Genomic DNA, 43,839 nt, shown 5'->3' on the forward strand with positions numbered 1-43,839 from the left:
GCGCCGGGCGAGATCGAGATCGCGCTGCCGGTCTCGCCCCATCTTTGCCAGCAGCACGGCTTCGTCCATGCCGGCGCCGTCGCGACCATCGCCGACAGCGCCTGCGGCTATGCCGCGCTCACCACCATGCCGGCCGGGACCGGCGTCCTCACTGCCGAATTCAAGATCAACCTGCTCGCCCCGGCGACGGGCGAGGCGCTCCTGGCCCGGGGCAAGGTGATCAAGGCGGGGCGCACCCTGACGCTTGCCATGGCCGAGGTCTTCGCGATCTCGGAGGGCCGGCAGAAGCTCTGCGCCATGATGACCGCGACCTGCATGACCATCGCCGCGCGCGAGGGCGTCACAGACTAGCTCGAGTGCCCGTAAGCGGCGGCAGAAGCTTGGGAACGACGCGACATCGCGAAATCTCGCTGGAGAACGCCGGCCAGGACGGCGACGAACAGCAGCAGCACCGAGGCCCATAGGCCGCCTGCGAGGCCGAGCGTCAGATCGTTGAGAAACCCGATCGCGACAGGCCCGAGCATCTGGCCGAGCCCGAAGGTGACGGTGAGCATGCCGATGGCGGGCGCCCATTGCGCTTGCGGCAGGTTGCGGCGCACGAAGGCCGTCGTCGTGGTGACCACGCCGAAGAATGCGCTGCCGAACAGGGTGGCCGACGCCAGCAGCACAGGTACCGTGTCGGACAGAAGCGGCAGCGCCGCCCCGGTCATGGTGACGCCGGTGAGGAGGGCAAAGGCGCGGCCGTGCAGAAGCCGTTTGAGGACGCCGGCCCACAGCCAAGGCGAGGCCATGGCAGCAAGCCCGATCACGCTCCAGAACAGGGCCTGGAAGCCGGCGCTTCCGCCGCTGCCCTGAACCCAGGCGATCATGAACGTCATATAGGCGATATAGCCCGCGCCGAAGAGCAGGTAGCTGCAGAGCAGCCAGCGCATTCCAGCGAAGTGCGGCTTGCCTTGTCCTGTTGCTTGAGCGGCTGCCTTCTCGCCCTGCGCCCAATGCAGCCCGATGGCGAGGAGGAGGGAGAGGGCGGCGAGCGCAGCCCACGCCGTGCTCCACGATCCCGGTCCGAACCGTTCCAGGACCAGGGGAACGCCGAGGCCGGACACAAGGATGCCGAGGCCCGGCCCGGCATAGAACAGGCCGAGCAGGAAGGCGGCGCGCCCGGGATTGCGCTGCGCGATGCCGGCGGCAAGCACGCCGCCGGCCACGAAAGCGAAGCCGCCGCCAAGTCCCGCCAGCAGCCGCGCGGCGTTGAGCGGCACGGCCTGTCGGACTACGGCGCTGAGCGTGAGCGCGGCGATGCAGGCCCAGACGCCCGCGATCAGAACGCGGAACGCGCCGGCCCTGCCGATCGCCCGCGCAGCGAGCAGGGCCCCGATCAGGTAGCCGGCGGCGTTGCTGGTGTTCATCCAGCCGGCATCTGCGTAGGACCAGCCGAGATCAGCGCGCATGTCCGGCAGGACCAGCGCATAGGCGAAGCGCGCGATGCCCAATCCGATCGCCGGGGCCAGCGCCAATGCCGCGATCAACATGACATCGCGCCGCGCCTCGGCGGACGACAGGAACGGGGGCGGGGGATCTTCGGTAGCGGCCATGGCATGCTGAGTCCATTTTTCAAATCCAGAATAGGTCGCCTGGGTTTAGAAATCAAACTCTGATATGCTGGCAGCATGCCTGCCCGATCTGCCGCTGCCCGCCCCGCCAATGTCCGCCCTGCCAGGGCGGATTCCTCCCATCGCGCGCCCGTGCCAATCGCGGAATGCGCACTGGCGCGCGCTATCCGGGCAATCGGCGACGGATGGACGCTCCTGGTCCTGCGCGAAGCGCTGTGCGGGGTGGAGCGGTTCGACGCGATCCGCGACGATCTCGGCATTCCGCGCTCGGTCCTCGCCGACCGGCTGTCCCGGCTGGTTGCCGAAGGCATCCTTGAGCAGAGGCCGTATCGCGATCCCGGGCAGCGGCCGCGCAATGGCTATGTCTTGACCGAGAAGGGCCGCGCGCTCGTTCCGGCTCTCGCTGCCATGCGGGAATGGGCGGAGGCGCACCTGCCCGGCGGTCAGTCGCGACTGCGACTGCAAAGTCGAGACGGCCAGGACGTCGTCACCCGCATCGTGCGGGCCGACGGGTCGCACATCGACGATCCCAACGACGTCATTGCTGTTATCAGTTCCGGATAGGTACTGAAGGCGCATCTCCCCGCCCTGACGGGGAAGCGCGTCCGCGCGCATGGCCGCCCTGCCGCGCCAACCTTGCCCTTTCCCGGCGAATCCCTGAGAGCAACGCGACTCTTGCCGGAATGGACGCGGAATGCTCGCTGGAATCCCCCTGAACGACCTGATTTTCCTCGCTGTCGCGCTGATGCTGTCGGGCGCCGCCACCGGCCTGCTCGCCGGCGTCTTCGGTGTCGGCGGCGGTGCCGTCATCGTGCCGGTGCTGTACGAGGTCTTCCGGGCCATCGGCGTGGCCGAGGAGGTGCGCATGCCCCTCGTCGTCGGCACCTCGCTCGCCGTCATCATCCCGACCTCGATCCGCTCCTTCAACGCGCACCGCGCCAAGGGCATGGTCGATACCTCGATCATCCGGATCTGGGCCGCCCCGGTCGTGCTCGGCGTCGCCGGCGGCAGCCTGATCGCCCGCTATGCCCCGGCCGACCTGTTCAAGGCGGTCTTCGTCGCCGTTGCCTTCGTCAGCGCCATGCGCCTGCTCTTCGCCTCTAACCGCTGGAAGCTCGGTGAAGAGATGCCCGGCCCCTTCCTGATGCGCGTCTACGGCCTGATCATCGGCGTGCTCTCGGCGCTGATGGGCATTGGCGGCGGCCAGCTCTCCAGCCTGTTCATGACCTTCTATGGCCGCCCGATCCATCAGGCGGTGGCGACCTCGTCCGGCCTCGGCGTGCTGATCTCGATTCCCGGCGCGCTCGGCTACATCTATGCCGGCTGGCCGAAGATGGACCTGCTTCCGCCGCTCTCGCTCGGCTATGTCTCGCTTCTCGGCTTCCTGCTCTTCATCCCGACCTCGATCTGGACGGCGCCGATCGGCGCGCGCCTGGCGCACCGGCTGTCGAAGCGCAAGCTGGAGGTCACCTTCGGCCTCTTCCTGCTGGTCGTCTGCGCCCGCTTCTTCCTGTCGTTCGTCTTCTGAGGCGGCCCGGAGGCTGTTCGGAGCCGCCTTCAGCCCTCATTCCCGAGGCGTGGACTTCGCCCGTCCCTCTCAGGACGACGACTTGCGATCTCCAGTCGGGTTCGAAAGCCGCGCCTCCAGCGTCGCCATGATCGCCAGCCGCTGCGCCTCGCTGAGGCGCGACCAGTCGGCGATCTCCTGAAGCGTCCGGCCGCAGCCCTCGCAGAGCTTGCTTTCCGGATCGATCACGCAGAGGCGCACGCAGGGGCTGGAGACTGCGTTCACCGCCCGCCCCAGCCGAGAACGGCGGCGAGGCCGAGATAGATCGTGATCTCGGAGAGCTGCTGGCAGGCTCCCGCGATGTCGCCGGTCTGGCCGCCGATCAGCCGCCGCGCCGCGCGCATCAGCCAGCCGCTCGCCAGCGCCGACAGGCCGACCCCGATCAGCAGCCCGGCCGGCGGCAGCGCGCTCGCCACCCCGAGGACGAGGCCGATCCCGGCCGACAGGCCATAGGCGACCGGCAGCACGGCGCGCTCCGGCCGCCCCACCGCTGCCGAGGCTCCGTCGGGCCTTGCCGGCGCGAGCGTCGCGATGACGCGGATGCCCTCGACACGCGACCATGCGGCCGCGATCAGCACGGCCGCAGCGCCCGCCCAGGCGCCGGCACCGTCGAGGATCGCCGCCATCGCGGTGACGCGCAGCAGCAGCGACAGGCCGAGCGCCAGCGTCCCATAGCTGCCGATGCGGCTGTCCTTCATGATCTCCAGCCGCCGCTCGGGCGTCCATCCGCCGAACAGCCCGTCGGCGCTGTCGGCCAGCCCGTCCTCGTGGAAGGCGCCGGTCGTCACGACGAGTACGGTCACGGCAAGCGCCGCAGCGAGCGGCGCACTGAGGCCGGCGAGGCCCGCTCCGAGCAGGACGAGCGCGCCCGGGAGCGCGATCAGCAGCGCGGCGAAGGGCAGGGCGCGCGGCAGCAGCCGGAAATCGGGCGCCATATGCGCCGTCTCGCCCGGCAGCTCCGGCACCGGCAGGCGCGAATAGAAGCGGATGCAGGCCGCGGTCGCCGCAAGCCAGCCGGGCCAGACCGGCGGCGCGGTGGGCGCATTCTCGCTTTCGGCTTCGGCCATGCCGCCTCGACATCCTCGATTGTCTTCGCTGGCCCCAGCCTATAGCAGCAGCGGCAAGCCGGCGGCGATGGCTGCGCCGCCGGATTCCGCAGTTTGCGAAAGACGAGAAGCGATGTCTGCCTCCGGCTTGCCCTTTGACGATATCCGCGGGCTCATCGCCGGCATGCCCGGCCCCGACATGGCGTCCGCCGATGCGGTGCGCGCCCGCGACAAGGAACTGACCAAGCCGGCGGGAAGCCTCGGCCGGCTCGAGGAGATCGCCGAATGGCTCGCCGCCTGGCAGGGCAAGGCGCCGCCGCGCGTCGACCGGCCCCTCGTCTGCGTCTTCGCCGGCAATCACGGCGTCGTCGCCCAGGGCGTCTCGGCCTATCCGCAGGCGGTTACGCGGCAGATGCTGGAGAACTTCGCCGCTGGTGGCGCAGCGATCAACCAGATCTGCGCCGCCTATGATCTCGGCTTCAAGGTCTTCGACCTCGCCCTCGACCTGCCGACCGGCGATTTCACCCAAGGCGATGCGCTCGACGAGCGCGCCTGCGTCGCCACCATGGCCTTCGGCATGGAGGCGCTCGCCGGCGGCGCCGACCTGCTGGCGCTGGGCGAGATGGGCATCGGCAACACCAGCTCGGCCGCGGCGATCTTCGCGGCGCTCTATGGTGGCGAGCCTACGGCCTGGTGCGGCCGCGGCACTGGCGTCGACGATGACGGTCTGAAGCGCAAGGTCGCGGCGGTCGAGGCCGGGCTGAAGCTGCATGCCGCGCATCTGAACGATCCGCTCGAAGTGCTGCGCCGTCTCGGCGGGCGCGAGATCGCCGCGATCTGCGGCGCCATCCTCGCCGCCCGCCTGCAGCGCATCCCGGTGATCCTCGACGGCTATGTCGTCACCGCGGCCGCCGCGATCCTGCACGCGCTCGATTCTTCCGCCCTCGACCATTGCCTCGCCGGCCATCTCTCGGCCGAGGGCGCGCACGCCGAGGCGCTGGTCAGGATCGGCAAGCAGCCGCTGCTGGCGCTCGGGATGCGGCTGGGCGAGGGCACCGGGGCGGCGCTCGCAGCCGGGCTGGTCAAGGCGGCCGCCGGCGTCCATTCCGGCATGGCGACCTTCGCGCAGGCGCAGGTTTCGGGGAAGGAATGAGGTGTGGGCGCCCCTTTCCCCGAGGCTAAGGGTTCGCCACGTCTCCGGCCGCTCTTCCCTTCTCCCCCTGCGGGAGAAGGTGGCGCGCAGCGCCGGATGAGGGGTCGCGCAGGTCCTGAAAGTCGCGGCTGAACACGGCACGCGCCTTGCGGACAGCGTCGCGCGACCCCTCACCCTAACCCTCTCCCGCAGGGGGAGAGGGGACATCGCGCGCCTGTCCCATTCGTCACGTGCCCACGCGTTTTCCCGCCCGCCTGCCACCTGCATGCGGGCGCTTCGATATCGAGGGGCAGCGGAGCGCCACGAGGCGCGATGGTAGAGTTCCGCATCCGTTGAGCCAGGACGCGGCGCGGATGGATCGAGCCACCACCCGCACGCCCCGTGGCGCTCCGCCAGACGGCGATTTTAAGGACCCCGGGCCGCGCTTCTGCGAATCCAGCTGCGGGCGAATCCCGAAGGTTCTCGAAAGGCCTTCCCCTCGGCGGGTCGTCGCCTTCGTGCTCCCTCGGGGCGGCTTGCGCCGCCGGTTCATCCAGCGAGCTCCTCGCGCCGGGATCGTAGTGTCCCAAGGGCGGTTCCCGAAGCCTCCCGGGAGCGGATCGCAACTCCGCCCGCAGGCGCCGACCTCGACCCCGCCACACGACATGCCTCCGGTTGGCTGCCCCTCGGGGGTGAGGTGCAAGCAGGATAAGCGAGGTTCGGCCGGCGGGGATAAGTTTGGAGCGGCCATTCCGCATCGATCGAGAGATGGGCTGGGTCGGGTTTCGACCCGTTGCGGAAGCTCAGATTCCTAAAGGATTGATGTTTATATCCGTGCCCGCATCGGCAGGGGACACGGCTTGAAGGTTTGGCATTGGCTCGTAGGAATTCCGTTGCTGCTTATGGCAGGCTGCGAACTGTCCCATCCAACGAACCAGCACCGGTTTCGCATTACGCTCGACATCGACACGCCGGAGGGCCTCCGCAGCGGGTCGTCGATCTGGTCGGTGAGTTGCACGGAACCAATGAAATTCCTTGGCGTCATGGGCGGCGCCGGCTGTCGCGTGCGGGGCGAAGCGATCTTCGTGCCGCTCCCGAACGGTCGTGCAGTAATCGGTCTGATGGTCTATGGCGCGAAGGGAAAGGGCGTAGATATCGACGACACGGCAGCGCGAGCCTTCGATTTCAAAGGAGGAGGTGCGGGCGGCGGCTGGTATTCACAGGCACCGCACTGGACAGGCTCTCGCCCCTTGAAAGGCGAGCGGATTCCGACGCTCGTAACCTTCACCGACCTCGGCGACCCCAAGACCGTCCGCGAGCTACGACCTGAGGGCGTTGATTTCGTCGCAGCCTTCGGCAACGGCTACCGCTTTAATGGCGCGACATTGGAGATGGTCGATCCGGGCTTTTGGCCTTTTAATTTATTTGGCCTGACAGGCGAGCCAACGGCCAAGTTGATCGAGGCGCGTCTTCCCGAGATGTTCAGCACGCTGCGTGAAATGGACAAGAGACCGCAGGTTGTTTACCCGAATGAATTCAGGATCACCGGGACCGGATACCTCCGGCAGGAATGAGCAAGAAACAAAGACCGCTTCCGACCCTAAGCTGACGCCCCCCATGATCGACCCATCCGAGCAGCAGGCGTGCGGCTTCAGCGCGCCCTGAATGATCTCGATTTGCCGAGCGTCGGGTTAGTGTCGCCGGGGAGCGAGCCGTTCAGCTCGGCCAGGCGGTATACGAGCGCGGCTCGACTGGCCGTGAGAACTTTCTCAGGCGGGCCGATACTCCCTGCCGCGTGATTCCTCGCCGGTTCCCGCTTCCCGCCTGCAGCGCGCCGCTCCTCAGGCCGCCGAGCGCTCGCCCGGCTGCGGCAGCGCCGCGAGCGTGTCCATCACCCGTTCTGCCGGCAGCGTGATCGTCACTTCCGTCCCGGCGCGCGGCCTCGATTTCAGGCTGAAGCCGCCATTATGCAGGTCGATCAGGCCCTTGACGATCGGCAGGCCGAGGCCCGAGCCCTGCTCGGCGGTCTTGATCGCGAGCGAGCCGCGCCCGAAGCTCTGCAGCACCACCGGAATCTCGTCCTCGGGGATGCCCGGGCCGGTATCGCTGACCGACACATACTGCCCGCCGGTCGCGGTCCAGCCGACCTTGACCGAGATCTCGCCGCCCTGCGGGGTGAACTTGATCGCGTTCGACAGGATGTTGAGCACGACCTGGCGGATGGCGCGCTCATCGGCCCAGATCTTCGGCAGATCGGGCTCGAATGCCTGGCGGATGGTCTGGCCCTTGGCCTTGGCGCGCAGGTTCAGCATGTGGATGCCGTCATCGGCGATGCCGGCGAGGCTGAGCGCCTCCTCGTTGAGTTCGTATTTGCCGGCCTCGATGCGCGACAGGTCGAGGATCTCGTTGATCAGGTTCAGGAGATGCTGGCCCGAGCCGTGGATGTCGCCGGAATATTCCTTGTAGGCGGCATTGGCGTGCGTGCCGAAGACCTCGTTCTTCATCACCTCGGAGAAGCCGAGAATGGCGTTGAGCGGGGTGCGCAGCTCATGGCTCATCGTCGCCAGGAAGCGCGACTTGGCGAGGTTGGCCTCCTCGGCCTTCCGCCGCGCCTCGTCGGAATTGGCTTTCGCCGTCCCGAGTTCGGCGATCAGCGCATCCTTCTCGGCCCGGAATTCGATTGTCGCGACCGAGGTCGAGTAGAGCCGGTTGGCGAGGAAGATGAAGAAGAGCTGGGCGCAGGCCGCCATCATCAGCATGGTCACGCTGTCGATGTCGGAACGGCCGGAGAAGAACAGCATGATGGCGGCGGTGATCGGCACCAGCCCGGCATAGACCGCGATCGGCATGGTCGCGGCGAGCATCACGGTGAGGGCGCTGACGATCAGCAGCGTCGTCGTCAGGAAGAAATGCGCGCCCGGAGCCGCGACCCCGGCGAACAGCGCCGGCAGCAGCGCCCAGGCCACGCCGTGCAGCATCTCCGCCAGCGGCATGGTCTTGCGCCAGAAGCCGATGCGCGCCTGCGCCGAAGGCTCGGCCAGGAAGCGCCGGCAGAGCACGAGCATGAGGCCCGACGCGATCGCCACGAAGCCGAACCAGGCCGAGGCCTTGTAGAGCGGCACCCAGGCGCAGGCTGCGGCCGCGACCAGCAGGGCAAGCACCAGCGTGCCGGCCGTGCCGTTCAGGCGATACTGCGCGAACAGCCGGACCAGCTCGTAATCGAAGGCGCGGTCGAGCCCGGTCGATGAGGTCAGCCGTTCGCGCGCCGAACGCACCTCGCGGCTGATCAGCTTGCGGCGCGCCAGCGCCGACGGGTCGGGTCCACGACCGCGCTGGACCTGTTCGGCGGTGAGTTCCGGCATGCCCGAGAAAAGCGGCTCCTGCCCGGCGCCGCACCATGCGCACCGGCTCGCCATGATGGGCAGGAAATCGTTAAGCTAGTGCTGATGGCTCGCTTCGGATTCAGGACGAATGGCTACGGCCCATTCGGCTGGCGGCGCGTCGGCCGTATGGTCGACCTCGTCGTAGCGCTTGGATTCATTGGTCTTTTGGCGGTTGCCGGCGCGGTGCTGCAATACCGGCTCGGTCCGGCCAGGAGCCTTGCCGGGGCTGCCGAGGCGATCGACGGCGATTCGCTCCGGCTCGCCGGGGAGGAGCTGCGCCTGGAGGGCATCGACGCGCCCGAATATCGCCAGACCTGCCAGGACCGGGGCGGGCGTGACGTCGCTTGCGGCAGGCAGGCCCGCCGCGCGCTCGCCGCCATGCTGGCACGCGGCAATGTCACCTGCACGGTGTCGCGGCGCGATCGCTATGGTCGCGGCCTCGCCCGCTGCCGCCAGGGCGAGGCCGACATCAACGCTGCGCTCGTCCGCACCGGCCAGGCGCTCGCCTATGGCGACTACCGGGCACAGGAGGAGGAGGCGAGGGCGGCCGGGCGCGGGCTCTGGGCGCTGACCTTCGTGCGGCCCTCGGAGTGGCGGCAGAGCCATCCGCGATAGCCCGCGCCGCATTTCTCGGAACCGCGCCGTCATCCCGGGCTTTGTCCCGGGATCCATCGTAGAGCGCCGGAGCCTTACGATGGATCCCGGAGCTGCGCCGCTGCGCGGCTTGTCCGGTATGACGATGCGGCCGGATCGAAAGGGCTCGATGGCAGGTCGGCTGATGTCCTCTCCGGCCTCGGCGCGCACTGACGCCCGTACCGAGGCATGCGGCGCGTGCATGCGGCAAGGCGGCCCGGGGGAATTTCTTCTCTGCCGGCTCCGCTCTAGAAGACGATCTTCTCCTCCCTGGAGGCCAGCCGGAGCAGGCCGATGATCGGCGCCATCCTTCTCGCGCTCGCGCCGATCGCGCTGCTGATCGGGCTGGGCCACGCCATGCATCGCCGGCGCTTCCTGCCCGACGCCTTCTGGCCGCAGGCTGAGCGGCTCTGCTACTTCGTGCTCCTGCCGGCCCTCTTCATCCATGCGCTCGCGACGGCGGATATCAGGGGCGTTCCGGTGGCGAGCCTGGGCGCGACATTGGCGCTGCCGGTCATCATCGTCGCCGCCCTGCTGGTGCTGGCCAGGCCCTGGCTCGGCTATGGCGATGCGGCCTTCACCTCGGTGTTCCAAGGCGGCATCCGCTTCAACAACTATGTCGGGCTCAGCGCCGCGGTGAGCCTGCTCGGCGCACCGGCCCTGTCGCTCGCCGCCGTCGCCAATGCGGCGATCGTGCCGACGGTCAACCTGCTCTGCGTCCTGGTCTTCGCGCGCTGGGGTTCCGCCCAGCCGACGCTGCGCGGCGTCGTCCGCGGTCTCGTGCTGAATCCGCTGCTGATGTCCTGCCTGATCGGCATCGCGCTGCAGGCCAGCGGGCTCGGCCTGCCGCCCGGCTTCGATGGCTTCCTCAAGGCGCTGGGGCAGGCCTCGCTGCCGCTCGGCCTGCTCTGCGTCGGCGCGGCGCTGGACTGGGGAGCGCTCGGCCGCGGCCTGCGCCCGGCGCTGGCCGCTTCCTTCGCCAAGTTCGTGCTGATGCCGCTCGCGACCTTCCTGATGCTCAAGGCCTTCGGGCTCGGCGGCCAGGCGGCGCTGATCGCCATCCTGTTCCACGCGCTGCCGACAGCCTCTTCCTCCTATGTCATGGCGCGCCAACTCGGCGGCGACGCGCCGCTAATGGCCGGCATCTGCGCGTTCCAGACCGTGCTCGCCGCCCTGACCGTACCGCTCGCCCTGATTCTGCTCGCGCCGGCGTTGTAAGCCGGACGCGGAACCTATTGCGGCTCGCGCGGATCGTCGGGAGTGGGGCCGTCGAGCCGGGCGGTGCCCGAGCGTCGCGCGCGCGACCAGAACGTTGCCAGCATCAGCCCGACCGGAATCGCCAGGATCACGATCCAGACGACGAAACCCCAGCCTTGCTCCATGTCTTGTTCCATGCCTTGCGCTCCTTTACGCGAATTCAACCGCGAGGCGCCGTGCCTGGTTCCGCCTTGCCGCTTCAGGTCATGTTCGTGCCGTCTTGTCGGGCTTTGTCTTGACAGGGCGCGATTGGCGCCATGAATGCGGCCTGAGACGAGAGCGGCGTGAGGGTGGGCGATGAAGCTCTATGACGGCGGGCGGGCGCCCAATCCGCGGCGGGTCCGCATCTTCTTTGCCGAAAAGGGCGTGCCCCTGCCGGAGCTGGTGCCGATCGACATCGCCCGCAAGGAGCATCGAACGCCGGAATTCACCCGCATCAACCCGTCGCAGCGCCTGCCGGTGCTGGTACTCGATGACGGCACCGCGCTGGCCGAGACGATGGCGATCTGCCGCTATCTCGAGGGTCTGCATCCGGCGCCGGCCCTGTTCGGCGGCGCGCCGAAGGATGCGGCGCTGATCGAGATGTGGAACCGGCGGATCGAGCTCGGCCTGTTCTCCAGCGTCGCCGCCGTCTTCCGGCACAGCCATCCCTCGATGGCGGAGCTCGAGGACCAGGTGCCGGAATGGGCCGAGGCCAATCGCGAGATGATGGACGACCATCTGATGCTGCTCGATCTGCAGCTCTCGGCCAATCGCTTTGTCTGCGGCGAGGAATTGAGCGTCGCCGACATCACCGCCGGCATCGCCATCGACTTCATGAAGCCCTCGCGCATTCCGCTGCCGGAGGAGTTCGCCCATATCCGGCGCTGGCATGGCGAACTCTCCGCCCGCCCGAGCTGGAAGGCCTGAGCGATGCGCGGCTTTGCCGTCCTGATCGCGCTGCTGCTCGCTTTGCCGGCGATGGCGAGCGAGCGCCTGAGCGGCGAGCAGATCAAGCAGGCCTTCACCGGCAATACGGTGAGCGGCCGCTATACCGGCGGCGGCTTCTTCACCGAATACCACGAGCCCGACGGCCGGGCGCTCGGCAATAATGGCTGGCAGGAGAACCGCGACGCCTGCTGGATAACCAAGGATGATGCCGTCTGCTATTATTACGGCCCGCCGAGCGACCGCACGGTGCACTGCTTCACCGTCGAGCTGACCGAGCGGCTCTATGTGCTGCGCAATCTCGAGAACGGCCGGATCAACGCGATCGCCACCGTCGAGCTCGCCAATCCGCGCAAGCATGGCGATGGCGGCAAGCCCTGGTATTGCGACGGGCTGATCTCGCGTGCGCCGGGGCTCCTCTTGCCGGGCCCGCCGATGTCGCGCCGCCGGCTGGCCTCGCGATGAAAAGACTCGGGCGCAGCCTCGCCGCGGCGCTGATCCTGCAGGCAGGGCTCGCCTTGCCGGCTGCCGCGGTCGAGCGTCTCTCCGGCGAGGCAATCCGCCGGCTCTTCGAGGGCAACACGGTGAGCGGCCGCTACAATAATGGCCGCCCCTTCAGCGAGTTCCACCACAAGGATGGCCGCGCCACCGGCCATAACCGGCATGTCCTCAACCGCGACGCCTGCTGGATCACGACGCCGGAAGCGGTCTGCTATTATTACGGCCCGCACGCGACGCGCCGGACCTATTGCTTCACGGTCGAGCTCAGCGGCAAGCTTTATGTGCTGCGGACCTTGCGGGAAGGGCGCATCAACGGCATCGCCACCATCGAGCCCGGCGATCCGCATCGGCATGCCGGCAGGATCGAGCCCTGGAACTGCGACGGGCTGATCTCGCGCTGGCCGGGCGGGCAGACCCGGCTCGCCGGGCGATGACGAGGGGGGAGGCGTCGGCGCCGGAACCCCTCGATGCCGTGCTCGCCGCCCTGCGCGCCTGCCGCCTCTGCCGCGACGCCCCGCTCTATCCGCCGCCTTTGCCGCATGAGCCGCGGCCGGTCATCCAGGCTGCGGCGAGCGCGCGGCTGCTGATCGCCAGCCAGGCGCCGGGCACCCGCGTCCATGCCAGCGGCCAGCCCTTCACCGACCGCTCGGGCGACCGGCTGCGCGACTGGCTCGGCCTCGACCGGGCCCGCTTCTACGACGCCTCGCGCGTCGCCATCGTGCCGATGGGGTTCTGCTTCCCCGGGCTCGACGGCAAGGGCGGCGACCTGCCGCCGCGCCGCGAATGTGCGCCGGCCTGGCAGGCGCGGGTGCTCGCCGGCCTGCCCGAGATCGAGCTGATCCTGGTGATCGGCCGCTATGCGCAGGCTTGGCATCTCGGCCCGAAGGCGGCGGCCGACCTGACCGCGACCGTCACCGGCTGGCGCGGCATCCTCGCCGAGGAGCGCCAGCCGCGCATCCTGCCGCTGCCGCACCCGTCCTGGCGCAACAATGGCTGGCTCAGGAAGCACCCCTGGTTCGAGGCGGAGCTGCTGCCGGTGCTGCGGGCGGAGGTCGCGCGGCTGCTGGGGTAGGGATAGCGTCATTCTCGGGCAAGCGCAGCGCAGACCCGAGAATCTCTTTCAGGAGATGGTCGGCTCAAGGCCGACCATGACGCGCGTCAAATCTCGCGGATTGCTTCGCTCACGCGCGCAATGACGGCGAAGTCGAGCCTGACAGGCGTGCCTTACTTCTCCAGCCGCTTCAGCAGGCTCGACGTGTCCCAGCGTCCGCCGCCGAGCTTCTGGACGTCGGCATAGAACTGGTCGACCAGCGCGGTCACCGGCAGGGTCGCGTCGTTGCGGCGGGCCTCGTCGAGCACGATGCCGAGGTCCTTGCGCATCCAGTCGACCGCGAAGCCGAAATCGAACTTGCCGGCATTCATGGTCTTTCCGCGGTTCTCCATCTGCCAGGAGCCGGCGGCGCCCTTCGAGATCACCTCGAGCATCGCCTCGACATCGAGCCCGGCGCGCTTGGCGAAGTGGACGCCCTCCGACAGGCCCTGGACCAGGCCGGCGATGCAGATCTGGTTGACCATCTTGGTGAGCTGGCCGGAGCCGGCCGGGCCCATCAGCTTGCACATGCGCGCAAAGGCGGCGATCACCGGCTCGACCCGGGCGTAGATCTCGGGCGCGCCGCCGCACATCACGGTAAGCACGCCGTTCTCGGCGCCGGCCTGGCCGCCGGAGACCGGCGCGTCGACGAAGCCGAAGCCGGCTGCGGTCGCGGCCGCGTCGAGCTCGCGCGCGACATTGGCCGAGGCGGTGGTGTGGTCGACGAAGATCGCGCCCTTTTCCATGGCGGCGAAGGCGCCGCCCTCGCCGATCGTCACCGAGCGCAGGTCGTCGTCATTGCCGACGCAAGCGAACACGATCTCCTGCCCCTTGGCGGCATCGGCAGGGGTCGGCGCCGAGACGCCGCCATGCTGCGCGACCCAGGCCTGCGCCTTGGCGGGCGAGCGGTTGTAGACCGTGACCTCGTGGCCCTTGGCCCTGAGATGGCCGGCCATGGGGTAGCCCATCACGCCGAGACCGAGGAAGGCGACCTTTGCCATGAAGCTGCTCCATTGAGGCTGGTGAGTTCTGCGATGTAGCCCGGGCCCGCGGCGGAGGGAAGCCGGCCCGATGCGAGGGCGGTTTGTCCGTAAGCGCACATCCTGCGATCTTCTGCCCCCGGCGCCGTCGGTCTCGCGCCTTGCCCAGCAACCGGAAATCGGTCAGGAACCGGGCATGACGGTTACAAATGACGAGGAACTGCAGGGGCTGCGCGAGATCGGGCGCATCGTTGCCGATACGCTGGCGGCCATGGGCAAGGCGCTCGAGCCGGGCATGACCACGGCCGAGCTCGACGCGATCGGCCGGGCCCTGCTGGAGCGCGCCGGCGCCTGCTCCGCCCCCGAGAGCGCCTATGGCTTTCCGGGCGCGACCTGCATCAGCGTCAACGAGGAAGTTGCGCACGGCATCCCCGGATCGCGGCGGATCGCGGCCGGCGATCTCGTCAACATCGACGTCTCCGCCGAGAAGGGCGGGTACTTCTCCGACACCGGCGCGTCCTTCGCGGTGCCGCCGGTCGCGCGCCGGACCGAACGCCTCTGCCGCGACGGCCGTCGCGCGCTCTGGGCCGGGCTGGGCCAGGTCGGCGCCGGCAAGCCGCTCGCCGGCATCGGCGCGGCGATCGGCCGCTTCGCCCAGAAGAACGGCTATACGCTGGTCCGCAACCTGGCGAGCCATGGTGTCGGCCGCTCCCTCCATGAGGAGCCGACCGAGCTCGCGACCTGGCATGATCGCTCCGAGCGCCGCACCATGGAGGCCGGGCTGGTCTTCACGGTCGAGCCCTTCCTGTCGCTGGGAGCGGAATGGGCGGAGCACGAAGGCGACGACCGCTGGACCCTGTATGGCGAGCCGCGCGCGCCGACCGTCCAGTACGAGCATACCGTCGTCGCCACCCGCAACGGCCCGCTGGTCCTGACGCTGCCCGGCTGAGGAGCCCGCCGTTCAGCGCAGCGCCATGTGCCGCGTCAGCCGCAGTTCGAGCCGGTCCCAGACCCGCCGGATGATCTCGGTCAGCATCAGGTAGATCAGCGCCGCATAGAGGTAGATCGACAGGTCGAAGGAGCGCGCGAAGGCGAGCCGCGTCGCGCCCATCAGGTCGAACAGCGTCACCAGCGAGGCGATGGCGCTCACCTTGATCATCACGATCAGTTCGTTGCCGAGCGGGCGCAGCGCCAGGATCATCGCCTGCGGCAGGATCACCCGGCGCAGGCTCGCCCAGCGATGCAGGCCCAGCGCCAGCGCCCCCTCGAACTGGCCGCGCGGGATCGACTGGATCGCGCCGCGCAGGATCTCTGCCTGGTAGGCCGCGGTGTTGATGGTGAAGGTGAAGACCGCGCAGTAGAACGGCTCGCGGAAGAACCACCACAGGCCGATATCCTGCCAGAACAGCCGGAACTGGCCGAAGCCGTAATAGACCAGGAAGAGCTGGCAGAGCAGCGGCGTACCGCGAAAGAAGGTGGTGTAGCCCTGGATCGCGACCTGCGCCCAGCGCGGGCCGTAGAGCCGGGCGACGGCGAGGCCTATGGCGAGCGCGAAGCCGACCGAGATCGAGAGCGCAACCAGCTCGAAGGTGACCCACAGGCCGCTCGCCATGCGGCAGCCATAGTTCTGCAGGACCTCGCTGCCGATCAGATAGCCGGGATATTCGCACCAGTTCATCGCGTCGCTCCGCCGAAGGCGGCGTAGCCGCGATTGGTGCGCTGCTCGAGCTTGCCGATACCCCAGGCGGAGATCAGCGAGAAGAAGAAGTAGAGCAGTATCGCCGCGCCGAAGAACAGGAACGGCTCCTTGGTCACGACGTTCGCGCGCGTCGTGATGAACATGATGTCCTGCAGCGTGATCACCGAGATCAGCGAGGTTTCTTTCAGCAGCACCATCCAGTTGTTGCCGAGGCCGGGCAGCGCGACGCGGATCAGTTGCGGGAAGACGATGAGCCGGAAGGCCTGCGCCTTCGACAGGCCGAGCGCCGAAGCAGCCTCGCGCTGGCCCTTCTGGATCGAGTTCAAGGCGCCGACCCAGACCTCGCTGGAGAAGGCGGCGAGCACCAGGCCGAGCGCGACCATGCCGGCGACGAAGGGCGGGATCGAGAAGCCGGTCCAGATCTTCTGCACCAGCACCTGGATGCCGAAATAGATGATGTAGAGCGTCAGGAGCTCGGGCACGCCGCGGAACACGGTGGTGTAGATCGTCGCCAGCGCCCGCAGGATCACGTGGTCGGAGCGCTTCCACAGCGCAATGACGAGGCCGAGGACCAGGCCGAAGGGCAAGGTGGCGAGCGCGACTGAGATGGTGGTGGCGGCGCCCTGCAGCAGGGCCCATCCCCAGCCGGTGGGACCGAAGCCGAGCAGGGCGAATTTGTCGAACATGGCAGGGCCGGCGCGCGAGGGACGGAAAAAGCCCGCCGGCCTGAAGCGGCCGGCGGGCGGACGTCAGCGGGCGTCAGTTCACTCGTACTTGAACCACTTGTCCTCGAGCTTCTTCAGCGAGCCGTCGGCGACGGTCTCGGCGATCGCCTTGTCGAAGAGCGCCTTCAGTGCGGTGTCGGCCTTGCGGACGGCGCCGGCGACGCCCGCACCATGGATCGCGTCGTCGCGCTTCACTTCGGCGATCTTCTTGCAGCACTCCTTGCCTTGCCCCTTGAGAAAATCGGCGAGGGCGAGGGCGTCGGCGATAATGTAGTCGAGGCGGCCGTTGAGCAGGTCGAGATTGGCCTCTTCCTGGGTCGGATAGAGGCGCGCGGTCGAATCCTTGTAGAATTTCTCGACATAGTTCGCATGGATCGTCGATCCTTGCGCGCCGATCGCCTTGCCCTTCAGGGCCGCCGGCGAGATGTCGGTCGAGGTGACGCTCTTGGGGCCGATCATCCAGATCGGTGTCTTGCTGTAGACCGAGGTGAAGTCGACCTGCTTCTTGCGCTCCTCGGTGGCGTTCATGCCGGCCAGGATGATGTCGTATTTATTGGCCTGCAGCGCCGGGATGATGCCGTCCCAATCCTGCACGACCCAGCTGCACTTCACCTTCATCTTCTCGCAGAGCAGGTTGCCGTAATCGACCTCGAAGCCTTCCAGCTCCTTCTTGGCGTTGAGGTTGTTGTAGGGCGGATAGGCGCCTTCCGTGCCGATCCTGATTTCCTTCCACTCCTTGGCTTGCGCCAGGGCACCGGTGGCGCCGATCGCGGTGAGTGCCGCGGCGGCGATGAAGCGAACGAAACCTTTCATGGTGCCTCCCCTTGAGATCTGTCCGGCCGGGCGTTTCGAATTCCCGTTCCGGCTTGTGCGCGCAGCTTGTGCGATCCAGGGCCTTGCCCGCAAGGGGCGTGTTGCTGCTTGCCTTGGCGTGTCAGCGCCAAGAAAAACACACTGCAAGGCTTTGCCCTGGCTTGATTATTCGCGAAATTTTCTGTCGCGAAGGCTCCTCGGATTCTGCGACGAAAGCGCAATTCGATCGCGGCTGGCGGCGCTTTGCCGGTGCAAAGCCGCCGCCGCAGTCCTCTGGGGTCGGTCCCGCCGCGAGCCGGCGCACCGACGCTTTATCCTTGGCGACCGCTGCGCCAAGTCGGTGCCGATGCCGTCGCGGCGGTGAAGAATCGGAGCAGGGCAAGCGGGACGGCATCAACCCTGGCGGCGCGCAATCGGCATGACGAGATAGACCATGCCCAACACCATCGGCGGAACGGCGAGTGCGGTGATCGACCAGGTCGACCAGCCCGCGGTCAGCGGCGCCAGGGCCAACAGCAGCAGGTTGATCAGCAGATAGGCGCCGAGCATCAGCGTCGCCAGAAAGCGCAGCCGGCCGAGCAGGGTCGAGGTCGATGTGGAAGTGGTCAAGGTGATCTCCATAACGAAACGTATCGTTTCGATTGGCATTGATAGATACGATCCGTTTCGATATCAACCGGTGAGGTTGGTTTCTCTGCAGGCAGCCTGTTGCAGCGGCGCAAGGGGCTGGAGATGAGGCAAGAGCCGGTGACCGGATTCAAGGCATCCAGACGCCTGCCCTGTGCGAGGGAACGAGAATGAGCGCGACCGATCCGCCGCCGAAGCGTCGTGCCTCGATTGGCGCGCGCCGCAACCCCGCCTCGCAGGCGGCGATCCTCGCCGCGGCCCGCGCGGTTCTCGCCGAGCAGGGCTATTCCGGCTTCTCGATCGACGCCGTCTCGCGGCGCGCCGGCGCCGGCAAGCCGACAATCTATCGCTGGTGGAAGAGCCGGGCCGAGCTTCTGATCGAGGTCTATGCCGCCGAGAAGGGGGCGCTGAGGGCGGCGACAACCGGCAACCTGGCCGAGGATCTCACGGCCTATACGGCGGCGCTCTGGGACTTCTGGCGCGACACGCCTTCCGGGCGGACCTTTCGCGCGCTGGTCGCCGAGGCGCAGCACGACGAGACGGCGCTCGAGGCGCTGCGCGGAAAATTCCTGCCCGAGCGCCTGCAGGATGTCCGCGCCCTGTTCGGCGCCGCTGTGGCGCGCGGCGAGATCGCGGCGGCCGAGGTCGAGATGCGCCTCGCGCTCTATGTCGGCTTCAACTGGTACTATGTGCTGACGGACAGGTTGGTCGACGGACGCGCGGCGATTCCGGCTGCGATGCGCCTGGTTGCCGCATCGCTGCGGGACTGAGGTCGGCGCCCGATCCCTGGATTTTCTGTTCCCAGTCTGAGCAGGTATACCGAAGGCGGCGACCCGCGATGGTCAGCGTCGAGAGCCGCCGCCTTCTGCCTCACGGCCGGCCCTTGCCGGCGGCCCGCGCCTCGGCGATCAGGCAGAGCTCGGTGAACAGCACCTGGGCCGCGCACTGCGCCGTGTTGGTCGTCGCATCATATTGCGGCGCGACCTCGACCACGTCGGCGGCGACGATGTTCCGCCCCTTGAGGCCCCGCAGGATGGCAAGCGCCTCGCGCGGCGTCAGCCCGCCGACCTCGGGCGTGCCGGTGCCGGGCGCGAAGGCGGGGTCGAGCGAATCGACATCGAAGGAGACATAGGTCGGCCCATCGCCGATCACCGAAAGCGCCTTGGCGATGACGGCGTCGAGGCCCATCGCGTCGACCTCGTCGGCATGGATCACGGTCATGCCGGACTCATAGGAGAACTCCCAGAGGTACTCGGCGCCGCCGCGGATGCCGATCTGGATGACGCGCTCCGGATCGAGCACGCCGTCGAGCACCGCCTGCCGGAACGGGCCGCCATGGTGGAACTTGGAGCCCTCATAGGGCCCGGACGTGTCGCAATGCGCGTCGATATGGACCATGCCGACCGGCCGCTTCTCGCCGACGGCCTTGAGGATCGGATAGGTGATCGAATGGTCGCCGCCGACCGCCAGCGTCGAGACGCCGGCCTTCACGATGGTCTTGAAGGTCGCCTCGATGTCCTCATGGCAGCTCTCCAGCGAATAGCGCGAACGGAACGGCACGTCGCCGATATCGGCGGCCTTGAGCATGCCGAACGGCGCCGTGCCCAGCGCATGATCCATCGGCCCCATGCGCTCGACCGCCCTGACGGCGCGCGGCCCGAGCCGGGTGCCGGCCCGGTTGGTGACGCCGAGATCCATCGGCAGGCCGATGATCGCGACGTCGAGGCCGCCGAGATCGGCCTGCGACAGCGCGTCCGGCCGGTACGGCGCGTTGATGAAGGTCGCGACATCGGCGAACGGCCATTTGCGCTTGTCGCCCTTGAACTGGTCGGCCGCGACCTTGGCGAAGCGCGGGTCGTGGATGTCGCCTCCGCTGGCGCCGGCATAGCGGGCTCTCAGTTTCGCCAGTCTGGTCTCGTCCATGGCCATGTCTCTCTGCTGTCTGCGCTGATCCGCCGAAGGGCGAGGTTGACTGAGTTGCCGGAATGGACCATGCGCTTCTCACGCAGCCGTGCCATGCCCAGGGCGCAATTGTCGAGCACCCAGGGTTGGTTGACGATCCTGCAACGATTGGGGAGAGCAGCGCACACTTCCGTGCAAGTATAGATCTGAAGCCGATGAAGGTGACCGTGGATCAACCCGGCGCTCCGGCTCTTTTCACCACTGCATCACACCACGATCGTCTGCCCAACTTCGCACGCGGCGGTGCCATTGCCGGCGCACGCCGTGAACAAGGTCCTACCGAGGAGATGCCCATCATGAAGCGTCGTCAATTCATCCAGGCCGCCACCGCCGGTGCCGCTGCGTCCACCATCGCCATGCCGGCGGTCGCGCAGTCGAATCCGGAAGTGAAATGGCGCCTGACGTCGAGCTTCCCGAAGTCGCTCGATACCATTTACGGCGGCGGTGAAACGTTGTCGAAGATGGTTTCGGAACTCACCGACGGGAAGTTCCAGATCCAGGTCTTCGCCGCGGGCGAAATCGTCCCCGGTCTTCAGGCGCTCGACGCTGTCACCAACAATACCGTCGAGATGTGCCACACCGTGGCCTATTACTATGTCGGCAAGGATCCGACCTTCGCTATTCCGTCGTCGGTTCCCTTCGGCCTCAACACCCGCATGCAGAACGCCTGGCTCTCGCAGGGCGGCGGCGGCGAGCTCTTCAACGAGTTCTTCAAGAAGTACAACGTCCACGCCATCCAGTGCGGTTCGACGGGCGCCCAGATGGGCGGCTGGTTCCGCAAGGAGATCAAGACCCCTGCCGATCTTCAGGGCCTGAAGATGCGCATCGCCGGCATCGCCGGCCAAGTCATGACCAAGCTCGGCGTCGTGCCGCAGCAGCTTGCTGGCGGCGACATCTACCCGTCGCTGGAGAAGGGCACCATCGACGGCGCCGAGTGGGTCGGCCCCTATGACGACGAGAAGCTCGGCTTCGCCAAGGTGGCGCCGTACTACTACTATCCCGGCTTCTGGGAAGGTGGCCCGGCCGTCCACGCCTTCATCAACACCGAGAAGTGGAACTCGCTGCCGAAGGCCTATCAGGCGGCGCTCAACGCGGCCTGCGCCTATGCCACCAACACGATGACGACGAAGTACGACGTCCAGAACCCGGCCGCGCTGAAGCGCCTGGTCGGTGCCGGCGCGCAGCTCCGGCCGTTCTCGCAGGAGGTCCTCGAGGCCTGCCTCAAGGCCTCGAACGAGCTCTATACCGAGATCTCGGCGACGAACCCGGAGTTCAAGAAGGCGATCGACGCGATGATCGCCTTCCGCAACGACCAGTACCTGTGGTGGCAGGTGGCGGAGCTGAACTTCGACATCTTCCAGGTCCGCACCCGCGCCCGCTGAGCCTGGCGGCGAGCGGCGACGTCGCTCGCCTCGCCGACCATGCCTTCGAAAGCCCGGCCTTGTGCCGGGCTTTTTTATCGCCCGGCGCGCTGAGCGCCGGGGCGCGGAGGCCTTCAATGCGAGCACGTACTAAAGTCGTACGCCATGCGACTATCGCATGGGGGTCATGCTTTTCCCTTGCGCTTTGTCGCGGCGAACGCTTTTGTTGGGTTCTCGCACGAACCGGAAATACCGGCGTGCCTTGAAAGCTCTGGGAGGAGCGAACCGAATGAAGCGTCGTCAATTCCTGAAGGTCGCCGGAGCCGGCGCCGCAGCAAGCGCCATCGCCGCCCCGGCCATTGCGCAGTCCATGCCCGAGGTGAAGTGGCGCCTGACCTCGTCGTTCCCGAAATCGCTCGATACGCTCTACGGCGCTTCGGAGGTTCTCTCCAAGGCCGTCGCCGAGGCGACGGACAACAAGTTCCAGATCCAGGCTTTCGCCGCCGGCGAAATCGTCCCTGGCCTGCAGGCGCTCGACGCCGTCACGAACAACACCGTCGAGATGTGCCACACCGCATCCTATTATTATGTCGGCAAGGATCCGACCTTCGCCTTCGGCACCGCGGTGCCGTTCGGCCTCAATGCCCGCCAGCAGAACGCCTGGTTCAGTTACGGCGGCGGCAACGAGCTGCTCAACGATTTCTACAAGAAATTCAACGTCTACGCGCTGCCCGGTGGCAACACCAACTGCCAGATGGGCGGCTGGTTCCGCAAGGAGATCAAGACCGTCGCCGATCTCCAGGGCGTCAAGATGCGCATCGGCGGCTTCGCCGGCCAGGTGATGAGCAAGCTCGGCGTCGTGCCACAGCAGATCGCCGGTGGCGATATCTATCCGGCGCTGGAGAAGGGCACGATCGACGCGGCCGAGTGGGTCGGCCCCTATGACGACGAGAAGCTCGGTTTCAACAAGGTCGCGCCCTACTACTACTATCCTGGCTGGTGGGAGGGCGGCGCCGCCCTGCATATGTTCATCAACACCGCCAAGTGGGAGGCGCTGCCCAAGGCCTACAAGTCGATCCTGACCACGGCCTCAGCCCTGACCACGGTCGACATGATGGCGAAGTACGACGCCCGTAACCCGGCGGCGTTGAAGCGTCTCGTCGGCGCCGGAGCGCAGCTGCGGCCGTTCTCGCAGGAGATTCTCGAGGCCTGCCTCAAGGCCTCGAAGGAGGTCTATGCCGAGACCAGCGCCAAGAACCCGGACTTCAAGAAGCTCTATGAGGCGATGTCGGCCTTCCGCGGCGACGAGTATCTCTGGTTCCAGATCGCCGAATACACCTACGACAATTTCATGATCCGCGCCCGCGCGGCCAATCAGCTTTAGGCCATCGGACCGGAAAGTGGGATCCGGTTTTCGGTTCGATGTTGAAGGAGATGGCTCGCCGTCTTTGCGTCCGGATGGACGCATGGCGATCTAGCCCCGCTTTCCTCCCGCCGTGCGGCCGCATGGCGAGGGGAGGCTTCGGAGAACGTTCCGAAGGCGACCCGCCGGTTCTCCGGCCAACTGTCGAACCCCGGCCGCAAGGCCGGGGTTTTTCAGTCGCTTCCGTCTGAAAGCTGAATCCGTCTCTCATCAAGGAGTTGGAGCAGGATGATCGCGAACAACCGGTTTCCACTTTTTCGCATCCTGCTCTAGAATTCGGCTCCTTCGCCCTTTGTCCGGAAGCCGATGAAACTGCCGTTCGCGCTCGTCCTCGCCATCTTCGCGCTGCCGGCCACGGCCGGCGCGCAAGCGATCGGCGAGCCCATTCCCGGCCACGGCCCGGCCAGGAGCAAGCCCTCGGCGGCGCCCCCGGCGCCGGCACAGGCGGCGCGTCCATGTCCGGAATACGGGCCGGGCTTCGTCCGTGTCGCAGGCTCCTCGGCCTGCGTCAGGGTCGGCGGCGGCGTCCGCGTCGAGTTCGGCAAGACGTCGCGCCGCGGCTATGGCTCGGGCGCCGACGCGATGCTCTATGGCGAGGCGCGCAGCCCGAGCTCGATCGGCGAGCTGCGTGCCGTGATCAGCGGCCGCGTCCGGCGCGACAACAATCTCGACGATGGAAGCTGGCAGCGCTGGTGAGGCGTTGACGATCGCAGCTGCAGATCAAGCGCGGCGTTCGCGTCATTCTCGGGCGGAGCCTCGGGTCCGACCCGCGGTCGGCCCAAGGATAAACTTCGCGCAGACCCGAGAATCTGCAGACCCGAGAATCTCATGACGGGATAACTGGTTTCCGAGATCTCGGGTCGAGCCCGAGCATGACGCCAGAATAGAAAAAGCCCCGGATCGAACGATCCGGGGCTTCTTTTGTCGCGGCAGGCGAGGCCCGCCTATTTGATGTTCAGCGCCGGCGGGGCGTTGAGGTCGAGCCCCGGCAGGCCACCCGGTCCGGTACCCAGACCTGGGATCTGGATCGAGTCGAACTGCTTGTTGATCTGCTGCTGGTCGAGCTGGATGGCCGATGCCTTGTAGTGCGTCACCATCCTCGGGAAGGTGATCACCAGCGCCACCATGATGCACTGGATGACCACGAACGGCACCGCGCCCCAGTAGATCTGCCCGGTGGTGACGGGCTCCATCGTCTTGCCGGTCACCCGGTCCTTGTAGGGCTCCTTGGGCGCGACCGAGCGCAGGAAGAACAAGGCGAAGCCGAAGGGCGGATGCATGAACGAGGTCTGCATGTTGACGCCGAGGATGACGCCGAACCAGATCAGGTCGATGCCGAGCTTCTCCGCCGCCGGGCCGAGCAGTGGCACGACGATGAAGGCGAGCTCGAAGAAGTCGAGGAAGAAGGCGAGCAGGAACACCATCACGTTGACAACGATCAGGAAGCCCGTCGCGCCGCCGGGCAGCCCGATCAGCAGGTGCTCGACCCAGACATGGCCGTTGACGCCGTAGAAGGTCAGCGAGAACACGCGCGCGCCGACCAGGATGAAGAGCACGAAGGCCGAGAGCTTGGCGGTCGATTCCGTCGCCTGCTTGAGCAGGTCGAAGGTCATGCGCCGCTTGCCCCAGGCGAGCAGGATCGCCCCGGCCGCGCCCATCGCGCCGCCCTCCGTCGGCGTGGCGAGGCCGATGAAGATCGTGCCCAGCACCAGGAAGATCAGCGCCAGCGGCGGCACCATCACGAAGATCACCTGCTCGGTCATGCGCGAGAGCAGGTTGAGCTTCAGATACTTGTTGACCAGCGCGATCACGAAGGCGACCGCGACCATGATCGACATGGTCAGGACGACGAAGTCGGCCCCGGCGGTGATCGTGGTGAAGAGCTTCATATAGGCGTAGGCGACCGCAAAGCAGATCAGCGTCACCACGAGCAGGGAGAAGCGCCGCGTCACGCCGTCGGCGTCGCGCAGTGTCTGCGCATCCGGCGGCAGGCCGGGCGCGCGGTCCGGATTGATGATCGTGGTCAGGAAGACATAGCCGGCATAGAGCGAGGCCAGCACGAGGCCCGGGACGAAGGCGCCCTCATACATGTCGCCGACCGAGCGGCCGAGCTGGTCCGCGAGCACGATCAGCACGAGCGAGGGCGGGATGATCTGCGCCAGCGTTCCCGATGCCGCGATCACGCCGGTCGCCAGGCGCCGGTCATAGCCGTAGCGCAGCATGATCGGCAGCGAGATCAGCCCCATCGAGATCACCGAAGCCGCGACGACGCCGGTGGTGGCGGCGAGCAGGGCGCCGACGAAGACGACGGCATAGGCGAGGCCGCCGCGGACCGGGCCGAAGAGCTGGCCGATGGTATCGAGCAGGTCCTCCGCCATGCCCGAGCGCTCCAGCACCAGCCCCATGAAGGTGAAGAACGGGATGGCGAGCAGCACGTCGTTGTTCATCGTGCCGTAGATGCGTTCCGGCAGGGCCTGCAGGAAGTTCTCCTGGAACATGCCGAGCTCGATGCCGACGATGGCGAAGAACAGCCCGTTCGCCGCCAGCGCGAAGGCGACGGGGTAGCCAAGCAGCAGGAAGAAGACGAGGGCGCCGAACATCACCGGGGCCATGTTCTCGCGCAGGAAGTCGCCGATACCGGCGGCGTGGGCGTCGCCGGTATGGAGGCTGAAGAAGGCGGCAAGGGTGAGCGCGAGCAGGAGCCCGGCGGCGCGCGGAAGGCGGGAAAGGGTCATCGACGGGGTCCGGGGTTCTGCCGCGGGATTCAGGAAGCCAGGCCTTCGGCCTTGGCCTGCTCGATCAGGCGCTGTGCCTCGGCCTCGGCCGCGGCGGCATGGCCGCCGCCATGCTCGTCGTCGTCCAGCTTTCCGCGCATGATCGCGATCTGCTTGATGATCTCGGAGACGCCCTGGAATGCGAGCAGGATGAAGCCGATGATGACCAGGCCCTTGGCCGGCCATTGCGGCAGCCCGCCGGCCGAGAGCGACTGCTCGTTCACCGCATAGGAGCGCGTGAAGAACGGCCAGGAGTGATAGATCATCAGCAGGCAGAGCGGCATCAGGAACAGCGTGTGGCCGATAAGATCGATCCATTGCTGCACGCGCTTGGGCAGCATGTTGTTCACGATGTCGATGCGGATGTGCTCCTTCACCTGCAAGGTCCAGGCGGCGCAAAGCAGGAAGACTGCGCCGAACAGCACCCATTGCAGCTCGAGCCAGGCGTTCGACGAGACGCTGAAGACCTTGCGGATGATGGCATTGACCGTCGCGACGATGACGGCGAGCAGGATCAGCCAGGCAATCTTCTTGCCAATCTCTCGATTGATCTTGTCGATCACGCGGCTGAAAGCGAGTGGTCCTTCCACCTGCGGTCCTCCCTGGCGTCCCGGAATTATGGCGGAACTATGCGCCACATGAAGGGCGGTTATACCAATGCGACATGACGCGCAAGATTATCGGCTGCGCCCGCTGTGGATCAGCGGCTGAAACGCAGGGCCAGCAGCGCCGCGACCAGCATCAGCCACATCATCGCCATCAGCGATTGCGGCCAGACCGTCACCGCCGCGCTGATCACGATCGTCGCGAGCGCGCCGGAGCCGAGCTGGACGGCGCCCATCAGCCCCGCCGCCGAGCCGGCGAGCTCGGGTTTGGCCGAGAGGGCGGCGGCGGTCGCGCCGGGAATCGTCAGCCCGTTGCCGATGGCATTCACCGCGAGCGGCAGGAACAGCGTCAGTGGCGTCCAGAATGGCGAGAGCGAGATGGCGAGCGCCACCGTCATTGCGACGAAGGAGATCACCAGGCCGATGCGAATCATCCGCGCCGTGCCGATCCGCATGGCCAGCCGCGACATCGCGAAATTGCCGATCATGTAGCCGAAGGCGCTCAGGATGAAATAAGCGCCATAGACGTCCGAGCCACGCCCCATGGTCTCGACCACGATGAAGGGCGCCGCGGCGATGAAGGCGAAGAAGGAGGCGGATGTCATCGTCAGCGCAATGACGTCGACGATGAAGCTGCGGTTGGAGGCGAGCTCGGGAAAGGCGCGGAAGATGCCGAGCAGCGAGGTGCGGATGCCGACGCTGGGGGCGGTCTCGGGCAGGCGCAGGGCTGTCAGCACGAGCGCCACCACGCCGGCCCCGGTCATCGCCCAGAAGATCATGCGCCAGCCGGCCCAGGTCTCGATATGGCCGCCGACATAGGGCGCGATCATCGGGGCGACGACCATGACCATGGTCACCGAGGCGATCTGGCCCGCCGCCTCGTCGCGGCTCGAAGTGTCGCGGATGATGGCGCGCGCCAGGGCGAAGGTCGTGCCGGCCCCGGCGCCCTCCAGCACGCGCGAGAACAGCAGCGCCTCGGTGCTCTGTGCCAGCGCGCCCAGCGCCGAGCCGAGGATGAAGACAACGATGCCGGCAAGCACGCAGGGGCGCCGGCCGAAACGGTCGGAAAGCGGTCCGACGACGAGCTGGGTCAGGGCCACGGCGACGAGGAAGAGCGTCAGCGTCAGCTGGATCGTGGCGTAGCTGGCGGAAAAGCCGCGCGCCAGCGCCGGCGTCGCCGGTGCGACCATGTTGAGCGCGATCGGCTGCAACGCCGAGATCGCCACCAGGATCAGCAAAGCGGGGCGGTTCGGTCTCATAATGGCTTCATCCGGTCGGGCTTCAGCCGGGAATCCGGCCGCACCCGCTGGCGGTGCAGGGTGTAGAGGCCGCTGCCGACGATCAGCGCGATGCCGCAAAAGGCCACCGCATCGGGTGTTTCGCCCCAGATCAGGTAGCCGAGGACGACCGCGAAGACGACGACCGAGTAGCGATAGCCGGCGACCACGCCGACATCCGTCTGGCGGAAGGCGCGGATGATGCACAGGCTCCCGCCCGAGACGAGCAGCGCCGCCAGCGCCAGATAGAGCGTCTCGATCCGCCAGGCCGGTTGCCAGCTTTCGAGCGTCCCGAGGCTCAGGGCCATGAGGCCGCCGACAATGGTGGTGGTCAGAGCGATGATCGTGGCCGGAATGTCGGCGCTGATCCATCGGGTCATCACGTCGCGCGTCGCGGTCAGCCCGGCGCTTGCGAGCGCGACCAGCGCGGCGAGGTTGAAGCCGTCGGCATCCGGCCGGATCACGATCAGCACGCCGGCGAAGCCGACGCTGAGCGCCGCCGTGCGCCGCCAGCCGACCGTCTCGATCCGCAGCAGCACCGCCAGCACCACGATCAGCAGCGGCGAGGCCATGGCGATGGCGGTGACATTGGCGAGCGGCAGCATGCCGAGCGCCCAGATGAAGCAGAGTGCCACCGAAGCGTCGACCAGCCCGCGCAGCAGCAGGATCGGCCTCAGCCCCGAGCCGAGCTTGCGCCAGTCGCCCAGTATGGCGACAAGGGCCAGGGCGATCAGGATCGCGAAGCAGGTCCGCAGCGCCAGCGCCTGGCCGGCAGGGAACGCCGCGCGCGCGAGCTTCATCATGGCGTCGTTGGCGACGAACAGCGACATCGCCGCCAGCATGGCGAGGATTCCGCTGCGGTTCTGGGCGGCGGTGGCCAAGGCAGGTTCCAGTCCGGTCGGTAGGCTCAGGCGCCGCAGCGGGCGAGGGCCAAGCTAGAGAGATCTAAGGGAGAGAGATCGAAGGGCGTCTGGCCGCCGGTGCTGAGATCGGCGACGATCACGTCGTGACGAGGCGCGGTCATCGCTTGTTTTATGTCCTGGCGTCCGGCCGGCTGCTGCCGACAGGCTGGACAATCTAGTCCGGCGGGCCGGGCAGGGTCCATGCCCGCGCCGAGGGCAGCCGTATGCGCGCGCCGCGGGCAGCACGGGAAGCTGACCTTGCGGAATTTTGCTTCGGGTGGGTGGCCGAGAGGGTTTGTTAACCCTGTTCGCCGCATAGCTTGCAGGTTCGCGCTATTCCGGGATCGGCCTATGCTTGCTCGCTCAGTCCGGCGTCTGTTGGACCGTGTCGGCTCCGCCGCGCCGGTCGCGGTGCCGGCTGAGCCGGCCGCCGCAGTGCCCGCTCCGGCGCCGCCCGGCCCGCAGGCCGAAGCGCCGCTCGGCGAAGCCATCAACGAACTCGAGAACGATGTCGTGGCCGCCATGCGCCGGCTCAATGACGGGCTCGACCGGGCCGAGGAGTTCTCCGCCCGCTCGGAGGCCCGCTCGCGCGAGATCCATGGCGGCATGGCCGAGCTGCGCGACGTCACCTTCACCGCCAGCGCCAATTCATCGGCGCTCGCCAGCGCGACCCTGCAGGTTTCCGAGGCGGCCGAGCGCGTCGGTGCCTCGATGACGGGCGCCAGGGACATGCTCGACGCTGCTGCGACCCGCGCCGCCGAGGCGACGCAGATGATGAGCGACCTGGCGCTGGCGACCAGCGAGATCCGCTCGATCGTCGACGCCATCGCCGAGATCGCCCGCCAGACCAATTTGCTCGCCCTCAACGCCACCATCGAGGCCGCCCGCGCCGGCGAGGCGGGCCGCGGCTTCGGCGTGGTCGCGCAGGAGGTGAAGTCGCTCTCGCTCGAGGTCCGCGAGGCGGTCGACGACATCCGCGGCCGGGTCGACCGGCTGAACCAGACGGCGCAGGGCTCGGCCGCCTTCGTCAGCGACGCGTTCCGGCTGGTCGGTGACGTCAACCCCGTCATGGCGACGATCGGCGAGGCTTCGCATGAACAGGCGGCGGCCGCGGCCGAGCTCACGCGCAGCGCCGAGGTGACGGCGCGCTTTATCGAGACCGTCCAGCACCGCGTCAGCGACATCGACCGGGTCGCGCTCGCAGCTGCCGACGAGAGCGCCGGAGCGCGGCGCGCGCTCTCGGAGGGCGCCCGCCAGGCAGACGGCCTGCTCGAGCGTTTCGTCCCGACCTTGCGCCAGACCGTGTTCGCCGACCGGCGCCGGCATGATCGCTTCCCGGCCGAGTTCCCGGTCACTCTGAAGGTCGCGGGCGAGGTTTTCGCGCTCCAGACCATCGATCTCGGCTGCGGCGGCACGCTTCTCTCCGGCGGCGAGGATCTGCGCCTGCCGGTCGGGGCTCGGGGTGAACTGACGATCGACGGCCTGCCGGCGCTGGCCTGCCGGGTCAAGGCGAGGAGCGATCTCGGCCTGCATATCGCCTTCGAGATCGCCTTCGATGCCGACGACGGCCAGGGTCAGGCGGCGCTGCGCCAGCGCCTGGCCGAGGTCGAGGACGGCTACCGGCCGCTGATCGAACGGGCCCAGCTCTTTTCGCGGCAGGTGGCGCTGCTGTTCGAGGACGCCCTGAGCCAGCGCCGGCTGAGCGAGGACGAGCTGTTCGACACCGATTATGCCGCGCTGCCCGATACCGAGCCGCGGCAGTTCACCAATCGCGCGCTGCCCGTGCTCCAGGCGATCCTGCCGCCGGCGCTGGCGGAGGCATTGAGGAGCGATTCGCGCCTGGTCTTCACCGTGGCGATCGACCGCAACGGCTACATCCCGGTGCATCACCCGCAATATTCCCTGCCGCAGCGACCCGGCGATCGCGATTGGGACCCGGCCTATAGCCGCGACCGCCGCATCTTCGACGATCGCGCCGGCATCATGGCGGCGCGCTCGACCAGGCCGTTCCTGGTGCAGTCCTATCATCGCGACATGGGCGAAGCCGGCACCCAGCTGATGCGCGAGGTCGACGCGCCGCTGCGCGTCAACGGCCGCCATTGGGGCGGCGTGCGCATGGCCTACCGGATGTGAGAGCTTGCGGCAGCGGGCCTTGCGGGGTCCGCCGCCGCAAGTCGGGGCTCACGCTGCGGCGATCCCGCAGGTCAGGCCGTCGCAGCCGGCCTGATCGCCGCAGCTTGAGAGCCCGGCGCGCCGCGCGAAGAGCTTGGCGAGCGGGCTGTCGTGCTTCGCCATCACCCGCTCAGCCGCCAGCGCCTTTGCCAGCGAGCGCTCGCCGGCGCGCAAGGCCGCCTCGATCAGCGTCAGGTCGATGATGTCGCGCTGGGCATTGCTGCCGCCGAAGCGCGCGGCGATGGCGCGCACCGGCCGGATCAGCCGCACGGCATCGCCGTAACGGCCCTCGCCGAAGGCCTTGAGCGCCTGCATCAGCGGATAGCCGACCTGCTGCGTGAAATCGGCATTGTCGCTGGCGGCGAGCAGGGCGATCGACTGCGTCTCCAGCGTCTGCTCGGCGAGATCGCGCCGGCCGGCCCCGACAAAGGCCATCATGGCGTGGAAATCGTTGAAGGCGTAGCCGCCGGCGCTCCACCCCGCCTCGTATTGTCGCGCCAGCAGCTGCCAGCGCTGGCCGACATCGACGCCGCGCAGATGCAGCCGCCAGAGCATGGCGGAGGCGTCGATCAGGTCCATCATCTGCGGCGCGGCGACCGAGGTGATCGGCCCGTCGACCAGCTCCAGCACCTCGTCGATCTGACCGAGCTCGAGGTGATAGAGCGCCAGATGCCACCAGTTGTGGACGGCGAGGAAGCTGTCGGTCGTCCAGCTCGCCAGGTCCTCGCGCATGAAGGCGATGCCGTCGTCATGGCGGCCCTGCATCTCCAGCACATGGGCGACCGCATGCCGCGCCCAGCCATCGCCGGCCTCCGCGGCGAGCGCGGCGCGACCCTGGCGCTCGGCCTGCCCGTAGAGCCCGTTCTCCTCGAGTCCGAAGGCATGCATGCCGAGCATCGAATGGTGGCCGGGAGTCGTCTTCGACCAGGCCGGCAGCGCCCGCGCGATCCGATCCTTCAGCATGCGGCCATTGCCGGTGAAGTAGTCGATCTGATGCCCGGCGATCAGCGCCAGCAGGTCGCGCGGGTTTTCCAGCGCCACATCCTCGATGACGCGCGAGGCGAGGTGCCACTGGCCGGCGGCGAGATGGCGCAGCGCCGCCAGATGGCCGCGCTCCTGGGCGGTCCCCGGCAAGGCCTCCGCCGCCGCGATCGCCGCCCGCGCGACCGGGAGGGCTGCCGGGGCCGTGCCGAGCAGATAGAGCCAGGCCTTCAGCGCATGCGCCATGACGAAGCCGGGCCCGGCCGCGATCAGGCTCTCGGCCGCGCCGACCGGATCGCCGGCGTAGACGGAGAACTGCCGGATCGCGTCGGAATAGGCGAGGGCGGCGTCGGCGTTGGCGCCGGAGAGGGCGTGGCCGCGGATATCGGTGATGGTCATGGTGCGTCTTTCGATTTCAGAGGGGATGGAGCGAGGCGTTCAGGCCCCGGTTCGATCGGCGAGTTCGACACATTCGCGCAGCGGCACCCCGGCGACGGCGGCGCCGATCTGGATGCGGGTGATGCCGATATCGGCGAGCATGCGGTCGTCGAGCCGGGCCATGTCCGCTTCCGCGCGCCTCAGCATGCGGCGCCGGCCGGCGGCCCTGCACCAGGCTGCGAAGCCTGCGATCAGGCGGCCGGCCGATTGGGCGAGGTGCCGGCGGCCGGGCTCTGCGGCGAGCGGGAACTGGTAGGGACCGTGAATCTCGTTAAGCAGCTGGTTTCCGGGAATGCGCATCTGAAAGCCTCCAGGGGCTGGCTACCGCGGCCGGACCATCCGGGCGGCGGCATTGGAGGTGGTCTAGGCGGGGGCCATCAGCCCGGCATGGAAGCGGCGTGAAACTTGCGGTAAATCGACAGGAATTCCCTCTCGTCAGGGGTCCATCCATGGAAAGTTCGGCCGGCGTGCCGTGTTGCGAGGCCGCACGCTTCAGGCTCAGCCTGTTCGGTGGTTTCGACCTGCGCCATGAAGGCGGCGGCGCGGCCCTGCTGCCGACGCGCAAGGCGCAACTGCTGCTGGCCTATCTCGCCCTGCCGGCCGGGCTCGCCCATTCGCGCGAGAAGCTTGCCGGCCTGTTCTGGGGCGAGCGGCAGGAGGAGCAGGCGCGCGGCAGCCTGCGCAACGGCCTCGCCGCGATCCGCGCTCTGCTCGGCGCCGGGGCGCTTGGCGGCGAGCGCGACACCGTCGAACTCGTCCCGGGACTGATCGGGCTCGATGTCGACCGGCTGGCCGCCGCTGCCGCCGGCAGGGAGGACGTCACCGACGAGTTCCTCGGCCTCGTCCTGCGCACCGAACTGCTCGAAGGCGGCGTGCTGCCTTCGGAGAGCTTCGCCGAATGGCTCGCCTTCGAGCGCATGCGTTGCCGGGGCCTCGCGACCGCCGCGACACAGAAGGCGATTGCCGCGCATCGGCAGGCCGGGCGCTTCGGCCCGGCGATCGAGCTCGGCCAGCGCCTCGTCGCGCTCGATCCCCTGCGCGAACAGAGCCACCGTCTGCTGATCGAGTGTTATGCCGCCTCGGGCGAGCGGTCGCGCGCGATGACCCAGTTCCAGAACTGCCAGGACGTTCTTTCACGCGAACTCGGCGTCCAGCCTTCGGTCGAGACGACGACGCTGCTGCGCCGGATCGCCGATGCACCGGACCTGCCGGCGGTGCCCGTAACCGCTTCGGAACCGCTCGCCGCGCAATCCGCGCCGGCGCCAACGAGCTTCTCGATCGCGGTCCTGCCCTTCGTCAATCTCGGCGGCGACCCTGACCAGAACTTCATGGCCGAGGGTTTTTCCGAGGATCTGATCACCGAACTGTCGCGCCGGCGCGATTTCTCGGTCATCGCCCGCCAGTCGAGCTACCTGTTCTCGGGCAGGCCGGAGACCGCCTCGGTGGCAGCCGCCGAACTCTCGGCGCGCTATGCGCTGGCCGGCAGCCTGCGCCGGGCCGGCGAGCGCCTGCGCGTCACCGCGCAACTCATCGATTCCGCCGGCAACCGCTGCATCTGGGCCGAGCGCTACGACCGCGCCATGGCCGACATCTTCGCGATGCAGGACGAGATCGTCGCCGGCATCGTCGATCGCGTCGACGCCGAGGTCCGGCAGGACGAGCGCGAGCGCGCCGCCCGCAGGCTGCCGCGCGAGCTCGATGCCTGGGAGCTGTTCCATCGCGGCCTTTGGCACGTCTACCGCTTTACCCGCGACGACGTCGCCGCAGGCGAGGAACTGTTCCGCCGGGCGGTGGAGCGCGCGCCCGACTTCGCCTTGCCCCATGCCGGGCTCGGCTATGCCGCCTTCGTCCGCGCGGTCTGGTATTTTGCGCCCGATCCGCGACCGGTCCTCGCCGAGGGCATCGGCCATGCCGAGACGGCGGTGGTGCTCGATGGCGAGAACGCCTTCGGCCATTTCGCGCTGGGACGGCTCCTGACGCTCGCGGGCGAGATCGGGCGGGCGCTGCACCATCTGCGCCTGGCGATCGCGTTCAATCCCAGCTTCGCCCAGGCGCATTTCGGCCTGGCGCAGGCGCTGGTCTACGCCGCGCAGCCGGCGCAGGCGCTGGCGAGCATCGAGACCGCGCTCAAGCTGAGCCCCAAGGACCCGCTCTCCAGCATGTTCCTGACGCTGCGCTCCTTCTGCCATTACAGCCTCGGCGACTATGCCGCGGCGGAAGTGGCGGGGCGCACCGCGACGCAGTTGCAGATGCGCGAGACCTGGTCGCGGCTCGCGCTGGCGGCGGCGCTGGTCGAGCTCGGGCGGGTCGAGGAGGCAAGGCGCGCCGTCGCGGAAGCGAGGCGCATCGAGCCGGCCCTGTCGCTGGAAAGCTTCGGCCGTCTGGTCAGGCCGGTGTCGCCGGCCTTGCGCGAGCGCGTCTGGGCGGCGCTGCGCGCCGCCGGGATCGAGGCTCAGCCCGACGCCTGAACCCGCCCGCGGGCGAGGATCTCGTCGATCAGCCGCTGCGATGCCAGCGCACCTTCGCCGGTGACGACAGGCTCGCCGCCGTTCTCGATCGCATCGAGGAAATCCGCGATCACCGCCCGGTGCGCATCATGCGGAAAGTCCATGATGTTGGCGCCGCTGCCGGTGCTGCCCTCGGCTTCCACCACCTCGCTGCGCCCGTCGAGGAAGGAAAGCTGCAACCGACCGCCCGTCAGCGCGGCATGGCCCTTGCGGCCGATGATCTCGATGCGCTCGGGATGGCCGGGATAGGCGGCGGTGGTGGTGACCAGCGTCGCCGGCGCGCCATTGCTGGTCTCCAGCAGGGCGCCGACATAGTCCTCCGTCTCCATCGCGTGCAGGCCGGTGGTGCGGACCTGCGCGGCGACGACCTTCGAGACGCCGATCAGCGAGCGGAACAGGTCGAGCGAATGGATCGCCTGCGTCAGCAGCACGCCGCCGCCGTCGCGGGCCAGCGTGCCGCGTCCCGGCTCGTCGTAATAGGCCTGCGGCCGCCACCACGGCACCTGCAGCAGGGCGGCCTCGACCTCGCCGAGCTCGCCGCCGTCGAGCGCCGCCTTGAGGCGCAGGCTCGCCGGCCGGAACCGATGCTGCAGCACGACGCCGAAGACCTTGCCGGCCCGCCGCGCCGCCGCGACCAGCGCCTCGCCGCGGGCGACGGTCAATTCGAGCGGCTTTTCGACCAGCACATGCTTGCCGGCGGCCAGGCAGCGCGCCGAGACCTCGAGATGGCTCGATGGCGGCGTCAGCACGATCACCGCCTCGACGTTTTCGTCGGCGAGGACGGCCTCGATATCGGTCGTGCCGGGGAAGGGGAACTGCTGGCGGTAGGCGGCCAGCCGCTCGGGCGAGCGGCTGGCGACCCAGCGCACGTCGAGCCGCTCGGCGAGGTCGGCGAGGCTGCGCGAATGGGGCAGGGAGGCTGGCCCGAGGCCGATGACGGCGATGCCGATCTTGCGCTTCACGTCGGTCTCGTTCCTGTCTTGGGAAGGCGGACGGCCTGCGCCTGCGCCTGGAGGGCGAGCCGGCAGACGGTGAACATGTGCTGCTGCGAGGAGGCGGTCTCGCTCCGGTCGGCAATATCCGCGATCAGCCTGCGGAAATAGGTCAGCTTCTCGCCGGAGGCGTCGATATGGCGCGTTCCGGCGCTGTCGACGAGGAAGAGATGGTCGGTTCCCGGCCGCCCGGCGATGTCGACATATTTGCGCAGCTCGATGGTGCCCTTCGTGCCGAGGATGGTGAGGCGGCCATCGCCCCATGTCGGCAGCCCGTCGGCGGTGAACCAGTCGACGCGGATGAAGCCGGAGGCCCTGTCGCTGCGCAGCAGCACCTCGCCGAAATCCTCGTAATCCGGCAGGTCGGCCTCGCCGAAATGGCCGATGCCGGAAGCGACGATCTCGGCATCCTGCGAGCCGGTGAAATGCAGGAACTGGTCGATCTGGTGCGAGGCGATGTCGGCGAGGATGCCGCCGGCCTGCTCCTTCTCGAAGAACCAGTCCGGGCGGATCGCGCGGTTGAGCCGGTGCGGGCCCAGGCCGACCGTCTGCACCACGCGCCCGATCGCGCCGTCCGCGATCAGCTTGCCGGCGACGATGGTCGAGGGCACGACGAAACGCTCCGAGAAGCAGATCGAAAAGATCCGGCCCGTCTCGGCCACAGTGGCCTCGACCTCGGCGAGCTGGGCGAAGGAGGTCACGCCCGGCTTGTCGACCATCGCGTCCTTGCCGGCGCGCATCGCTTTGACAGCGAGCGGCGCGCGCTCGGAAGGAATGCCGGCGCAGACGACGAGGTCGACCGAGGGGTCATCGAGCAGGCGCTCGCCCGCCATCTCCTTGAGCTGCGGAAAGCGCTCGCGAAAGCCCGCCAGCACGCGCGCATCGCTGGTCTGCGGATCGAAGCCGGCGCAATCCGCGCCGGCTTCGAGAAGGCCGCCGACCATATGGTAGACATGGCGATGGTCGAGGCCGATGGCAGCGAAGCGCATGCTATTTCGGCGCGTGCCCGGCGCCGATCTCCTGGTCCCAGCGCCGGAAGGCGGCGACCAGGCGCTCGGGCGTCAGCGGCGGGCGGGTCGGCAGGCTGCCGATCAGTCCGTCATATTCGGGGCGGCCATATTCCTTGATGACGTCCTGGCTCTCCTTCGGTGCCATGGCGAGCGTCACGCCCTTCACCGCCGGGCCGGGATAGAAATAGCCCTTGTCATAGGTCGCGGCCTGCGCCTCCGGCTTCAGCATGTGGGACATCAGCGCCAGGATCACCGGGATCTTCGCCGCCGCGACACCCTTGGGGATGCACATGAACTGGGTGTCGGGGATCCAGTGCGTGTTGGCGAGGACGAAGACCTTGGCCTCCTTCGGCACGATGCCGAGCGCCCGCGGGTTGATGTCCCAGCCCAGCGTCGAGACGATGACGTCGCGCGTGCCTTCGCCGAGCTCCTTCATCGTCGGCGTGGTGCCGCCGGGATAATAGTCGATGCCGGTGCCGAGTTCCTTGAGATAGGCCCAGCTCTTGGTCCAGCCGTTCATCGGGTCGCTCGGGTCGCTGTCGCCGAGGATGTAGGGCAGGCCCTGCAGGAAGGTCCAGCCGGGACCGGAGTTGAGCGGCCGGGCATAGGTGAAGCGGTTCTTGTTCTGCTTCACATAGGCGAGGAACTCCTCGGCCGTCTTGGGCACGGTCTTCAGCCGGTCGGCGGCATATTCGAACAGCGGCCCCGACGGCGAATAGACCACCGCGACGCCTTCGTTCTGGCCGAAATTGCGCTGCATCATCAGCGCCTGCTCGTGATAGATCTCCTCGGCCTTGGGCAGGGCGGCGGTGTGCGACTTCCAGACGTCGACCCAGAGACCCTGCTGGACGCCGTCCGACATCGCGCCCGGCCCGGTCAGCACCATGTCGATGTCGACGCGGTTGGCGTCCTGCTGGGCCTTGAGCTTGGCCGGCAGTTCGGGCGAGGGCGCGCGCGAGAAATTCAGGCGCGAGATCAGCTTCGGATTGTCCTTGGCGAATTTCTCGATCGCGGCCTGGGTCAACTGCAGGTTGCCGGCGACGTCGATGATGTTGAGCGCCACCGGGCTCGCCGGGGCGGCCTGGGCGAAGGCGCCGGTCGCCTGAAGCGCTGCGAGACTGGATGCGCCGGCGACGACGCTGCGACGTGTCAGATTGACCATGTCTTCTCCCCGTTCCTGGCCTGCTGTCGGCGCCGCCTGAGTGGCGGCGGCTCGCGGCCTTGACATGTATACTAGTGCACCAGTCTCGCGGCGTGCAAGATGCGGCAGGAGCAGGGCGGGGATGTGTGGGGCTGGGTTGGTGGCGGTTGCCCACCCCTGAGCGGTGTCAGGGGCGCTATGGGTGGGAAGCTGACTTTGGCTTCGTGCCGACCAGCCTTCCCGTCCAAGATCATCGCAGAGACTCGTCCAACTGGCGGATCAGTTCTCCGACCCGCCCACCGCCGGGCGGGGCTCCCGGATAACGCCTCAGGACGTCCACCACCACGGAATGCGCAAGGATCCGCGACTGCGCGATGCAGTCAGCTCCGACGGTGGGGTCGCTGCCGGCGGAGAGCTCGAACGCTCGAGCGGCATGGGCGGCTGACCCCAGGATATGCTTGACCTGAGTCGCTTTCGCCAGGGGGTGGAGGAACGCCGCACCGGCGGCGGCCAGCGCCGCGCGCGCCGCGTCGCTCGCGGCAGCCTGGCCTGCATCGCGGGCGTCCTGGGCCGCCTGTTGCGCCGCCCATGCGCCGTCGCGTAGCGCTTTGGTCCGCTCGGCGCCATCCGCGAAGGCCTGCGCCGCGTCTATCGCGGCTCGTGGGCGCAGATCGTCAGGGCGTTCCCGTTCGAAGAGCGCCAACGCCGGCCGCGCGCACGCCACCGCGAAGCCGGCGACCGCCCGCAGTTCGGACCGGCTGAGTTCGATCATTGCGGAGTCATCCGCCATGGCGCCGTCCTTTCGCACAGGCGACGAAATCTCAATGGGGTTCGGATCGACCGGCGTTCATGGCTGCCGGGCGCTGAGACCCGCCGCGCAAAAGCGGGGCTTTTCAACGTCCGCCACGGGTCGAAAGCAGCCGCGCCTATAGGCCAGAGTGCGATAGCACGGTTCCTGGCAAGCTCTGCGATTCGGTCTGGCGCAGGCCGCTCGGCCCTAGCCCCCGGTCACGCTCATATGCCGGCCCACCGCCGCCCTCGGCCGCCTCCGGTCGATGACGAAGTCATGGCCCTTGGGCTTGCGCGAGATCGCCTCTTCCATGGCGCGGTAGAGCGCCGCGTCGTCGCTGGAGGCGCGGATCGGGCTGCGCAGATCGGCGGCGTCCTCCTGGCCGAGGCACATATAGAGCGTGCCGGTGCAGGTCAGGCGCACCCGGTTGCAGCTCTCGCAGAAATTATGGGTCATCGGCGTGATGAAGCCGACGAGCCCGCCGGTCTCGGCGACCTTGACGTAGCGGGCCGGCCCGCCGGTCCGGTAGGGATCGTCGGTGAGCGCGTAGCGGTCCATCAGCCGGGCGCGCACCACCGAGAGCGGCAGGAACTGGTCGAGCCGCGCCGGCTCGATCTCGCCGAGCGGCATCACCTCGATCAGGGTCAGGTCCATGCCGAGCCCATGGGCCCATTGCATCAGCCCCTCGATCTCGTCCTCGTTGACGCCCTTCAGCGCCACCGCATTGATCTTGACGCGCAGGCCGGCGGCACGGGCCGCCTCGATCCCGGCGAGCACCTTGGCGAGGTCGCCCCAGCGCGTGATCTTGCGGAACTTGTCCGGGTCGAGCGTGTCGAGCGAGACGTTGACGCGGCGAACCCCGCAGGCCGCGAGTTCGGCGGCATAGCGGGCGAGCTGCGAGCCATTGGTGGTCAGCGTCAGCTCGTCGAGCGCGCCCGAGGCGAGATGGCGCGAGAGCGAGCGGAACAGGTTCATGATGTCGCGCCGGACCAGCGGCTCGCCGCCGGTGATGCGCAGCTTGCGCGTGCCGCGCGAGACGAAAGCGGTGGCGACGCGGTCGACCTCCTCCAGCGTCAGCAAATCGCGCTTCGGCAGGAAGGCCATGTCCTCCGACATGCAGTAGACGCAGCGGAAATCGCAGCGATCCGTCACCGAGATGCGCAGATAGGAGATGTCGCGGCCGAACGGGTCGGTCAGTGGCGCGCGCGTCAAAGGTTTCACCGGATCGTGCAGCACGAAAGCCCTGGTCCTCGGCTGGTCATGGCGGCCGGTGCGCGGCGGGTGCGCCGGCCGTCCCATTGATATAGGCAGAGAGCATCGTCACCGCCACGGGCGAGTCAAGCGCACGCAAGGCCGCATCCGGCCTGGGGAAACACGAAGATGTCAGATTGGCCGAGCGAGATCAGGCTGTCGAAGGACCGCCGCACCCTGCATGTCACTTTCGAGGGCGGCGAGAGCCATGCCATTTCGGCCGAGCTCCTGCGCGTCGAGAGCCCATCGGCCGAGGTCCAGGGCCATGGCCCGACCCAGAAGCAGACCGTGCCGGGCAAGCGCGAGGTCGAGATCCTCAAGGTCGAGCCGGTCGGCCATTATGCCGTCCGGCTGACCTTCGACGACATGCACGACACCGGCATCTATGGCTGGGATTATCTGCGCGAGCTCGGCCGCGATGGCGAGGCCAGGCTGCAAGCCTATCTCGACGCGCTCGAGGCGAAGGGGCTTTCAAGGGAGCGGAAGGGGCGACACTGATCCCTGGTCGACTTCACCTGCATCCCCGTCATCCCGGCCGCAGCGAAGCGGAGCGCCGGGATCCATCGTAGCGTGCGACGCCCTTCGATGGATTCCGGAGCAGCGCCGCTTTCGCGGCTTGTCCGGAATGACGGAAATGGGGAGTACGGAAAGGCGAAAGGCCGGCGCGAGCCGGCCTTTCGTCGACGAAATCCGAAGCGAGTGCGTTCAGCGGGCGACGACGACCCGGGTGCCGATCTTGGCGCGCTCGTAAAGGTCGATCACGTCCTCGTTCAGCATGCGGATGCAGCCCGAGGAGACGGCCTGGCCGATCGTCTCCGGCTCGTTCGAGCCGTGGATGCGGTAGAGCGTCGAGCCGAGATAGAGGGCGCGCGCGCCCATCGGGTTCTCCGGGCCGCCAGGCATGAAGCGCGGCAGGTCGGGCCGGCGCTTCAGCATCTGGGACGGCGGGGTCCAGGTCGGCCATTCGGTCTTGCGGGAGATGGTCTGCGTGCCGGCCCAGTCGAAGCCGGGGCGGCCGACGCCGACGCCGTAGCGCACGGCCTTGCCATCGGGCAGCACATAATAGAGGCGGCGCTCGGTGGTGTTGATCACGATCGTGCCGGGACGATGCTTGCCGGAATAGGAAACGATCTCGCGCGGGATGGCGGTCGCCTGGGCCTTGGCCGGGTCGGCATATTGCATCAGCGGCTGGCGGGTCAGCGGGTCGATCTCGGCGACAGCCAAGGTCGCGCTCGCCGATAGGCACGCGCCGGCGATCAGAACCAGGTTCAGGAAACGGGTCATTGCGGCCTCAAACGGGACAGGGAGCGGTGGCGCGGGAGGAAAAGGTGACGGAAAAACGTCAACAATTCCCAAAATTTCTGGCAGAAGCGCATCTGCGGCGCAATCGATCGACGATCACATCGGCGCGACCCTTCGCGTTTCGGCGCACCCGTTGCGGCATGGCAACAGGCCTTTCGCCCTGCCACGCTCTTGGCGCAATCTGGCCGGCTTTCGCGAGCGGGCGCGGCGAGGCGTGATTTGCCGGGCGGCGAACGCGATGTGATGGAACTGGCAGGCTCCTCGGAACGTTTGCCTTGCGCCTGCCGGCTTCACCGGGCAGGCCGCACAGGACCTGCCTCATGACGACAGACGAGACCGAGGAACAGCGCATCATCCGGATTGCGCGCGCCATGTGCAGATCGGCGAGGATCGACCCGGACTCGACCATCGACGAGCGCCGCCTTCTGTCGATCATGCGGGAGCAGCCGGGCTCCTCAAGACCGCAGCCGGCCTGGACGGCGTTCCGAGCCCATGCCGCGGCCTTCGCGGCCCAGCATCCGCCCGAGATGGTGGCGGCGCTGTAGGGCTTTTGCGCAGCCATTCCGGGATGTCTCGCCGCAGCCTTGCGATTTCCCGGCGGAAGACGGGCCGCGGCGGCATCGGCATTCTTGACGCGGCCACGCGCGCGCCCTAGGAGAGCCGCTCCGGGCGATTAGCTCAGCGGTAGAGCACTCCCTTCACACGGGAGGGGTCACAGGTTCGATCCCTGTATCGCCCACCATTCCGACGGTTTTTTCTGTTCTCGCCGGGGCTGTTCGCCTCGGGCAAGAGATGGCCGAGCAGCGCAATGCCGGCCTTGCGGCGGTTGCAGGTCCTGCCCGCCATCCTGCGCCTTCGGACCGAACTACATCTGTCATCCCGGCGAAGCCGCGCGGTCCGGAATCCATGCCGGATCGGTTCAGGCATGGAACGCGGGTCTCCATCCGGTCGCCCGGGACGACTGAACCTCGTCAGACGCCCCCAATGCAACGTGCTTCTAGCGCAGGACGGCCCGCACCGCTTCCGGCAGCTCGTCGAAATGCTGGATGACGCGGTCGGGCGAAAGCGCCTCGACCGGCACGTCGGTATAGCCGAACGGCACGCAGATCACCGGCAGCCCGGCGGCGCGGGCGGTGTCCACATCGGTGCGGGAATCGCCGATCATCACTGCCCGGGCCGGATCGGCGCCGGCCTGCGCGATGGTCTGCGTCAGATGGCGCGGGTCGGGCTTGAAGAACGGGAAGCTGTCGCGCCCGGCGATCGCGGCGAAGCGCCCGGTGATCGAAAAATGGTCGAGGATCAGGCGGGTGTGCAGGATCGGCTTGTTGGTGCAGACGCCGAAGACGAAGCCTTCTTCGGCGAGCGCGTCGAGCGCCCCCGGGACGCCGTCATGGATGAAGCTGTTGGGCGCGACCGCCCCGGCATAGATCGTCAGGAAATCCTCGAACAGCAGTTCCAGCTTCTCCGCCGGAAGCGGCCGGCCGCTGACCTTGAAGCCGCGTTCGAGCAGCGCGCGTGCTCCGGCGCCGACGAGTTCGCGGGCCCGTTCCACCGGCAGCGCCGGCAGGCCCTCGCGCTCGAGGATGACGTTGAGCGTGCGCATGATGTCGGGGGCGGTTTCGGCAAGCGTGCCGTCGAGATCGAAGACGACGATGGGAGGCAGGGGCATGGCGGTCTCTGTGGCGGCGTTCGCCGGCTTAAAGGCCTTCGGTCGCGGCTTGGCAAGGGCCGGCCGTCGCCCCTCGCCATCTGGCCGCTTTGGCTTGCCCGGCAATTGCCGGGCACAATCTGGCCGGGTGGCGTGGTATCCTGCCCACGAATCGTCGAAGAGGTCGAAGCCGTGTCGAATCTCGTGAAACATCCGAAGCGCGCGACCGGCCGGGCGCTCGTCTTCGCCAGCCTGGCGGCGGCGCTGCTCGCCGGCCCTGCCGTCGCCGCGCCTTTCGAGTTCGCGCCGGCGCCGCAGACCGATCTCAACCGGGTCTACCGCGTCGACAAGGCGACCGGCGAGGTCGGCGCCTGCCAGTTCCAGCTCAAGGAGGGCGGCATCGGCCTCACCGCCTGCTTCCCGGCGGGGGAGGGGGCGGGACCGCAGCCGCCGAGCGACTATGTCCTGATCCCTTCACGGCATGAGCGCGAAGGCGGCATCTTCCGCGCCAATGTCCGCACCGGCGAGATGAGCATCTGCTACGTCTTCGACGACAAGGTGGTCTGCACGCCGCAGGGCAAGTGAGCGCGCCATGGCCGCCGCTCGCGGAGCGGTTTTCGACCTGACCCAACCGTCATTGCGAGTGTAAGCGAAGCAAGCCAGGAGGGCTCGCTCGACGCCCCCTGGATTGCTTCGTCGCTTCGCTCCTCGCAATGACGGCGACGGCCATCCGGCTTTCGCTATCGGCAAGTCGCATGCCGGCATGCTAGAGGCCCGGAACCCGCCCCCAAACGGCCGAGGCCCGCCATGCTCTCTCTCACTGACCCGACCCTTCTTCGCTCGCAGTGCCATGTCGATGGCGCCTGGATCGGGGAGGGCGTCGATGCGGTCGACAACCCGGCGACGGGCGAGCTGCTCGCGAAAGTGCCGCGCTTTGGGGCCGACGAAACCACTGCCGCGGTCGAGGCCGCCTCGCGGGCCTTCAAGCCCTGGGCGAAGAAGACTGCAAAGGAACGCTCGCAGATCCTGCGCAAATGGTTCGAGCTGATCATGGCGAACCAGGAGGACCTGGCGCAGATCATGACGGCCGAGCAGGGCAAGCCGCTGGCGGAGGCCCGCGGCGAGGTCGCCTATGCCGCCTCCTTCGTCGAGTTCTATGCCGAGGAAGCCAAGCGCATCTATGGCGAGACGATTCCCTCGCCCTTCCCGAATTCGCGCATCATCGTGCAGAAGCAGCCGGTCGGCGTCTGCGCCGCGATCACGCCGTGGAACTTCCCGGCGGCGATGATCACCCGCAAATGCGCGCCGGG

46 protein-coding genes and 1 tRNA gene are annotated in these 43,839 nt (G+C 68.1%); 23 read left to right on the forward strand and 24 right to left on the reverse strand.

Annotation, left to right across the window (positions count from 1 at the left end; translation table 11 throughout):
• Positions 1-351, forward strand: a 351-nt coding sequence (locus tag V6M56_RS10300; protein WP_332683411.1) for a PaaI family thioesterase, incomplete at its 5' end; no start/stop codon positions are given.
• On the opposite strand, the gene V6M56_RS10305 is transcribed toward V6M56_RS10300, so the two are convergent.
• The gene (locus V6M56_RS10305) at positions 348-1,595 is read right to left on the reverse strand and encodes a YbfB/YjiJ family MFS transporter (protein WP_332683412.1); all 1,248 of its coding nucleotides are present in this window, start codon (positions 1,593-1,595) and stop codon (positions 348-350) included. The genes V6M56_RS10300 and V6M56_RS10305 overlap by 4 nt on opposite strands.
• 150 nt (positions 1,596-1,745) lie before the next feature.
• Here V6M56_RS10305 and V6M56_RS10310 point away from each other — a divergent pair, with 150 nt between their 5' ends.
• Positions 1,746-2,177, forward strand: a complete 432-nt coding sequence (locus V6M56_RS10310) for a winged helix-turn-helix transcriptional regulator (protein WP_332683413.1) — start codon at positions 1,746-1,748, stop codon at positions 2,175-2,177.
• A 130-nt stretch (positions 2,178-2,307) separates the two neighbouring features.
• On the forward strand, positions 2,308-3,141 hold the full coding sequence (locus V6M56_RS10315; RefSeq protein WP_332683416.1) for a sulfite exporter TauE/SafE family protein: 834 nt from the start codon (positions 2,308-2,310) through the stop codon (positions 3,139-3,141).
• Positions 3,142-3,210: 69 nt separating this feature from the next.
• Here the strand turns inward: V6M56_RS10315 and V6M56_RS10320 are convergent, their stop codons facing one another.
• Both V6M56_RS10320 and V6M56_RS10325 read right to left on the reverse strand, forming a co-directional pair.
• Positions 3,211-3,405, reverse strand: coding sequence for a DUF1289 domain-containing protein (locus V6M56_RS10320; RefSeq protein WP_332683420.1), 195 nt, complete (start codon positions 3,403-3,405; stop codon positions 3,211-3,213).
• A complete protein-coding gene (locus V6M56_RS10325; protein WP_332683422.1) occupies positions 3,402-4,247 on the reverse strand; it encodes an adenosylcobinamide-GDP ribazoletransferase in 846 nt (281 codons plus the stop codon). The genes V6M56_RS10320 and V6M56_RS10325 overlap by 4 nt, the downstream gene beginning before the upstream one ends.
• A gap of 112 nt (positions 4,248-4,359) precedes the next feature.
• Between V6M56_RS10325 and cobT the strand changes: the two genes are divergently transcribed.
• Entirely contained in the window at positions 4,360-5,379 is a 1,020-nt protein-coding gene (cobT, locus tag V6M56_RS10330) for a nicotinate-nucleotide--dimethylbenzimidazole phosphoribosyltransferase (protein ID WP_332683425.1), read from the forward strand.
• A gap of 872 nt (positions 5,380-6,251) precedes the next feature.
• A complete protein-coding gene (locus tag V6M56_RS10335) occupies positions 6,252-6,932 on the forward strand; it encodes a hypothetical protein (protein WP_332683426.1) in 681 nt (226 codons plus the stop codon).
• Positions 6,933-7,199: 267 nt separating this feature from the next.
• On the opposite strand, the gene V6M56_RS10340 is transcribed toward V6M56_RS10335, so the two are convergent.
• Positions 7,200-8,720 carry a sensor histidine kinase gene (locus V6M56_RS10340; protein ID WP_332683485.1) on the reverse strand — a complete coding sequence of 507 codons (1,521 nt, stop codon included), beginning with the start codon at positions 8,718-8,720 and terminating at the stop codon, positions 7,200-7,202.
• Between the two features lie 186 nt (positions 8,721-8,906).
• Here V6M56_RS10340 and V6M56_RS10345 point away from each other — a divergent pair, with 186 nt between their 5' ends.
• Positions 8,907-9,356, forward strand: a complete 450-nt coding sequence (locus V6M56_RS10345) for a thermonuclease family protein (RefSeq protein ID WP_332683428.1) — start codon at positions 8,907-8,909, stop codon at positions 9,354-9,356.
• A gap of 312 nt (positions 9,357-9,668) precedes the next feature.
• Complete coding sequence (locus tag V6M56_RS10350) at positions 9,669-10,592, forward strand: AEC family transporter (RefSeq protein WP_332683429.1); 924 nt, start codon at positions 9,669-9,671, stop codon at positions 10,590-10,592.
• A gap of 14 nt (positions 10,593-10,606) precedes the next feature.
• Here V6M56_RS10350 and V6M56_RS10355 read toward each other — a convergent pair whose 3' ends face one another.
• On the reverse strand, positions 10,607-10,768 hold the full coding sequence (locus tag V6M56_RS10355; protein ID WP_332683431.1) for a hypothetical protein: 162 nt from the start codon (positions 10,766-10,768) through the stop codon (positions 10,607-10,609).
• Positions 10,769-10,928: 160 nt separating this feature from the next.
• Between V6M56_RS10355 and V6M56_RS10360 the strand changes: the two genes are divergently transcribed.
• From V6M56_RS10360 to V6M56_RS10375, 4 genes are read left to right on the forward strand one after another with little or no spacing between them, the layout of a single operon-like run.
• Positions 10,929-11,540, forward strand: coding sequence for a glutathione S-transferase family protein (locus tag V6M56_RS10360; protein ID WP_332683432.1), 612 nt, complete (start codon positions 10,929-10,931; stop codon positions 11,538-11,540).
• A 3-nt stretch (positions 11,541-11,543) separates the two neighbouring features.
• Positions 11,544-12,023, forward strand: a complete 480-nt coding sequence (locus V6M56_RS10365) for a hypothetical protein (RefSeq protein ID WP_332683434.1) — start codon at positions 11,544-11,546, stop codon at positions 12,021-12,023.
• Positions 12,020-12,493: a hypothetical protein gene (locus tag V6M56_RS10370; protein WP_332683435.1), complete on the forward strand. Its 474-nt coding sequence runs from the start codon at positions 12,020-12,022 to the stop codon at positions 12,491-12,493. The genes V6M56_RS10365 and V6M56_RS10370 overlap by 4 nt, the downstream gene beginning before the upstream one ends.
• On the forward strand, positions 12,490-13,131 hold the full coding sequence (locus V6M56_RS10375; protein WP_332683437.1) for a uracil-DNA glycosylase family protein: 642 nt from the start codon (positions 12,490-12,492) through the stop codon (positions 13,129-13,131). The genes V6M56_RS10370 and V6M56_RS10375 overlap by 4 nt, the downstream gene beginning before the upstream one ends.
• Positions 13,132-13,283: 152 nt before the next feature.
• On the opposite strand, the gene V6M56_RS10380 is transcribed toward V6M56_RS10375, so the two are convergent.
• The gene (locus tag V6M56_RS10380; protein ID WP_332683438.1) at positions 13,284-14,150 is read right to left on the reverse strand and encodes an NAD(P)-dependent oxidoreductase; all 867 of its coding nucleotides are present in this window, start codon (positions 14,148-14,150) and stop codon (positions 13,284-13,286) included.
• Positions 14,151-14,325: 175 nt separating this feature from the next.
• On the opposite strand from V6M56_RS10380, the gene map reads away from it, so the two are divergent.
• Positions 14,326-15,078, forward strand: a complete 753-nt coding sequence (gene map / locus V6M56_RS10385; protein WP_332683439.1) for a type I methionyl aminopeptidase — start codon at positions 14,326-14,328, stop codon at positions 15,076-15,078.
• A gap of 12 nt (positions 15,079-15,090) precedes the next feature.
• On the opposite strand, the gene V6M56_RS10390 is transcribed toward map, so the two are convergent.
• The 4 genes from V6M56_RS10390 to V6M56_RS10405 all read right to left on the reverse strand — a co-directional run bounded on the left by V6M56_RS10390 (position 15,091) and on the right by V6M56_RS10405 (position 17,975).
• On the reverse strand, positions 15,091-15,807 hold the full coding sequence (locus V6M56_RS10390; protein ID WP_332683441.1) for an ABC transporter permease: 717 nt from the start codon (positions 15,805-15,807) through the stop codon (positions 15,091-15,093).
• On the reverse strand, positions 15,804-16,514 hold the full coding sequence (locus V6M56_RS10395; protein WP_332683443.1) for an ABC transporter permease: 711 nt from the start codon (positions 16,512-16,514) through the stop codon (positions 15,804-15,806). The genes V6M56_RS10390 and V6M56_RS10395 overlap by 4 nt, the downstream gene beginning before the upstream one ends.
• Before the next feature lie 78 nt (positions 16,515-16,592).
• A complete protein-coding gene (locus tag V6M56_RS10400) occupies positions 16,593-17,366 on the reverse strand; it encodes a transporter substrate-binding domain-containing protein (protein WP_332683446.1) in 774 nt (257 codons plus the stop codon).
• A gap of 393 nt (positions 17,367-17,759) precedes the next feature.
• Positions 17,760-17,975 carry a hypothetical protein gene (locus V6M56_RS10405; RefSeq protein WP_332683447.1) on the reverse strand — a complete coding sequence of 72 codons (216 nt, stop codon included), beginning with the start codon at positions 17,973-17,975 and terminating at the stop codon, positions 17,760-17,762.
• Positions 17,976-18,163: 188 nt separating this feature from the next.
• Here V6M56_RS10405 and V6M56_RS10410 point away from each other — a divergent pair, with 188 nt between their 5' ends.
• Entirely contained in the window at positions 18,164-18,763 is a 600-nt protein-coding gene (locus tag V6M56_RS10410; protein ID WP_332683450.1) for a TetR/AcrR family transcriptional regulator, read from the forward strand.
• 100 nt (positions 18,764-18,863) lie between these two features.
• Here the strand turns inward: V6M56_RS10410 and speB are convergent, their stop codons facing one another.
• Positions 18,864-19,922, reverse strand: coding sequence for an agmatinase (speB, locus tag V6M56_RS10415; protein ID WP_332683452.1), 1,059 nt, complete (start codon positions 19,920-19,922; stop codon positions 18,864-18,866).
• Between the two features lie 329 nt (positions 19,923-20,251).
• On the opposite strand from speB, the gene V6M56_RS10420 reads away from it, so the two are divergent.
• The 3 genes from V6M56_RS10420 (at position 20,252) to V6M56_RS10430 (ending at position 23,435) form a co-directional block, all read left to right on the forward strand.
• Positions 20,252-21,337 carry a TRAP transporter substrate-binding protein gene (locus V6M56_RS10420; protein ID WP_332683453.1) on the forward strand — a complete coding sequence of 362 codons (1,086 nt, stop codon included), beginning with the start codon at positions 20,252-20,254 and terminating at the stop codon, positions 21,335-21,337.
• Between the two features lie 268 nt (positions 21,338-21,605).
• Positions 21,606-22,700 (forward strand): TRAP transporter substrate-binding protein, encoded by a 1,095-nt coding sequence (locus V6M56_RS10425; RefSeq protein ID WP_332683454.1) that lies wholly within the window; start codon positions 21,606-21,608, stop codon positions 22,698-22,700.
• Positions 22,701-23,045: 345 nt separating this feature from the next.
• The gene (locus V6M56_RS10430) at positions 23,046-23,435 is read left to right on the forward strand and encodes a hypothetical protein (RefSeq protein WP_332683456.1); all 390 of its coding nucleotides are present in this window, start codon (positions 23,046-23,048) and stop codon (positions 23,433-23,435) included.
• Between the two features lie 248 nt (positions 23,436-23,683).
• Here the strand turns inward: V6M56_RS10430 and V6M56_RS10435 are convergent, their stop codons facing one another.
• From V6M56_RS10435 to V6M56_RS10450, 4 genes are all read right to left on the reverse strand, one after another.
• Positions 23,684-25,351, reverse strand: a complete 1,668-nt coding sequence (locus V6M56_RS10435) for a TRAP transporter large permease (protein WP_442881130.1) — start codon at positions 25,349-25,351, stop codon at positions 23,684-23,686.
• Between the two features lie 152 nt (positions 25,352-25,503).
• Positions 25,504-26,103, reverse strand: a complete 600-nt coding sequence (locus V6M56_RS10440; RefSeq protein ID WP_332683458.1) for a TRAP transporter small permease subunit — start codon at positions 26,101-26,103, stop codon at positions 25,504-25,506.
• Between the two features lie 110 nt (positions 26,104-26,213).
• On the reverse strand, positions 26,214-27,377 hold the full coding sequence (locus tag V6M56_RS10445) for a multidrug effflux MFS transporter (protein ID WP_332683460.1): 1,164 nt from the start codon (positions 27,375-27,377) through the stop codon (positions 26,214-26,216).
• The gene (locus tag V6M56_RS10450) at positions 27,374-28,276 is read right to left on the reverse strand and encodes a DMT family transporter (RefSeq protein WP_332683461.1); all 903 of its coding nucleotides are present in this window, start codon (positions 28,274-28,276) and stop codon (positions 27,374-27,376) included. The genes V6M56_RS10445 and V6M56_RS10450 overlap by 4 nt, the downstream gene beginning before the upstream one ends.
• A gap of 372 nt (positions 28,277-28,648) precedes the next feature.
• Here V6M56_RS10450 and V6M56_RS10455 point away from each other — a divergent pair, with 372 nt between their 5' ends.
• Positions 28,649-30,430: a methyl-accepting chemotaxis protein gene (locus V6M56_RS10455; protein WP_332683463.1), complete on the forward strand. Its 1,782-nt coding sequence runs from the start codon at positions 28,649-28,651 to the stop codon at positions 30,428-30,430.
• 48 nt (positions 30,431-30,478) lie between these two features.
• Here the strand turns inward: V6M56_RS10455 and V6M56_RS10460 are convergent, their stop codons facing one another.
• Both V6M56_RS10460 and V6M56_RS10465 read right to left on the reverse strand, forming a co-directional pair.
• A complete protein-coding gene (locus tag V6M56_RS10460) occupies positions 30,479-31,849 on the reverse strand; it encodes a tetratricopeptide repeat protein (protein WP_332683464.1) in 1,371 nt (456 codons plus the stop codon).
• Between the two features lie 39 nt (positions 31,850-31,888).
• Entirely contained in the window at positions 31,889-32,188 is a 300-nt protein-coding gene (locus V6M56_RS10465) for a DUF1127 domain-containing protein (protein WP_332683466.1), read from the reverse strand.
• 149 nt (positions 32,189-32,337) lie between these two features.
• Here V6M56_RS10465 and V6M56_RS10470 point away from each other — a divergent pair, with 149 nt between their 5' ends.
• The gene (locus tag V6M56_RS10470; RefSeq protein WP_332683468.1) at positions 32,338-34,356 is read left to right on the forward strand and encodes a BTAD domain-containing putative transcriptional regulator; all 2,019 of its coding nucleotides are present in this window, start codon (positions 32,338-32,340) and stop codon (positions 34,354-34,356) included.
• Here V6M56_RS10470 and V6M56_RS10475 read toward each other — a convergent pair.
• The 5 genes from V6M56_RS10475 to moaA form a co-directional block, all read right to left on the reverse strand.
• Complete coding sequence (locus V6M56_RS10475) at positions 34,341-35,357, reverse strand: Gfo/Idh/MocA family protein (protein WP_332683470.1); 1,017 nt, start codon at positions 35,355-35,357, stop codon at positions 34,341-34,343. The two genes, V6M56_RS10470 and V6M56_RS10475, sit on opposite strands and share 16 nt — an antisense overlap.
• On the reverse strand, positions 35,354-36,376 hold the full coding sequence (locus V6M56_RS10480) for a Gfo/Idh/MocA family protein (protein WP_332683471.1): 1,023 nt from the start codon (positions 36,374-36,376) through the stop codon (positions 35,354-35,356). The genes V6M56_RS10475 and V6M56_RS10480 overlap by 4 nt, the downstream gene beginning before the upstream one ends.
• Position 36,377: 1 nt before the next feature.
• Entirely contained in the window at positions 36,378-37,559 is a 1,182-nt protein-coding gene (locus V6M56_RS10485; RefSeq protein WP_332683473.1) for an extracellular solute-binding protein, read from the reverse strand.
• Positions 37,560-37,788: 229 nt separating this feature from the next.
• Positions 37,789-38,328, reverse strand: a complete 540-nt coding sequence (locus V6M56_RS10490; RefSeq protein WP_332683475.1) for a putative immunity protein — start codon at positions 38,326-38,328, stop codon at positions 37,789-37,791.
• 207 nt (positions 38,329-38,535) lie between these two features.
• The gene (gene moaA, locus V6M56_RS10495; RefSeq protein ID WP_442881128.1) at positions 38,536-39,540 is read right to left on the reverse strand and encodes a GTP 3',8-cyclase MoaA; all 1,005 of its coding nucleotides are present in this window, start codon (positions 39,538-39,540) and stop codon (positions 38,536-38,538) included.
• A gap of 168 nt (positions 39,541-39,708) precedes the next feature.
• Here moaA and V6M56_RS10500 point away from each other — a divergent pair, with 168 nt between their 5' ends.
• Positions 39,709-40,077, forward strand: coding sequence for a gamma-butyrobetaine hydroxylase family protein (locus V6M56_RS10500; protein WP_332683479.1), 369 nt, complete (start codon positions 39,709-39,711; stop codon positions 40,075-40,077).
• A 207-nt stretch (positions 40,078-40,284) separates the two neighbouring features.
• On the opposite strand, the gene V6M56_RS10505 is transcribed toward V6M56_RS10500, so the two are convergent.
• The gene (locus V6M56_RS10505; RefSeq protein ID WP_332683480.1) at positions 40,285-40,863 is read right to left on the reverse strand and encodes a L,D-transpeptidase; all 579 of its coding nucleotides are present in this window, start codon (positions 40,861-40,863) and stop codon (positions 40,285-40,287) included.
• Between the two features lie 338 nt (positions 40,864-41,201).
• Between V6M56_RS10505 and V6M56_RS10510 the strand changes: the two genes are divergently transcribed.
• Both V6M56_RS10510 and V6M56_RS10515 read left to right on the forward strand, forming a co-directional pair.
• The gene (locus V6M56_RS10510; RefSeq protein WP_332683481.1) at positions 41,202-41,426 is read left to right on the forward strand and encodes a hypothetical protein; all 225 of its coding nucleotides are present in this window, start codon (positions 41,202-41,204) and stop codon (positions 41,424-41,426) included.
• A 122-nt stretch (positions 41,427-41,548) separates the two neighbouring features.
• Positions 41,549-41,623 (forward strand) — tRNA-Val (locus V6M56_RS10515).
• Positions 41,624-41,878: 255 nt separating this feature from the next.
• Here V6M56_RS10515 and V6M56_RS10520 read toward each other — a convergent pair.
• Positions 41,879-42,550 (reverse strand): HAD family hydrolase, encoded by a 672-nt coding sequence (locus V6M56_RS10520; protein ID WP_332683482.1) that lies wholly within the window; start codon positions 42,548-42,550, stop codon positions 41,879-41,881.
• Positions 42,551-42,721: 171 nt separating this feature from the next.
• Here V6M56_RS10520 and V6M56_RS10525 point away from each other — a divergent pair, with 171 nt between their 5' ends.
• Entirely contained in the window at positions 42,722-43,114 is a 393-nt protein-coding gene (locus tag V6M56_RS10525; RefSeq protein ID WP_442881129.1) for a hypothetical protein, read from the forward strand.
• Positions 43,115-43,336: 222 nt separating this feature from the next.
• The coding region (locus tag V6M56_RS10530; protein ID WP_332683483.1) for an aldehyde dehydrogenase family protein at positions 43,337-43,839 on the forward strand (503 nt) is incomplete at its 3' end.

This window comes from Allobosea sp. (genome assembly GCF_036675845.1).
Taxonomy (GTDB): Bacteria; Pseudomonadota; Alphaproteobacteria; order Rhizobiales; family Beijerinckiaceae; genus Allobosea.

Coding starts and splice junctions, on each gene's coding strand:
- V6M56_RS10305 (WP_332683412.1), bottom strand. CDS start 1,595: ATGGCCGCTACCGAAGATCCCCCGCCCCCGTTCCTGTCGTCCGCCGAG.
- V6M56_RS10315 (WP_332683416.1), top strand. CDS start 2,308: ATGCTCGCTGGAATCCCCCTGAACGACCTGATTTTCCTCGCTGTCGCG.
- V6M56_RS10325 (WP_332683422.1), bottom strand. CDS start 4,247: ATGGCCGAAGCCGAAAGCGAGAATGCGCCCACCGCGCCGCCGGTCTGG.
- cobT (WP_332683425.1), top strand. CDS start 4,360: ATGTCTGCCTCCGGCTTGCCCTTTGACGATATCCGCGGGCTCATCGCC.
- V6M56_RS10340 (WP_332683485.1), bottom strand. CDS start 8,720: ATGCCGGAACTCACCGCCGAACAGGTCCAGCGCGGTCGTGGACCCGAC.
- V6M56_RS10350 (WP_332683429.1), top strand. CDS start 9,669: ATGATCGGCGCCATCCTTCTCGCGCTCGCGCCGATCGCGCTGCTGATC.
- V6M56_RS10355 (WP_332683431.1), bottom strand. CDS start 10,768: ATGGAACAAGACATGGAGCAAGGCTGGGGTTTCGTCGTCTGGATCGTG.
- V6M56_RS10360 (WP_332683432.1), top strand. CDS start 10,929: ATGAAGCTCTATGACGGCGGGCGGGCGCCCAATCCGCGGCGGGTCCGC.
- V6M56_RS10365 (WP_332683434.1), top strand. CDS start 11,544: ATGCGCGGCTTTGCCGTCCTGATCGCGCTGCTGCTCGCTTTGCCGGCG.
- V6M56_RS10370 (WP_332683435.1), top strand. CDS start 12,020: ATGAAAAGACTCGGGCGCAGCCTCGCCGCGGCGCTGATCCTGCAGGCA.
- V6M56_RS10375 (WP_332683437.1), top strand. CDS start 12,490: ATGACGAGGGGGGAGGCGTCGGCGCCGGAACCCCTCGATGCCGTGCTC.
- V6M56_RS10380 (WP_332683438.1), bottom strand. CDS start 14,150: ATGGCAAAGGTCGCCTTCCTCGGTCTCGGCGTGATGGGCTACCCCATG.
- map (WP_332683439.1), top strand. CDS start 14,326: ATGACGGTTACAAATGACGAGGAACTGCAGGGGCTGCGCGAGATCGGG.
- V6M56_RS10390 (WP_332683441.1), bottom strand. CDS start 15,807: ATGAACTGGTGCGAATATCCCGGCTATCTGATCGGCAGCGAGGTCCTG.
- V6M56_RS10395 (WP_332683443.1), bottom strand. CDS start 16,514: ATGTTCGACAAATTCGCCCTGCTCGGCTTCGGTCCCACCGGCTGGGGA.
- V6M56_RS10400 (WP_332683446.1), bottom strand. CDS start 17,366: ATGAAAGGTTTCGTTCGCTTCATCGCCGCCGCGGCACTCACCGCGATC.
- V6M56_RS10410 (WP_332683450.1), top strand. CDS start 18,164: ATGAGCGCGACCGATCCGCCGCCGAAGCGTCGTGCCTCGATTGGCGCG.
- speB (WP_332683452.1), bottom strand. CDS start 19,922: ATGGCCATGGACGAGACCAGACTGGCGAAACTGAGAGCCCGCTATGCC.
- V6M56_RS10420 (WP_332683453.1), top strand. CDS start 20,252: ATGAAGCGTCGTCAATTCATCCAGGCCGCCACCGCCGGTGCCGCTGCG.
- V6M56_RS10425 (WP_332683454.1), top strand. CDS start 21,606: ATGAAGCGTCGTCAATTCCTGAAGGTCGCCGGAGCCGGCGCCGCAGCA.
- V6M56_RS10430 (WP_332683456.1), top strand. CDS start 23,046: ATGAAACTGCCGTTCGCGCTCGTCCTCGCCATCTTCGCGCTGCCGGCC.
- V6M56_RS10435 (WP_442881130.1), bottom strand. CDS start 25,351: ATGGCCCCGGTGATGTTCGGCGCCCTCGTCTTCTTCCTGCTGCTTGGC.
- V6M56_RS10445 (WP_332683460.1), bottom strand. CDS start 27,377: ATGAGACCGAACCGCCCCGCTTTGCTGATCCTGGTGGCGATCTCGGCG.
- V6M56_RS10455 (WP_332683463.1), top strand. CDS start 28,649: ATGCTTGCTCGCTCAGTCCGGCGTCTGTTGGACCGTGTCGGCTCCGCC.
- V6M56_RS10460 (WP_332683464.1), bottom strand. CDS start 31,849: ATGACCATCACCGATATCCGCGGCCACGCCCTCTCCGGCGCCAACGCC.
- V6M56_RS10465 (WP_332683466.1), bottom strand. CDS start 32,188: ATGCGCATTCCCGGAAACCAGCTGCTTAACGAGATTCACGGTCCCTAC.
- V6M56_RS10470 (WP_332683468.1), top strand. CDS start 32,338: ATGGAAAGTTCGGCCGGCGTGCCGTGTTGCGAGGCCGCACGCTTCAGG.
- V6M56_RS10480 (WP_332683471.1), bottom strand. CDS start 36,376: ATGCGCTTCGCTGCCATCGGCCTCGACCATCGCCATGTCTACCATATG.
- V6M56_RS10485 (WP_332683473.1), bottom strand. CDS start 37,559: ATGGTCAATCTGACACGTCGCAGCGTCGTCGCCGGCGCATCCAGTCTC.
- V6M56_RS10490 (WP_332683475.1), bottom strand. CDS start 38,328: ATGGCGGATGACTCCGCAATGATCGAACTCAGCCGGTCCGAACTGCGG.
- V6M56_RS10500 (WP_332683479.1), top strand. CDS start 39,709: ATGTCAGATTGGCCGAGCGAGATCAGGCTGTCGAAGGACCGCCGCACC.
- V6M56_RS10505 (WP_332683480.1), bottom strand. CDS start 40,863: ATGACCCGTTTCCTGAACCTGGTTCTGATCGCCGGCGCGTGCCTATCG.
- V6M56_RS10510 (WP_332683481.1), top strand. CDS start 41,202: ATGACGACAGACGAGACCGAGGAACAGCGCATCATCCGGATTGCGCGC.
- V6M56_RS10520 (WP_332683482.1), bottom strand. CDS start 42,550: ATGCCCCTGCCTCCCATCGTCGTCTTCGATCTCGACGGCACGCTTGCC.